Annotated in this window: 58 protein-coding genes, 4 tRNA genes and 1 pseudogene (2 of these 63 cut by a window edge); 31 read left to right on the top strand and 32 right to left on the bottom strand. The window is 66.6% G+C overall.

From position 1 onward, the window contains the following. On the bottom strand, window positions 1–386 hold the beginning of the coding sequence (locus R2733_19415; protein ID MEZ5378679.1) for a sulfatase-like hydrolase/transferase. The gene continues 1,186 nt to the left of window position 1, outside the view; 386 of the gene's 1,572 nt are visible here — the first part of the coding sequence; its start codon is at window positions 384–386; its stop codon lies off the left edge, out of view. Window positions 387–438: 52 nt separating this feature from the next. Here R2733_19415 and R2733_19410 point away from each other — a divergent pair, with 52 nt between their 5' ends. Further along, complete coding sequence (locus R2733_19410; protein MEZ5378678.1) at window positions 439–1,629, top strand: CoA transferase; 1,191 nt, start codon at window positions 439–441, stop codon at window positions 1,627–1,629. 41 nt (window positions 1,630–1,670) lie between these two features. Here the strand turns inward: R2733_19410 and R2733_19405 are convergent, their stop codons facing one another. After that, complete coding sequence (locus R2733_19405; GenBank protein ID MEZ5378677.1) at window positions 1,671–1,868, bottom strand: hypothetical protein; 198 nt, start codon at window positions 1,866–1,868, stop codon at window positions 1,671–1,673. 204 nt (window positions 1,869–2,072) lie between these two features. On the opposite strand from R2733_19405, the gene R2733_19400 reads away from it, so the two are divergent. The 4 genes from R2733_19400 (at window position 2,073) to R2733_19385 (ending at window position 5,880) form a co-directional block, all read left to right on the top strand. Continuing rightward, window positions 2,073–3,056 (top strand): ATP-binding cassette domain-containing protein, encoded by a 984-nt coding sequence (locus tag R2733_19400; protein MEZ5378676.1) that lies wholly within the window; start codon window positions 2,073–2,075, stop codon window positions 3,054–3,056. Next, window positions 3,053–4,213, top strand: coding sequence for an ABC transporter permease (locus R2733_19395; protein MEZ5378675.1), 1,161 nt, complete (start codon window positions 3,053–3,055; stop codon window positions 4,211–4,213). The genes R2733_19400 and R2733_19395 overlap by 4 nt, the downstream gene beginning before the upstream one ends. A gap of 68 nt (window positions 4,214–4,281) precedes the next feature. Further along, window positions 4,282–4,355 (top strand) — tRNA-Gly (locus R2733_19390). 19 nt (window positions 4,356–4,374) lie between these two features. Further along, on the top strand, window positions 4,375–5,880 hold the full coding sequence (locus tag R2733_19385) for an NAD(P)/FAD-dependent oxidoreductase (GenBank protein MEZ5378674.1): 1,506 nt from the start codon (window positions 4,375–4,377) through the stop codon (window positions 5,878–5,880). Here R2733_19385 and R2733_19380 read toward each other — a convergent pair. From R2733_19380 to R2733_19360, 5 genes are all read right to left on the bottom strand, one after another. Further along, window positions 5,801–6,082 carry a DUF3817 domain-containing protein gene (locus tag R2733_19380; protein MEZ5378673.1) on the bottom strand — a complete coding sequence of 94 codons (282 nt, stop codon included), beginning with the start codon at window positions 6,080–6,082 and terminating at the stop codon, window positions 5,801–5,803. The genes R2733_19385 and R2733_19380 overlap by 80 nt on opposite strands. Continuing rightward, window positions 6,075–7,604, bottom strand: coding sequence for a nicotinate phosphoribosyltransferase (locus R2733_19375; protein MEZ5378672.1), 1,530 nt, complete (start codon window positions 7,602–7,604; stop codon window positions 6,075–6,077). Before R2733_19375 ends, R2733_19380 begins: the two co-directional genes overlap by 8 nt. Continuing rightward, window positions 7,601–8,200 carry an isochorismatase family protein gene (locus R2733_19370; protein ID MEZ5378671.1) on the bottom strand — a complete coding sequence of 200 codons (600 nt, stop codon included), beginning with the start codon at window positions 8,198–8,200 and terminating at the stop codon, window positions 7,601–7,603. Before R2733_19370 ends, R2733_19375 begins: the two co-directional genes overlap by 4 nt. Before the next feature lie 10 nt (window positions 8,201–8,210). Next, a complete protein-coding gene (locus R2733_19365; GenBank protein ID MEZ5378670.1) occupies window positions 8,211–9,260 on the bottom strand; it encodes an LLM class flavin-dependent oxidoreductase in 1,050 nt (349 codons plus the stop codon). Window positions 9,261–9,427: 167 nt separating this feature from the next. Beyond that, window positions 9,428–11,176, bottom strand: coding sequence for a hypothetical protein (locus R2733_19360; protein ID MEZ5378669.1), 1,749 nt, complete (start codon window positions 11,174–11,176; stop codon window positions 9,428–9,430). Between the two features lie 143 nt (window positions 11,177–11,319). Between R2733_19360 and R2733_19355 the strand changes: the two genes are divergently transcribed. Then, the gene (locus R2733_19355; protein ID MEZ5378668.1) at window positions 11,320–12,216 is read left to right on the top strand and encodes a universal stress protein; all 897 of its coding nucleotides are present in this window, start codon (window positions 11,320–11,322) and stop codon (window positions 12,214–12,216) included. 36 nt (window positions 12,217–12,252) lie between these two features. Then, window positions 12,253–12,717: a pyridoxamine 5'-phosphate oxidase family protein gene (locus R2733_19350; protein MEZ5378667.1), complete on the top strand. Its 465-nt coding sequence runs from the start codon at window positions 12,253–12,255 to the stop codon at window positions 12,715–12,717. A gap of 16 nt (window positions 12,718–12,733) precedes the next feature. Here R2733_19350 and kynU read toward each other — a convergent pair whose 3' ends face one another. Beyond that, complete coding sequence (kynU, locus tag R2733_19345; protein MEZ5378666.1) at window positions 12,734–14,044, bottom strand: kynureninase; 1,311 nt, start codon at window positions 14,042–14,044, stop codon at window positions 12,734–12,736. A gap of 160 nt (window positions 14,045–14,204) precedes the next feature. Here kynU and R2733_19340 point away from each other — a divergent pair, with 160 nt between their 5' ends. Together R2733_19340 and R2733_19335 are read left to right on the top strand one after the other, a co-directional pair. Further along, window positions 14,205–14,690 (top strand): hypothetical protein, encoded by a 486-nt coding sequence (locus R2733_19340; protein MEZ5378665.1) that lies wholly within the window; start codon window positions 14,205–14,207, stop codon window positions 14,688–14,690. A gap of 14 nt (window positions 14,691–14,704) precedes the next feature. After that, a complete protein-coding gene (locus R2733_19335) occupies window positions 14,705–15,097 on the top strand; it encodes a helix-turn-helix transcriptional regulator (GenBank protein ID MEZ5378664.1) in 393 nt (130 codons plus the stop codon). On the opposite strand, the gene R2733_19330 is transcribed toward R2733_19335, so the two are convergent. Then, window positions 15,063–16,286, bottom strand: coding sequence for an alpha-hydroxy acid oxidase (locus tag R2733_19330; GenBank protein MEZ5378663.1), 1,224 nt, complete (start codon window positions 16,284–16,286; stop codon window positions 15,063–15,065). The genes R2733_19335 and R2733_19330 overlap by 35 nt on opposite strands. A 104-nt stretch (window positions 16,287–16,390) precedes the next feature. Between R2733_19330 and R2733_19325 the strand changes: the two genes are divergently transcribed. Then, the gene (locus tag R2733_19325) at window positions 16,391–16,807 is read left to right on the top strand and encodes a cyclic nucleotide-binding domain-containing protein (GenBank protein ID MEZ5378662.1); all 417 of its coding nucleotides are present in this window, start codon (window positions 16,391–16,393) and stop codon (window positions 16,805–16,807) included. Window positions 16,808–16,849: 42 nt separating this feature from the next. On the opposite strand, the gene hisC is transcribed toward R2733_19325, so the two are convergent. Further along, window positions 16,850–17,920: a histidinol-phosphate transaminase gene (gene hisC, locus R2733_19320; protein MEZ5378661.1), complete on the bottom strand. Its 1,071-nt coding sequence runs from the start codon at window positions 17,918–17,920 to the stop codon at window positions 16,850–16,852. Between the two features lie 50 nt (window positions 17,921–17,970). On the opposite strand from hisC, the gene R2733_19315 reads away from it, so the two are divergent. After that, window positions 17,971–19,830: a M3 family oligoendopeptidase gene (locus tag R2733_19315; protein MEZ5378660.1), complete on the top strand. Its 1,860-nt coding sequence runs from the start codon at window positions 17,971–17,973 to the stop codon at window positions 19,828–19,830. Window positions 19,831–19,852: 22 nt separating this feature from the next. Beyond that, entirely contained in the window at window positions 19,853–20,353 is a 501-nt protein-coding gene (locus R2733_19310) for a VOC family protein (protein ID MEZ5378659.1), read from the top strand. Between the two features lie 36 nt (window positions 20,354–20,389). On the opposite strand, the gene R2733_19305 is transcribed toward R2733_19310, so the two are convergent. Beyond that, a complete protein-coding gene (locus R2733_19305; GenBank protein ID MEZ5378658.1) occupies window positions 20,390–21,760 on the bottom strand; it encodes a M20/M25/M40 family metallo-hydrolase in 1,371 nt (456 codons plus the stop codon). Between the two features lie 138 nt (window positions 21,761–21,898). Between R2733_19305 and R2733_19300 the strand changes: the two genes are divergently transcribed. From R2733_19300 to R2733_19290, 3 genes are read left to right on the top strand one after another with little or no spacing between them, the layout of a single operon-like run. Continuing rightward, entirely contained in the window at window positions 21,899–22,870 is a 972-nt protein-coding gene (locus R2733_19300) for a putative selenate ABC transporter substrate-binding protein (protein MEZ5378657.1), read from the top strand. Next, window positions 22,867–23,673 carry an ATP-binding cassette domain-containing protein gene (locus R2733_19295; GenBank protein MEZ5378656.1) on the top strand — a complete coding sequence of 269 codons (807 nt, stop codon included), beginning with the start codon at window positions 22,867–22,869 and terminating at the stop codon, window positions 23,671–23,673. Before R2733_19300 ends, R2733_19295 begins: the two co-directional genes overlap by 4 nt. Beyond that, entirely contained in the window at window positions 23,673–25,322 is a 1,650-nt protein-coding gene (locus R2733_19290) for a hypothetical protein (GenBank protein ID MEZ5378655.1), read from the top strand. The genes R2733_19295 and R2733_19290 overlap by 1 nt, the downstream gene beginning before the upstream one ends. Here the strand turns inward: R2733_19290 and R2733_19285 are convergent. Both R2733_19285 and R2733_19280 read right to left on the bottom strand, forming a co-directional pair. Beyond that, window positions 25,264–26,046 carry a DUF4214 domain-containing protein gene (locus R2733_19285; GenBank protein ID MEZ5378654.1) on the bottom strand — a complete coding sequence of 261 codons (783 nt, stop codon included), beginning with the start codon at window positions 26,044–26,046 and terminating at the stop codon, window positions 25,264–25,266. The genes R2733_19290 and R2733_19285 overlap by 59 nt on opposite strands. Window positions 26,047–26,511: 465 nt before the next feature. Beyond that, window positions 26,512–27,738, bottom strand: a complete 1,227-nt coding sequence (locus R2733_19280; GenBank protein MEZ5378653.1) for an IS256 family transposase — start codon at window positions 27,736–27,738, stop codon at window positions 26,512–26,514. Between the two features lie 346 nt (window positions 27,739–28,084). On the opposite strand from R2733_19280, the gene R2733_19275 reads away from it, so the two are divergent. Continuing rightward, window positions 28,085–28,606 carry a hypothetical protein gene (locus R2733_19275; GenBank protein ID MEZ5378652.1) on the top strand — a complete coding sequence of 174 codons (522 nt, stop codon included), beginning with the start codon at window positions 28,085–28,087 and terminating at the stop codon, window positions 28,604–28,606. A 12-nt stretch (window positions 28,607–28,618) separates the two neighbouring features. On the opposite strand, the gene R2733_19270 is transcribed toward R2733_19275, so the two are convergent. Together R2733_19270 and R2733_19265 are read right to left on the bottom strand one after the other, a co-directional pair. Then, window positions 28,619–29,512 (bottom strand): methyltransferase domain-containing protein, encoded by an 894-nt coding sequence (locus tag R2733_19270; GenBank protein MEZ5378651.1) that lies wholly within the window; start codon window positions 29,510–29,512, stop codon window positions 28,619–28,621. A gap of 217 nt (window positions 29,513–29,729) precedes the next feature. After that, window positions 29,730–29,803 (bottom strand) — tRNA-Arg (locus tag R2733_19265). Between the two features lie 151 nt (window positions 29,804–29,954). Between R2733_19265 and R2733_19260 the strand changes: the two genes are divergently transcribed. The 6 genes from R2733_19260 (at window position 29,955) to R2733_19235 (ending at window position 32,903) form a co-directional block, all read left to right on the top strand. Continuing rightward, window positions 29,955–30,031: transfer RNA gene (locus R2733_19260), tRNA-His, on the top strand. A gap of 76 nt (window positions 30,032–30,107) precedes the next feature. After that, window positions 30,108–30,180: transfer RNA gene (locus R2733_19255), tRNA-Lys, on the top strand. A 200-nt stretch (window positions 30,181–30,380) separates the two neighbouring features. Then, complete coding sequence (locus R2733_19250) at window positions 30,381–30,530, top strand: hypothetical protein (protein MEZ5378650.1); 150 nt, start codon at window positions 30,381–30,383, stop codon at window positions 30,528–30,530. 329 nt (window positions 30,531–30,859) lie between these two features. Further along, complete coding sequence (locus R2733_19245; protein MEZ5378649.1) at window positions 30,860–31,291, top strand: PaaI family thioesterase; 432 nt, start codon at window positions 30,860–30,862, stop codon at window positions 31,289–31,291. 233 nt (window positions 31,292–31,524) lie between these two features. Further along, window positions 31,525–32,157, top strand: coding sequence for a type IV toxin-antitoxin system AbiEi family antitoxin (locus R2733_19240; protein ID MEZ5378648.1), 633 nt, complete (start codon window positions 31,525–31,527; stop codon window positions 32,155–32,157). Continuing rightward, window positions 32,154–32,903 (top strand): nucleotidyl transferase AbiEii/AbiGii toxin family protein, encoded by a 750-nt coding sequence (locus tag R2733_19235; GenBank protein ID MEZ5378647.1) that lies wholly within the window; start codon window positions 32,154–32,156, stop codon window positions 32,901–32,903. The genes R2733_19240 and R2733_19235 overlap by 4 nt, the downstream gene beginning before the upstream one ends. A gap of 416 nt (window positions 32,904–33,319) precedes the next feature. Here the strand turns inward: R2733_19235 and R2733_19230 are convergent. The 4 genes and pseudogenes from R2733_19230 to R2733_19215 form a co-directional block, all read right to left on the bottom strand. Further along, window positions 33,320–34,084, bottom strand: a pseudogene (locus R2733_19230) (glucose 1-dehydrogenase). Beyond that, complete coding sequence (locus R2733_19225) at window positions 34,084–34,500, bottom strand: cupin domain-containing protein (protein MEZ5378646.1); 417 nt, start codon at window positions 34,498–34,500, stop codon at window positions 34,084–34,086. Before R2733_19225 ends, R2733_19230 begins: the two are co-directional and overlap by 1 nt. 25 nt (window positions 34,501–34,525) lie before the next feature. Next, window positions 34,526–36,097 (bottom strand): carboxylesterase family protein, encoded by a 1,572-nt coding sequence (locus R2733_19220; GenBank protein MEZ5378645.1) that lies wholly within the window; start codon window positions 36,095–36,097, stop codon window positions 34,526–34,528. Then, window positions 36,094–36,963 carry a helix-turn-helix transcriptional regulator gene (locus R2733_19215; protein MEZ5378644.1) on the bottom strand — a complete coding sequence of 290 codons (870 nt, stop codon included), beginning with the start codon at window positions 36,961–36,963 and terminating at the stop codon, window positions 36,094–36,096. The genes R2733_19220 and R2733_19215 overlap by 4 nt, the downstream gene beginning before the upstream one ends. Before the next feature lie 155 nt (window positions 36,964–37,118). On the opposite strand from R2733_19215, the gene R2733_19210 reads away from it, so the two are divergent. Continuing rightward, window positions 37,119–38,519, top strand: coding sequence for an MFS transporter (locus R2733_19210; GenBank protein MEZ5378643.1), 1,401 nt, complete (start codon window positions 37,119–37,121; stop codon window positions 38,517–38,519). A gap of 12 nt (window positions 38,520–38,531) precedes the next feature. On the opposite strand, the gene R2733_19205 is transcribed toward R2733_19210, so the two are convergent. The 3 genes from R2733_19205 to R2733_19195 are packed head-to-tail and all read right to left on the bottom strand — an operon-like array spanning window position 38,532 to window position 41,342. Beyond that, window positions 38,532–39,464, bottom strand: coding sequence for a fumarylacetoacetate hydrolase family protein (locus R2733_19205; protein MEZ5378642.1), 933 nt, complete (start codon window positions 39,462–39,464; stop codon window positions 38,532–38,534). Beyond that, window positions 39,461–40,438 carry an MBL fold metallo-hydrolase gene (locus R2733_19200; GenBank protein MEZ5378641.1) on the bottom strand — a complete coding sequence of 326 codons (978 nt, stop codon included), beginning with the start codon at window positions 40,436–40,438 and terminating at the stop codon, window positions 39,461–39,463. Before R2733_19200 ends, R2733_19205 begins: the two co-directional genes overlap by 4 nt. Beyond that, window positions 40,431–41,342 carry a phytanoyl-CoA dioxygenase family protein gene (locus R2733_19195; GenBank protein ID MEZ5378640.1) on the bottom strand — a complete coding sequence of 304 codons (912 nt, stop codon included), beginning with the start codon at window positions 41,340–41,342 and terminating at the stop codon, window positions 40,431–40,433. Before R2733_19195 ends, R2733_19200 begins: the two co-directional genes overlap by 8 nt. Before the next feature lie 113 nt (window positions 41,343–41,455). Between R2733_19195 and R2733_19190 the strand changes: the two genes are divergently transcribed. Then, on the top strand, window positions 41,456–42,064 hold the full coding sequence (locus R2733_19190) for a TetR family transcriptional regulator (GenBank protein MEZ5378639.1): 609 nt from the start codon (window positions 41,456–41,458) through the stop codon (window positions 42,062–42,064). 14 nt (window positions 42,065–42,078) lie between these two features. Here the strand turns inward: R2733_19190 and R2733_19185 are convergent, their stop codons facing one another. From R2733_19185 to R2733_19175, 3 genes are all read right to left on the bottom strand, one after another. Then, window positions 42,079–42,945: a methyltransferase domain-containing protein gene (locus R2733_19185; protein ID MEZ5378638.1), complete on the bottom strand. Its 867-nt coding sequence runs from the start codon at window positions 42,943–42,945 to the stop codon at window positions 42,079–42,081. A 76-nt stretch (window positions 42,946–43,021) separates the two neighbouring features. Next, window positions 43,022–44,332: a type II toxin-antitoxin system HipA family toxin gene (locus R2733_19180; GenBank protein ID MEZ5378637.1), complete on the bottom strand. Its 1,311-nt coding sequence runs from the start codon at window positions 44,330–44,332 to the stop codon at window positions 43,022–43,024. Continuing rightward, the gene (locus tag R2733_19175; GenBank protein ID MEZ5378636.1) at window positions 44,332–44,598 is read right to left on the bottom strand and encodes a helix-turn-helix domain-containing protein; all 267 of its coding nucleotides are present in this window, start codon (window positions 44,596–44,598) and stop codon (window positions 44,332–44,334) included. The genes R2733_19180 and R2733_19175 overlap by 1 nt, the downstream gene beginning before the upstream one ends. Window positions 44,599–44,877: 279 nt before the next feature. Between R2733_19175 and R2733_19170 the strand changes: the two genes are divergently transcribed. Together R2733_19170 and R2733_19165 are read left to right on the top strand one after the other, a co-directional pair. Next, window positions 44,878–45,423, top strand: a complete 546-nt coding sequence (locus tag R2733_19170) for a helix-turn-helix domain-containing protein (GenBank protein MEZ5378635.1) — start codon at window positions 44,878–44,880, stop codon at window positions 45,421–45,423. After that, window positions 45,420–46,859, top strand: coding sequence for an MFS transporter (locus R2733_19165; protein ID MEZ5378634.1), 1,440 nt, complete (start codon window positions 45,420–45,422; stop codon window positions 46,857–46,859). The genes R2733_19170 and R2733_19165 overlap by 4 nt, the downstream gene beginning before the upstream one ends. Before the next feature lie 28 nt (window positions 46,860–46,887). On the opposite strand, the gene R2733_19160 is transcribed toward R2733_19165, so the two are convergent. The 5 genes from R2733_19160 to R2733_19140 all read right to left on the bottom strand — a co-directional run bounded on the left by R2733_19160 (window position 46,888) and on the right by R2733_19140 (window position 49,162). Then, entirely contained in the window at window positions 46,888–47,301 is a 414-nt protein-coding gene (locus tag R2733_19160; GenBank protein MEZ5378633.1) for a hypothetical protein, read from the bottom strand. Between the two features lie 107 nt (window positions 47,302–47,408). Beyond that, window positions 47,409–47,747 carry a hypothetical protein gene (locus R2733_19155; GenBank protein ID MEZ5378632.1) on the bottom strand — a complete coding sequence of 113 codons (339 nt, stop codon included), beginning with the start codon at window positions 47,745–47,747 and terminating at the stop codon, window positions 47,409–47,411. Further along, window positions 47,744–48,433, bottom strand: a complete 690-nt coding sequence (locus R2733_19150; GenBank protein MEZ5378631.1) for a DUF2461 family protein — start codon at window positions 48,431–48,433, stop codon at window positions 47,744–47,746. The genes R2733_19155 and R2733_19150 overlap by 4 nt, the downstream gene beginning before the upstream one ends. After that, the gene (locus R2733_19145; protein ID MEZ5378630.1) at window positions 48,433–48,657 is read right to left on the bottom strand and encodes an SRPBCC domain-containing protein; all 225 of its coding nucleotides are present in this window, start codon (window positions 48,655–48,657) and stop codon (window positions 48,433–48,435) included. Before R2733_19145 ends, R2733_19150 begins: the two co-directional genes overlap by 1 nt. A gap of 181 nt (window positions 48,658–48,838) precedes the next feature. Beyond that, window positions 48,839–49,162, bottom strand: a complete 324-nt coding sequence (locus R2733_19140) for a metalloregulator ArsR/SmtB family transcription factor (GenBank protein ID MEZ5378629.1) — start codon at window positions 49,160–49,162, stop codon at window positions 48,839–48,841. Between the two features lie 96 nt (window positions 49,163–49,258). Here R2733_19140 and R2733_19135 point away from each other — a divergent pair, with 96 nt between their 5' ends. Beyond that, on the top strand, window positions 49,259–49,750 hold the full coding sequence (locus R2733_19135; protein MEZ5378628.1) for a VOC family protein: 492 nt from the start codon (window positions 49,259–49,261) through the stop codon (window positions 49,748–49,750). A 12-nt stretch (window positions 49,751–49,762) separates the two neighbouring features. On the opposite strand, the gene R2733_19130 is transcribed toward R2733_19135, so the two are convergent. Further along, complete coding sequence (locus tag R2733_19130; GenBank protein MEZ5378627.1) at window positions 49,763–50,839, bottom strand: potassium channel protein; 1,077 nt, start codon at window positions 50,837–50,839, stop codon at window positions 49,763–49,765. Window positions 50,840–51,045: 206 nt separating this feature from the next. On the opposite strand from R2733_19130, the gene R2733_19125 reads away from it, so the two are divergent. Both R2733_19125 and R2733_19120 read left to right on the top strand, forming a co-directional pair. Next, window positions 51,046–52,350 (top strand): alkyl sulfatase dimerization domain-containing protein, encoded by a 1,305-nt coding sequence (locus R2733_19125; GenBank protein MEZ5378626.1) that lies wholly within the window; start codon window positions 51,046–51,048, stop codon window positions 52,348–52,350. 83 nt (window positions 52,351–52,433) lie between these two features. Further along, window positions 52,434–52,820: a PPOX class F420-dependent oxidoreductase gene (locus R2733_19120; GenBank protein MEZ5378625.1), complete on the top strand. Its 387-nt coding sequence runs from the start codon at window positions 52,434–52,436 to the stop codon at window positions 52,818–52,820. 18 nt (window positions 52,821–52,838) lie between these two features. On the opposite strand, the gene R2733_19115 is transcribed toward R2733_19120, so the two are convergent. Continuing rightward, window positions 52,839–53,804 carry a hypothetical protein gene (locus R2733_19115; protein ID MEZ5378624.1) on the bottom strand — a complete coding sequence of 322 codons (966 nt, stop codon included), beginning with the start codon at window positions 53,802–53,804 and terminating at the stop codon, window positions 52,839–52,841. Window positions 53,805–53,973: 169 nt separating this feature from the next. Between R2733_19115 and R2733_19110 the strand changes: the two genes are divergently transcribed. Beyond that, window positions 53,974–54,969 (top strand): NAD(P)-dependent alcohol dehydrogenase, encoded by a 996-nt coding sequence (locus R2733_19110; GenBank protein MEZ5378623.1) that lies wholly within the window; start codon window positions 53,974–53,976, stop codon window positions 54,967–54,969. Window positions 54,970–55,002: 33 nt separating this feature from the next. Next, window positions 55,003–56,214, top strand: partial view of an NAD(P)/FAD-dependent oxidoreductase gene (locus R2733_19105; GenBank protein MEZ5378622.1) — the 5' portion only. 615 nt of this gene lie beyond the right edge of the window; the window shows 1,212 of its 1,827 coding nt (coding positions 1–1,212); the start codon lies at window positions 55,003–55,005; the stop codon falls past the right edge of the window.

Here is a 56,214-nt window from a genome sequence, read left to right as displayed (position 1 = left end):
TCGTCGAACGCACCCGAGGAGCCGATGGGCACGACAGCGTTGCGGCTGAGGCCGTGCTGGAGGTGTGACTTGCCGATCAGCGCCGTGCGCCAACCGGCGGCGAGGAACTGGCGAACGAACGTATTGGCGCCCCAGTCGAGCGAGCGGTCATTGAAGATCACGCCGTGCGCCGTGGGCATCCGCCCCGTCATGATCGTCGATCGGTTCGGCATGCAGACCGGATTGGCTACCCAGGCCGAGTCGAACACGGTGCCTCGAGCCGCGAGGGCATCGAGATTCGGTGTCTGCACGATCTCGTTGCCTGCAAACCCGACATGGTCGGCCCGCTGCTGATCGGTGATGATGAACAGCACGTTCGGTCGGCGTCCCGGTGCCTCGTCGCTCACACACTTCCTCCTCGTCTCGACCCCCGTCGGGCCAGAACGTAGCATCCGACCTGTGACCGAACGAAGGGGACCACTCGCCGGGATCCGAGTCGTCGAGATCGCCACCGTGATCATGGGTCCGTACGGCGCCCAGCTGCTCGGCGACCTCGGTGCCGAGGTGATCAAGATCGAGACCGGGCGGGGTGACAGCAGCCGGGCCATGGGTGGCGGGCCGCATCCCCAGTTGAGCGGGATCGCGCTGAACCTCCATCGCAACAAGTCTTCGATCGTGCTCGACCTGAAACGACCGGAGGCGATCGATGTCGTGAAGCGGCTGCTGGCCGATGCCGACGTGCTCCTCACGAACCTGCGGCCCGGGCCGCTGGCACGCCTCGGCCTCGACTACGAGGCGCTGAAGGACGACTTCCCTCGGCTCGTGGTCTGTCAGGCGCAGGGGTTCGCAAGCGACTCGAGCGAGGCTGGGCTCCCGGCGTACGACGACATCATCCAGGCCCTCACCGGCTTCCCGCAGCTCGGCCAGATCGCCTTCGACATCACCCACTTCCTCCCGACCATCGTGGCCGACAAGGTCGCCGGGACGTTCATCTCCCAGGGCGTGCTCGCCGCGCTGGTTGCCCGAGGAACCACGGGTCGTGGGCAGCGGGTCGAGGTCCCGATGTTCGACACAGCCCTGGCGTTCAACCTCGTCGAACACCTGGCGAGAGCGACCATCGCCGGTGGGCCACCCGGGTACAACCGGGTCCTCACACCCCACCGCGGTCCGCACAAGACACTCGACGGCTACATCGCCATGCTCCCCTACACCGACGCCCAGTGGCAGGCGCTGTTCGCTGCGGTCGGCAAGGAGGAGATCCTCCTCGAACCGAGCTTTGCCACGCATCGGGCTCGGCTCGACAACGCCGACGAGGTCTACGGCACCCTGGGGGCGATCGCGGCCGAGCGGACCACTGCCGACTGGCTCGAACTCTGCGCCGAACATGCCGTCCCCGTGGCGCCGATCCCGCCGCTCGCCGACATCGTCGACGATCCGGCGCACCACCGTGGAGCGCTCGTCGATCGCGAGCATCCCGTCGCCGGTGCTTACCGATCGATCCGGGCGCCGCTGCGGTTCAGCGAGTCCGCACTCGGCGACCCGTCGCCGGCGCCGCTCGTCGGCCAGGACACCGTCGAGATCCTGCGCCTGGCCGGCCTCGACGACGACGCCATCGATCGCTTGCTCGCCGACGGCGTCGCCTCGACCTGATCGACGGCAATGTCATCCCGACGTGCGAAGGGCCGATCCGATCAGCGTGCGGCGTCGACCGCCTGACGCAGCACCTGTCTGAGGTCGAGCGAGTCGCTGCCGACCCGTCGCAGGACCGGCCCCAACGCATCGAGGAGCGCTTCGACCGTCACGCCGTTGGCGTTGGCATACGCCTCCCACGCTCGAGCGGTGTCATCCTCCAGTTCCGCCAGCAGCAGCTTGCCTTCGGTCGTCATCATGTCTTCCTCCCAGGGCACCATCTTGGGTTACGAACGTCGAGAAAGAAACTCGTTCCGGAAAGTTTCCGACGGGTAGTTGCGTAATTGCTGCTCACGACGATCAGCGTCGTACGTGACGTCGGGCACCGCCGCCACCGACCGGATCCGCAGCAGCGCGACACCTCACCGAAATGGCTCCCCCGCCGAGCCGACTACCCTGGCGAAATGACGTCGTCACCCGGTTCGAGTGGTCTGGAAATCACGGATCTCGCCAAGCGGTACGGCTCGGTGGTTGCGGTCGATGGCCTCGACCTGTCGGTCCCCCGCGGCGCGATGATCGGATTCCTCGGCCCCAATGGCGCCGGCAAGACCACCACGATGCGCGCCATCCTCGGCATGGCCCGACCCGACAGCGGTGCCATCACTTGGGAGGGCTCGGCGATCGACGACGATGCTCGGAACCGCATCGGATACATGCCCCAAGAGCGTGGGCTGTACCCTCGCATGAAGGTCGGCGAGCAGGTGCGCTACTTCGGTCGACTCGCCGGTCTCACGCCGAGCCAGACGGCGGAGCGGACCGACCATTGGTTGGCTCGGCTCGGACTGACCGATCGAGCCGATGCTCTGGTCCAGGAGCTGTCGGGAGGCAACCAACAGCGGGTCCAGCTGGCGGTCTCGCTGGTCCACGATCCCGATCTCCTCGTGCTCGACGAGCCATTCGCCGGACTCGACCCCGTGGCGGCCGACACGATGCGCGAGATCATCGCCGAACGGGCCGACGAGGGGGCCAGCGTGCTGTTCTCATCGCACCAACTCGACGTGGTCGAAGATCTCTGCGAAGAGGTCGTGATCGTCAGCAAGGGTCGCCGGGTGGCCGGCGGGCGCATCGCCGATCTCCGCTCGGCCTCCCCCACTCGGTGGTTGCGGGTTCGCTGGGCCGATCCGATCGATCATTGGCAACCGACGATCGGAAGCGTCGAGCACTTCGACGGCCGTAGGTGCGTCGTGCGACTCGACCACACCGTCGACGTTGGTGCCAGCATCGCCGATGCGCTGGCCGCCGGCCCGGTCAGCGAGGTCGCGCTCGAGCCACCCGGTCTCGACGAAGTGTTCAGCGAGCTCGTTCGAGACGAGCTCGATGACGAGGAGCTCGTCGCTGCAGCCGACGGCGCGGCTGGCAGTGCTGCGGACCGTGAGGTCCGACCATGATCTGGACCATTGCCAAACGAGAGATCCTCACGCGAGGTCGGTCGAAGGGGTTCTTGATCCTCACCGGCCTGCTGTTCGTCGGCGTCATCGCCATCGCTCTCGTCCAGCTGTTCCTGAACAGCAGCAATGAACCGCGCGAAGTCACCATCGGCCTCACCGACGCGGCCGCCCCGTATGCCGAAGCACTCGCTGCCGGGACCCCCGACCTGGCACCGACGGTCGAGATCGTCGAGGCCGACACCCAACTCGTCGACGACGGCACCATCGACGTTCTGTTCGACGGCACTGCGTTGACCTGGGAGGGACTTCCCGATCGAACCCTCGACGCCTACGTGCGCGACACCGTCCAACAGGCCGCGTTCACCGAGCGGGCCGACGGTCTCGGACTCGCTCCCGACCAACTCGGTGAACTGTTCGCCCCGCTCGACATCGGTGAGGTTCGTCTCGATGGCGGCGATGATCAGTTCGGCGTGCGACTGGCGGCCGCCGTCGTTTCGGGCTTTGCCACCTTCATGCTGTTGCAGATGTGGGGCTCGTTCTTGATGATGGGTGTCATCGAGGAGAAGTCGTCGCGCGTGGTCGAGATCCTGCTGTCACACGTGCGCCCGGCGACACTGCTGAGCGGCAAGGTGCTCGGCCTTGGCGTCCTTGCGCTCGGCCAGATGCTCATCTTCGTGCTCGGACTGGTGGTCGGGCTCCTGCTCGTGGAGGACATCACCATTCCCGCCGGCGTGTGGTCGACCGTGCCGTTGTCGGTCGTCACCTTCCTGCTCGGTTTCGGCTTCTACGCCACTGCCTACGCCGCCGTCGGTTCGATGGTGTCACGACAAGAGGACGCCACCAGCGCCCAGCTGCCCGTGATGTTCCCCCTTCTCACGGGCTACTTCATCGCCGCCGCGAGCTTTGCCAATCCCGACAATCTTGCGGTGACCATCGGGTCCTTCGTCCCGTTCACCTCGCCGGTCCTCCTCCCCTTCCGCAACGCGACCGTCGACATGCCGGCATGGCAGATCGCACTCTCCCTGGGCCTGCTGGCGGCTTCGATCGTCGTCACGATCCGGGCGGCCGGTTGGATCTACCGCTATTCGCTCCTGCGGACCGGCTCGCGTGTCACCTGGGCCGAAGCGTGGAGGAATCGACACGATCCGACGCTATGAACCGCGAGTCGCCACGATGATCGGGGTGCGTGGCGCCACTCACGACCATTGCTAGAGTGAGCGCCCCTGCGGGTGTAGCTCAATGGTAGAGCAACAGGCTTCCATCCTGTTGATCGGGGTTCGATTCCCCGTACCCGCTCCACATGGCCCACACTGGCTGGGTGCCCACGCACCGCGATCACTCCCACTACGACATCGCCGTGATCGGCGCCGGGCCCGCCGGGGCTGCCACTGCCATCCGTGCCGCCCGAAGCGGTGCCCGGGTCATCGTGTTCGAAAAGGGCGCACACGGTCGCGACAAGGTCTGTGGCGATGGGCTGACGCCTCGGGCCATCGGCGCCCTCGACGAACTCAAGATCGACATCGGCGACTCGCACCACATCGTCGGCCTCCGCATGATCGCCAACAAGACTCGACGTGAACTCGACTGGCCGACCACGAGCCGGTTCCCGAATCACGGTGCGGTCTGGCCACGGCGCCTCCTTGACGCTGCGCTGATGGACGCCGCGGTCGAGGCCGGTGCCGAGCTCGTCTACGAAACCGAGGCGCTGCCGACCGTGGACGATCGTGGACGGGTCAGCGGAGTCGAGGCCGCCGGTCGACGCTTCAGCGCCGACCTCGTCGTCCTCGCTGCCGGCGCACCGGGCGCTGCCTCGCGGCTGCTCGGCGCCGAGCGCATCGCCGACGAACCCTTCGGGCTCGCCATCCGCAGCTACGCCGCCTCACCTCGCCACGCCGATCAACACCTCGAGGCTTGCCTCACCTTGCGCGACGCGAACGGTACGCCAGTGCCTGGCTACGGCTGGATGTTCCCGGCAGGCGACGGCACGGTGAACATCGGCGTCGGTGCGTTGTCGACCATGAAGGGGTTCAAGAGCCTGAACCTCAACACGCTCCTCGACAGCTATCGGTCGCTCGTCGCCGACGAGTGGGACCTCGGCCCGAACCTCGAACGCCCGCGAGCCTGGCGCCTGCCGATGAGTGTGCAACAGCGCCATGGCGAGGGCTGGGTGGCCGTCGGCGACGCCGCGGGTCTCGTGAATCCGATGAACGGTGAAGGCATCGACTACGGGCTCGAGTCCGGCATGCTGGCCGCCGATCTGTTCCTCGATGATCCGGCCACTGCACCCGCCCGCTATGACCAACAGGTCGGCGAGCGGTTCGACAGCTTCCTGCGAACTGGGCGCCGCTTCTCGTTCCTGATCGGCCATCCACTCATCCTTCGCTCCGGGCTGCGTCTTGCCGTCGGCACCCAATCGATTGCGAACATCACCCTGGCCGTCATGGGCAACCTGGTCGACAGCGAAACCCCCGGCGCCTCGGGCCGGGTCCTCACTGCGGCCGACAAGCTCCTCGGTCTCGCCGACCCCTCCTCCGCAAGACCCGCGCCCCGGCCTGAAACGCCTCGGGCGATCGGCCCCCCCCCCCCCCCCCCCCCCGCCGCTGCACTCCGGTACCAGGGTGCCGATCACGGCGCCGTCATACCGGAGATGGTGAACCCCGCACCCGACCAACGACAACGGCGACACCACGGTGTCGTCCACGGCGCTCTCGCACCGAAGATGATGGGCGATCGCCGGGTCCAGGTCAGCGAGCGGGTCGGTGGAGCCAGTGTCGCTCCACCCAGAAGCCACCGAGGGGCAGAGCGCCGAGGGCGATCGCCGTGATCAGCCGTTGGTGATCCCAACCGAGATCGTTGCGGACCTCGAGCAGCAGCGCCGCATACACCAGCACGAGCACGCCGTGGACCGGGCCCATGATCTGCACACCGAGTGGCTGATCTCCCGCGTACTTGATCACCATCGCCACTATCAGCACGAGATAGCTCGAGGCCTCGATCAGCGCGAACTGCTGGGCGCGCTCAAGCACGCGATCTCACGGCGGCGATCACCGTCCGCTGCCGCTCCTTCATCGCCTTGGTGAGCGAGACGTGGTAGCGGTGAGGATTCACGAGACGGCGGACACCGGGATCGAGTGCGGCCACGTCGTCGAGCGCCCGTTGCCTCGACATTGCCAGGCCCTGATCCCGTTGGAGGCGGGGATCAGAACGCAGCGCCTCGGCCCGAGCAATGTCGCTCCGCCGGATGATACGGCTGACGCCATCGAGAAACGGGTGGAACGCCTCGATGTCGTCGTCACCCAGCGGATCCTCATCGGGCACGGCGACGAGGTCGACGGTCGCAACACCGGCGTGGTCATAGAGCCGCCACACCGACTTCGCTCCGGGGATCGGGATCTTGACGGGGTTCTCCGACAGCTTGATCGCCGGCTCCCACTCCCCTTCTGCGTTCTCGACGCCGACGAGCTTGAACACGCCACCGAGTGCCGACTCGCCGTGCGACGTGATCAGCCGAGTACCGACGCCGTAGACCAAGCGGGCGAGCATCGCCGTCGGGTCGAGTCCGACCCGGATCGCCTCCTCGAAGATCTGCGAGCGGATCTGCCAGATCGTCAGCTCGTCGAGGTCACCCGACAGCACGATCGAGGCGTCGGGGAAGCCTGCTGCGTCGAGTTGGCGAGCCGCCTGCACCCCGAGATAGGCGAGGTCGCCGGAGTCGAGGCGAACGCCGACCGGTTCGTGCCCGGCGGCCCGGAGCTCGTTGAACACGGTGATGGCGTTCGGCATGCCGGACCGCAACGTGTCGATGGTGTCGACGAGCAAGACGCAATCGTCGGGGTAGCTGCGGGCGAACGCCCGGAACGCCTCGAGCTCGCCGCCTCCGGTGGCGAGATAGGCCTGAACCAGGCTGTGGGCGTGGGTGCCCTTGGGGTCGGTGCCGAGCACGACCGACGCCTCGACGTTCGAGGTGGCGTTGCAGCCCCCGATCAGCGCCGCCCGAGCACCTTCATCGACCGCTGCACCAGCGCCGCGCCGCATCCCGAACTCGAGGACGACACTCGACTGGGCGCTCTGGCGAACCCGAGCGGCCTTGGTCGCGATCAGCGTCGCATAGTTGAGGTGGTTGAGCAGCGCCGTCTCGACGATCTGGGCCACCGCCATCGGGCCGACGACCGACATCACCGGCAGGTGGGGATGGATCACACGGCCTTCGGCGATCGAGGTCAACTCGAGCAGCGAGAAGTCGCACGACGACACCAGCCAGTCGAGATATGCCTCGTCGAACAGCGGCTCACCGGCGGCCGTGCGTAGCTCGCGGAGCGCCGCGGTCTCGGCCTCGCCGAACGAGGTGGTGTCCAACCACTCGAGCAGCGGTTCGAGGCCGGCCGCGATGCAGAAGCCGGCCTGGTGCGTGCCGTAGTCGGGGTTCTCGCGGAAGAAGTAGTCGAACTGGGCTCGCCGCTCGGCCAGCCCCTCACGGAAGTAGAGCTGGCCCATCACCAGCTGGTAGTGATCGGTGAACAGAGCGCTCCGGCTACCGAGGTGGATCACTCGACGACCTCGACACCCGCAGCCTCGAGTTCGGCTCGGGCTCGTGCGCCGTCGCCGGCGGTGATCTCGACCGGCCGAGTGGCACGCCAGATCACCGTGGTGTCGAAGCCGGCAGCAACGGCGTCGAGTGCAGTCGCTTTCACGCAGACGTCGGCGGCGAGCCCGACGACCACCACCCGGGTGACCGCCCGGGCCCGCAGCAAGGCTTCGAGGCCGGTGGTCGAGGCGTCGCCCGTCAACGGGTCGGCCATGGCGAAGGCCGAATAGCCATCCTCGCCGCCGGTCCCCTTGCGAATGATGGCGTCGGCGTCGTTCGAGAGGTCGGGGTGCAGCGCGGCGCCCCAGGTGGAGCGGACGCAGTGGACCGGCCACACGCCACCGTCGTCGATGAAGTGCGGTGTTGCGGGCGGGTGCCAGTCCTGGGTGAGCACGACGGTGGCACCGCCGGCACGAGCCGAGGCGATGAGTACGTTGATCGGTTCGACGATGTCGTCGCCTCCGGCGACGAACAGGGATCCACCCGGGTCGGCGAAGTCGTTCTGCATGTCGACCACCACCAGGGCCTGACCAGGAGCGAAATCGACGGTGTCGCCCATGGCAGCGCCCTCAGTCACCGTCGGCGCTCCGGATGAGGGCGATGGCTCGCTCCAAGTGGTCGAGTTGCTCGCTGAGCGTCTTGCCGCGGAGGCCAACTCGGAGCGTCGTGATGCCGGCGTCGGCATGGGCTCGCACCCGATCGCGGACCATCGCCTCGTCGCCGATCAGGCTCGACGCCAACACGAACTCGTCGGGAACCGCAGCGATCGCCTCGTCCTTCTTGCCTGCCACCCACAGCGATTGCACTTCGGCTGCGGCGTCGGCCCAACCAGCCCGGGAGTACGCGTTGTTGTAGAAGTTGGTGGTCGCCGATCCCATCGCGCCGAGCGAGAATGCGAGGCCGGGCCGATGCCGCTCGATCACCGCATCGATGTCGTCGTCGATGTCGAACGCTCCCCCGACTTGGAGATCGAGGTCGGACAGCGAACGCCCGGCACGCTCGGCGCCGGCTCGCAGGTGGACGAAGCTGACCTCGGCGGCTTCCGGAATGAACGAGGTACCCAGCCAACCGCTGGCCACTTCGCCGGTGAACTCGAGCGACTTGGGTCCGAGCGTTGCCAGATAGATCGGAAGGTCTGGCTTCGGCGGCATCGAAAGGCGGAGCGCCTTTCCCTCGCCGCCGGGGCGAGGCAGGACGTAGTGCTCGCCGTCGTAGGACAGCCGCTCGCCTCGGAGCCCCATTTGGACGATCTCGACGTACTCCTTCAACCGTGACAGCGGTTTGGCGAACGCCACACCGTGGAGCCCTTCGACCACCTGCGGCCCGCTCACGCCGAGGCCGAGTAGGAAGCGGTCGTTGGTCAACCTGGCCATCGCCAGCGCGGTCATGGCGGTCATCGACGGGGTCCGGGCGCTGATCTGCATGATGCCGGTGCCGAGCTGGATGCGCTCGGTCACGGCTGCCAGGTAGGCCAGCGGGGCGATCGTCTCCATCCCCCAGGCCTCGGCCGACCAGGCGACATCGACGCCGAGCTTGTCGGCCTGGCGAACCAGTTCGACGATCTCCTCCCAGTTGGAACCGTCGTAGTACGCACTTCCCACACCGATGGCGATCCGCATCCGGACACCATCCCACGCCAGCCCCTACCGAAACAACGCCATTCACCCCACCCCGTGCGGCAACTCTGGCGAGTTGACACCTCTCAGCGGCATCAACTCGCCAAAGTTGCGGGGAATCGGTCGGGCGGCGGAGGTTGTGCGGGTGAGGTGTGAGCGGGAGGTGAGGGTCAGCCGAAGTCGTCGATCATGAGGACTTCGCCGACCTGGATGTCCCGCAGGGCCGACAGTTCGCCGATCTCGAGGTCGATGTACCACACGGTGGAGAAGTCGAGCTCCTCGTCGGGCACCGAGATGACGCTCACGTAGCCCTCGCTCAGCAACACCGAGCCGGGCGTCCCGGCCGGAATGAGTTTCTCAACCACGAAGTTGTCGGTCTCGCCGGCGTTGTCGGACGGCGAGAACGAACCGTCGCCGTAGTCAACGTCTTCCTCGGGGTAGATCCCGCCGCCGAAGATCTCATTCTCGAGCTCGTAGAGCGGGTCACCGCCTTCTTCGATCAGCGCGGTGATCGAGTCGACGAGGTTGGTGAACGAGTCGGCCTCGAACTGCTCGAGGATCTCGGCCATCGGATACATCATCGACGGCACGGTGCTGACGTACCAGCGCCCGTCACGCTCGACCACGGTGATGCCCTGCTCCGGGAACGTGAGGTCTTCGAAGGCGGAGATGTCGATGCCGAGCTCGTCGATCATGTCCTTCGCCAGTTGCTGGACATCGGCGGCGTCTGCGGAGGCCGCAGCATCGGAGGCGCACAGCTCCTCGGTCTCGCCCGCCATCGTGACCGTGTAGCAGTCGCCGTCGAAATCGATCGAGCCATCGATCGGTTCACCGCTGTAGGGATCGATGCCCGAGAGGCTGCCGGCGAACCCGTCGATCCCGACCATCGTTCGGCCGTTGCGCTCCCACGAGCGAACGTCGAGGCGGTCGAGCGTGAGGTCGCCGACCTCATCGGTGAAGGATTGGGCGCCGGCGTCGACATCGTCGAGGAACAGCGGCGAGTAGTCGTAGAGCGCTGCCATCTCGACCGGGTCGAGGTGGGCGATCACACCGCCGAGGTCGAGATCGATCGCCGACTGGACCAGCCCCTTCACGGCGTCGCCCGGTGTGGCACCACCCACCGGCGCCGGGCCGTTGCCCAGTCCGGGGAACAGCATCTCGGCGTCGCGCCGGGCCGACTCGGCCATGGTGTAGGTGAGGCTCACGTACCAGCCGCCGTCGTCTTCGACCACCGCCAGCGAGAACGGGTCCTGACCGAGATCGTTCGACTGCCCCTCGGTTTCGGCCATGGCCTCGTCGAGCGTCTGACCGTTCGCTGCTTCCTCGGCCGAATCCATGGCATCACGGATGACCGAGCCGAACGGCAACTGATCGGCGTCGAGGTTGGTGCCGGTGATCGTGCCGCCCGTGGTGGTGACCCAGGCCAGTCGAGGATCGAGCTCCTCGACCGAGTAGCTCACTCCGCTCACGGTGAGGTCGAACCCGCCGAGTGCGCTGGTGTCCGCAGCCGGATCGAGGACCTCGAGCCGCTGCAGCTGGCGCATGACGGCGGCCGTCGGCTCGACGAGCGTCTCGCGCTCACCGGGAGGGAGCAGCTCGAGGACGCCGGCGAGATCCTCGTTGTCGACCGCCACGAAGAACTGTTCGAACGCCTCGCCCGGCGACTGCGGCCCAGCCGGATCACTGAGGGCGGACTTGACGACGTAGCCACCCACGCCGGCGGTGACGACGAGCGCCGCGGCCAGCCCGAGCCGACCGAGGTGCTTGGGGCCACGGCGTACCGACGACTCGGTCGTCGAGGGTGCAGCAGGCCCGGTCCCGTACATCTCGAAGCTGTTGCCTGCGCCACCCGGTGCCGCCGGAGGCGCCATTGGCGGCTGCCACTGCTGAGTCGGTTGGTTCGGGGTCGATTCGGTCATGAGTTCCCTCTCGCAGGTGTCGCTCGTCGGCGAAGCATCGGCACCCGTTGCCGCCGCCTTGAGTCTCGCATTGCCCACAGCCGGTAGGGGCGACAGGACCTAATACCCTCGACTTCCGCCACTTCAGAGGCCACGATCGAATCATGACCACATCACAGGGTGCTGGCGAGACTCGCTACATGGTGCTCGGACTCGACGGTTCGGCCGGTTCCACGGCGGCGCTCAACTGGGCGATCCGTCACACCGACGTCTTCGGGAAGATCAAACCGGTCATGACCTGGCTGCTCCCCTGGTGGGCCAGCGGGGCCGGCTCTCCCGGCGCCTATACCCCGCCGCCGACGGTCGAGCTCCAGCTCCAAGCCGAAGACCAGCTCGCCGTGCAGCTCGAGCGGGTGACCTCGCCCGATCTCCTTCCACCGGTGGTGGTCCATGGCCGACCGGGCCCGACGCTGGTCGACATCAGTGAGCACGCCAACCTTCTCGTGGTGGGGACTCGAGGACGAGGAGCGCTCGCCGACACGATCCTCGGCTCGGTCAGCACCCATGTCGCATCGCACGCCACCTGCCCGGTGGCGATCGTTCCCGAGCACGCACCGTCCGACCACATGTTCAACCGCATCGTCGTCGGGATCGACGGCTCGGCGTCGTCGCTGCACGCACTCGAGTGGGCCACCCGCTTGGCCGACGACGCCACGACGATCGAGGTGGTGCACACCTGGAGCCCGATGCCTGCCGGCGCCCTTGATTCGTCGGTGTCGATCATCGATGACCTCCTGGCGCAATCGCAGCGCCTCGCCGAGGACACCGTGGCGAAGGCAGCGGCACACCTCGGGATCGAGGCAAAGCGCTTCGACGTCAGGGTCGAGATGGGTGATGCCCGCAACATCTTGCGTGACATCAGCAAGGACGCCGATCTGCTCGTGGTCGGCGCTCGCGGCCACCGCGGCGTCGCCCACCTCCTCCTCGGTTCGGTGGCTACCGGTCTGGTCCATCAACCACTCGTGCCGACGATCGTCGTCCCCAACCACCTCGACGCCTGACCAATTGCAGCACCCATCACACAACTGGAGTCCACGATGAACACCACCCCGTCAGACACGACCGGCGCCGAGGCAGCCGCGGGCCAGGCGGTCTTCGAGCGCACCGGCCTCGAGGTGTTGTCGCAGGACGAGTGCTGGCGGCTCGCCGCCGGTTCGACGGTCGGTCGCCTGGCGGTGTCGATTGCCAACCAACCCGACATCTTCCCCATCAACTATGCGGTCGACGGCAAGACCATCGTGATCACGACGGATGCGGGAACCAAGCTGGCTGCAGCGTTACTCGGAACGGCCGTTGCCTTCGAGGTCGACGGGCTCGATGCCGATCGCCACACCGGGTGGAGCATCGTGGTGCACGGCCGGGCCGAGGAAGTATCGGGGGTCGAGGAGCTCCTCGAGGCCGAGGACCTGGGCATCAAGACGTGGGCCAACCGAGACAAGAGTCGCTTCGTCCGCATCCACCCGACCGAGGTGACCGGCCGCCGCATTCCCGGCCACGACTGATCCGAGCGAGTAGCGCTCAGCCGCTCGCCGCCGCTGTCACGAGTTCATCGAGAATCTCGACGAAGTCGACGAGGTCGACGAAGCGGGTATAGAGCGGGACCGGGGCGACGCGGATCACGTTCGGATAGCGCCAATCGCACGCCACGCCGCGGGCTTCCAGCGCTTCGAAGACGGCTCGACCGTCGACCCCTGGAGCAACCACCTCGAGCGCGAACTGGCATCCTCGCTCGGCCATGCCTCGCGGGTTCGCCTGACGGATCCGCCCATCGAAGCGATCGTCGAGCAAGCGGTCGAGGAACGCCACCAGCGACTCGGCCTTTGCTCGCAGCGCCGGCATCCCGCCGGCCTCCTCGACGATCTGCAACTGCGGGATGAGGGTCGCCTGCGACAGGATCGATCCGCACGACACCTGCCAGCCGCTGGCTCCTGCAGCCGATTCGAACGTGGTGGCCATCTCGAAACGGGTCTCAGGCTTGGTTCCCCACCAACCGAGGAAGCGGGGCAGGTTCGGGTTGCCGTGGTGTCGTTCGTGAACGAACGCGCCGGCGATCGATCCTGGCCCGCCGTTGAGGTACTTGTAGGTGCACCAGGCAGCGAAGTCGACATCCCAATCGTGGAGCGCCAGCTCGATGTTGCCTGCCGCATGGGCGAGGTCGAACCCCACCTGGGCGCCGACATGACGGGCGGCGGCCGCGATGGCCGGAAGATCGAAGACTTGCCCGGTGTAGTACTGCACGCCGGGCCACATCACGAGAGCGAGTTCGTCGCCGTGTTCCTCGATCGCGGCCAGGATGTCGTCGTGCTCGATCAGGTGGGCGCCGGGTCGCGGAGCAACGGTCACCAGCGAGGTGGACGGATCGAAGCCTCGTTGGCGGATCTGTGACTCGACGGCGAAGTGATCCGAAGGGAACGCATGGTCGTCGATCAGGATCTTGTGGCGCTCGGGCGTCGGCTCGTAGAACGACACCATCAGCAGGTGAAGGTTGGTGGTGAGCGAGTTCATGGTGGTCACTTCGGCGGCCGAGGCTCCGACGATGGGCGCCATCAGCGCGCTGACCTCGAGGTGGCTCTGCCACCAGGCCCCCGGCTCGTCGAAGTGGCCGCGCACCCCGAGCTGCCCCCAGCGATCCAGTTCGTGGGCGACGGCTTCGCGAGCGTCGGAACTCAGCAACCCGAGCGAATTGCCCACCAGATAGATCTCGTCGACGCCGTTGGTCTGGGGAATGACGAATCGATCCCGGAAACGGGCGAGCGGATCGGCGGCATCGAGTGCCAGCGCTCGTTCTCGATCACTGCGGGCTTCGTCGGATCGCTGCTCGGGAACCATCGCTCGACGGTACTCGGCGACACCTCGTCGTGTGCCATGTGACTCAAGTGCTAACTTTTGCAAGCAAAAGGGTAGACGGAGTACGCAATGCGTACTATCCTTCGCAACAGTTAGCGGACGATCAGGTCGCATCCGCAACCATCCCCGAGAGGAACCCGTCATGATGCTCATGGATCAGGTCAAGAAGGCCCAGGAACAGTTCACCGACAACGCCACCGTCGAAGAGGTGATGGAGCGCTTCGAAGCGCTGCAGAAGGATCTCAACGAGCGCTTCGAGGCTGCCCAGACCGAGCTCAACGAGCGGTTCGAAGAGGCCACCAGCCGCTTCGCCGACGCCAACGAGTGGGTCGCCGAGAACGTCACCAGCCGCATCGCCACCCTTCCCGGTGCCGAGCGACTCCCCCAGCCCGCCGAGGTCGTCACGAACTACTTCGACGCCATCGAGCGGATCACCGCTTCCAACCGCGAGCTGGCCGTCAAGCTGGTCGCCCCCTGGGTGATCGGCACCGACGGCGCCGCCAAGGCCACCAAGGTCAAGGCCACCGCCGAGACCTCCGCTGCGGCCAAGCCCGCCGCCAAGAAGCCGGCAGCCAAGAAGGCCACCGCCCGCAAGTCGACCGCCCGCAAGGCTGCCGCAAAGAGCTGAGGTCGCAGGTCACCATGGGAGCCGGCAATGCATCCTCTGGTGATCGCGAGGCGCAACGGAGCCAGCTCGGCGAGTTCATCCGAACCCAACGCCGACTGGCTCAGTTGTCGCAGCGTGAACTGGCAAAGCTCACGAATCTGTCCGATCCCTACGTGAGCCAGATCGAACGGGGCCTCCACGCCCCGTCGGTCCGCGTTTTGCGGGCCATCGCCGGCGCGCTCGACATCAGCGCCGAGAACATGATGGCGTACGCCGGTCTGATCGATCCCGATCCGCGACCCGACACCCAGCAGACCACCGAGTCTGCGATCCGGGCCGATGCCCATCTCACCGACGACCAGAAAGACGCGCTGCTCGCGGTCTATCGGTCGCTCATCGCCGACGGTACGCCACCAGCTCCGGAGTGAGCGACGCCACATCGGTGGCACCGATGAGCGCCATGGTCTGGCGCATGCCGGCCTCGAAGAAGTCGAGCACGAAGTCGACGCCTCGCTCCCCCGCAGCGCCCAACCCGTAGAGGTACGGGCGACCGATCATTGCGGCGGTGGCACCAAGGGCGACCGCCTTGACGATGTCGCTGCCACGCCGGACACCTCCGTCGGCCAGGATCTCGATCCGCCCGCCGACCGCCTGGGCGACGGGACCGACCAGGTCGATCGGTGCTGGTGCGCTGTCGAGCTGGCGACCACCATGGTTCGACAAGGCCACGGCGGCGACGCCGAGATCGGCGGCGATGGTGGCATCGGCGACGCTCTGCACGCCCTTCAACACGATGGGGCCGTCCCAGATCGACTGGAGCCACTCGACGTCGTTCCACGACAGCGCCTGATCGAACTGGGCGTTGATGTATTCCGACAGGTTCACTGCGCTCGACCCGTCGCTCGCGTCGTTGTTGCTCGCCACGTTGGCAAACGTGATCGGATCGTTGCGGAGGAAGTCGAGCGACCAACCGGGATGGATCGCACCGTCGACCAGGGTGTCGAGGCCGATCTTTGGCGGCAGCGTGTAGCCGCGACGCACGTCGCGCTCGCGCCGCCCGAGCACGGCGGTGTCGACGGTGAGGATCAGCGCCTCATAGTCGGCTGCTGCGGCCCGGTCGACCAGGTCCTTGACCAGGCCACGGTCCTTCCACGTGTACACCTGGAACCACTTCGGTCCGTCGCTGACCCGCGCCACCTCCTCGATCGAGCGGGTCCCCATGGTCGACAGGCTGTAGGGAAGTCCCCGTCGTGCGGCCGAGCGGGCAACGGAGAGTTCGCCCTGGGAGTGGGCGATGCGGGTGAACCCCGTCGGCGACAGCACGAGCGGGTACGGCAGCGGTCGACCGAACAGCGTGGTCGTGGTGTCGATCACCGAGACGTCACGCAGCACTCGGGGCACGAACTCGAGATCACCGAACGCTGAAGAGTTGCGCCGCAGCGCCAGCTCGTCCTCGGCGCCGCCGTCGATGTAGTCGAAGACTCCACCGGGCAGGCGTCGCTTGGCGATTCGCCGCAGGTCACTGATGTCGGCGCAGCCCGACAATCGGCGCTCGATCGGGTCGGTTTCGATCTGCTTGAACCGAACGACCGAGCGGAAGGTGTTGATCATGCCCATGTCCGCACCGTAGCCCTGGGTGCGACCCTCATCGTCTCGTTTCGCATGCCGATAGTGCAGTAGGGGCGCGCCTTCCGATTCCGCCCATCGATCGTGGAGCCGACATGACCAACGCCAGCGCAACGCTCGCCCGCATCGATCTGCTGTCCGAGCTGTCCAAGACCGAGCTCCGCCAGATCGAGCGGCTGATGACCCCGATCGACATCCGAGCCGGTCGCGAGTTCATCACCGAGGGAACCCCGGGGCGCGAGGCGTTCATCATCCTCGAAGGCATCGCGTCGGTTCGTCACAACGGCCGAGTGATCGCGACCGTCGGGCCCGGCGAAGTGCTCGGCGAGGTCGCCGTGGTCGCCGGCCTTCGTCGCAGCGCCACCGTGGTGGCCGAGACCGACATCGTCGCCGAGGTGCTCGACCGCCGAGAGTTCGTCGCCCTGCTCGATGCGAACCCGAAGCTGTCGCAGAAGATCCTCATCGCCGCGATCAAGCGATTGCACGACCTCGAGCCCGGCCTGCTCGGCTGACCCCCGGAGATCCCTCGCCGGCCGACCGCCGACGAGTGAGGTTCAGCGACCGAGCAGCGCAGCGAGGAAGCGGTCGTTCTCTTCCGGTGTCGAGATGGTGACCCGGATCCCCTCGCCGCTGAAGGGGCGAGTCACGACGCCGGACCGTTCGAGGTCGAGGTAGACCTCGTCGGTGCGCGATCCGAGATCGAGATAGACGAAGTTCGCCTCGGGCTTGGGAATCTGCCAACCGGCGTCTTGCAGCGCGGCAACCACACGATCACGCTCGGCGATGATCCGACTGACTCGTTCCATCACCTCGTCGTGGGCCTCGATCGACGCCATGGCGGCCACCTGTGCCAGGCCATTGACGGCGAAGGGGAAGAGCGTCTTGTCGATCGACTCGATCACCTCGGGATGGCCCATGGCATAGCCGACTCGAAGGGCCGCGAGCCCCTGCGCCTTCGAGAAGGTCCGCAGCACGCACAGGTTGTCGTAGCGGTCGATGAGATCGGGCACGGGGTTGCCGAGCTCGTCGGACATGAACTCGCGATAGGCCTCGTCGAGCACGACGATGATGCTCGGATCGACCCGGTCGAGCAGCGCGGCGATGTCGCTCATCGGGAGCGCCGTGCCCGTGGGATTGTTGGGGTTGGCGAGGATGATGAGCTTGGTGCGCTCGGTCACGGCGGCTACCACGGCCTCGAGGTCGAACGTAGCGTCGCGGAGCGGGGTCGTGACGGCCACGCCGCCGACCAGTGCGGTGTAGACGGGGTACACCTCGAACGAGCGCCACGGGTAGAGAACTTCGTCGCCGGGGTCGACATAGGTGAGCAGCAGCTGTTGCAGCAGCCCGACCGAGCCGCAGCCGACGGTGACCCGCTCGACGTCGAGCCCGACCCAGCCAGCCAGGGCGGCCCGCAGCTCGCTGGCGCGGTGGTCGGCGTAGCGGTTCGTGGTGGTGGCCGCTGCCTGCACGGCAGCCACGACGGAGGGGACCGGACCCCACGGGGTCTCGTTGGACGCCAGCTTGATGGCGTTGACGATGCCGTGCTCGGCCTCGGCCTGAGCGGCGCCCTTGCCGGGCCGATAGGCGGGAAGGGCTGCGATGTTGGGGCGAGGTCTTCCGATCACCCGGTCACTCTATGCCACCCGCCCAGGCCACACCCGTTTACGCTGACCCCATGATCGAGCCGTCCCACACCAGCGCGACCGCCTCCAGCCCGACCACTGCCGACCTTCCCCGGTGGGACGTCACCACCTACTTCCCGGGGTTGGAGAGCCGCGAATTCACCACTGCCGAGGAACAGGTCGGGGCGTCGATCCAACGGCTGACCGCAGTGTTCGACCGTCACGACGTACGCGGCGGCGACAAGGCGCTCGACGCCACGAACCCCGACCCGGCGGCGGTTGCGGCCTTCGACGAGGCGATCGGCGAGCTCAACCGAGTCACCGCCGAACTCGATCTGCTCGATGCCTACACCTACGCCTTCGTCTCGACCGACACCACCGACGCCGTTGCCCAGTCGACCATGTCGCGCCTCATGGAGCTGTCGTCGACACTCTCCGACCTCTACACACGCTTCGACGCATGGCTGGCTGCGCTCGGTGCCGACGCCCTGATCAATGGGAGCACCGAGGCCCGGTCCCACGAGTGGCCGGTGCGCAAGGCGGCTCGCCGGGCCGAGCGGCAGATGCCCGAGGGCGAGGAGCAGCTGGCGTCGATCATGTCGCTCACCGGATCGTCAGCCTGGAGCCAGCTGTACGCCGATGTGAGTTCGTCGATCACCGCCGATGTCGCCCTCCCGACCGGCACCGAGTCGATGCCGATCTTCGCCATCCGCGGCCTCGCAATGGAGGGCGACCCGGCGGTCCGCAAGGCGGCCTACGACGCCGAACTCGGTGCGTGGGAGACCAACGCCATCCCGATCGCCGCCGCGCTGAACGCGATCAAGGGCGAGCAGCAAAAGCTGGCACGACGCCGTGGTTGGCCGACGATTCTCGATGCCCAGCTGTTCGGTCAGGCCGTGAGCCGCAAGACGCTCGATGCCATGCAATCGGCCATGGTCGACTCGTTCCCCGATTTTCGTCGCTACCTGAAGTCCAAGGCCCAACTGCTGGACGACGAGGGCACCGGGAAGGGACTGCCGTTCTGGAGCCTGTTCGCTCCCGTCGGCGCCACTCGCACGGTGGCGTGGGACGAGGCCCAGTCGACGGTCGCCGAGGCGTTCTCGTCATACTCGCCGCAACTGCAGGGCTTGGCCCGACGGGCCTTCGAGAACGCGTGGATCGACGCCGGACCTCGAGCCGGGAAGCAGGGCGGAGCGTTCTGCATGCCGATGGGCGACGGCGACTCGCGGGTTTTGCTGAACTTCAACGCCTCGATGCCCGAGGTGTTCACGCTCGCTCACGAACTCGGCCACGCCTACCACAACACCACGATGACCGAACGCACGCCGATCCAACGGGGCACCCCGTCGTCGTTGGCCGAAACGGCGTCGATCTTCTGCGAGACCATCCTCATCGAGCACGGCTTGGCCACCACCACCGACGCCGCCCAACGCCTCAACCTGCTCGACGTCGACTTGCAGAGCTCGACGCAGGTGATCGTCGACATCCACTCTCGGTTCCTGTTCGAGTCGTCGGTCTTCGAGGCCCGTGCCAACTCGACCATCTCGATCAGCGGCTTGTGCGATCTGATGGCAGCAGCACAAGAGGCAACGTATGGCGACGGGCTCGACGCCGATCAGCGCCATCCGTGGATGTGGGCCGCCAAGCCCCACTACTACGGCTCGCTGTTCTACAACTGGCCCTACGCCTTTGGCTTCCTCTTCGGACTCGGGTTGTACGCCCGCTACCGCGACGACCCCGACCGATTCCGCACCGGCTACGACGACCTGCTGTCGTCCACCGGTCTGGCACCGGCCAACGAGCTCGCCACTCGCTTCGGCATCGACGTCGAGGACCGGGCGTTCTGGGAGTCGAGTCTCGACGTGGTGCGGTCCCGCATCGACGACTTTTCGTCGCTGACGGAACAGGCCTGACCCGGTCGGGGTTGTTGCACGCATGGCCATCTCTCGTCTCAACCACGCCGTGCTCTACGTTCGCGACGCCGAAGCCACCGCCGCGTTCTACTCCGAGCTCCTCGGCTTCGAAGTCGCCAACGCGTTTCCCGGCGGCGTCTTCATGCGGGTGGCCCCGGACTCACCGAACGATCACGACATCGCGTTCTTCTCGATCGGTGCCGGCGCGGGGCCGAGCACGGCAGGCCGGGCGTCGGTCGGGCTGTACCACCTGGCGTGGGAGGTCCCGACCCTGCGCGAGCTGCTCGAGCTGCGGGCCCGACTGCTCGAGGCGGGTTCGCTCGCGGGCGAGAGTGACCACGGTGTGTCGAAGAGCCTGTACTGCAAGGACCCCGACGGCATCGAGTTCGAGTTGATGTGGGCGGTGCCGGTCGACCGGTTGACCGAGGCCGACGCGGTCACCACCAAGGCGATCGACTGGGATGCCGCCGTGCAGCGCTTCGGCCTCGACACGGTGTCGGTCACCGAGATCGCCGCACCCTGATCCCCACTTCGCACGGGCACCCGGCGGTAGTGCCGGCTACGCCATTAGGTCGCCAACGACATCGAGCCACAGCTCGGTGGTGAGCCGGAGCGACTCGACGTCGACCCGTTCGTCGTTGCCGTGGAACCGCTTCGAGAAGTCACCCGCACTCAGGTCGGGACTCATGAGGCCCGCACCGTAGGCAATCGCGCCGAGGTCGCGGAACACACGAGCGTCGGTGAAGCCGACCGACAGCGACGGGCTGAGCCGAGCCGACGGAAACGGCTTGTTGACCGCCTTCTGCACGCTGTTCCACAGAGGTGTGTCGATACGGCTCATCGATGCCATGTCGTTCATGAGCACCTCGACGTGCACCTTGTCGGCGAGATCGCCGAGCGCGGTGTCGAGATGGTGCTGGACTTCGTCGGGTGTCTCACCGGGAAGCGTACGAATGTCGACCTGGAGCTCGATGGCATCGGGGATGACGTTGGTCTTCATGTCGGGACCGCCGTCGAGCACGTTGGTCGAGAACGTGGTGTGCACACACGAGTGGAGAAAGCTGGCGCTGCCGGCGTCGGGCATCGCCGCCAGGAGATCGTCGAGGGCATCGGGATCGAGCATCGTGGCCCGCACCTCGTCGGGCACCGGCAGGGTGTCGACCCGTTCCCGCCACAGTTCGTGGAAACGGGCCGGCGGTCGGTAATCAGCGATCCGTTGGATGACCGCCGCCGCGGTCACCAGTGCGTTGTCCTTGCGGAACGGCATCGAGCCATGGCCGGGAACACCGTCGATGCGGAGCCGTCGCCACGCCACTCCCTTCTCCCCCACCGTGAGCCCGACCGTCTGGTCGCTGCCGACGCCGCCATGGAGTCCACCGTTCTCGGTGAGGACGTAGTCGCAACGAATCGACTCGGGATGGTGGTCGGCCACCCAGCGGGCGCCGTGGGCGCTACCCGATTCTTCGTCGGCGACGGCGAAGTAGAGCAGGTCGCCCTTCGGCTTGAAGCCCGAGTCGGCGAGCTCTCGGAAGGCGACCGCCATCGACGACGTGAGGTTCAGCATGTCGACCGCTCCCCTCCCCCATACTTCGCCGTCGATGAGCTCGCCGCCGAACGGATCACGACTCCAGCCGTCGGGGTTGACCGGGACGACGTCGGTGTGGCCCATCAGACACAGGCTCTTGGCGTTGGGGTCGGAGCCCTTCAACCGAGCGACGAACGAAGAACGCCCGGGTGTCGGCTCGAAGTGTTCGAAGTCGATGCGAGACGCTCCGGCGCCGCCGGTGAGGTACGCCTCGAGGAGCTCGGCGTTTCGGATCTCCTGACCCGACTCGGCGTGGCCGTTGTTCACGCACGCATTGCGGATCATGTGTTGGAGGAGGTCGACCGTGCGGTCAAGGAGCTGATCGGAGCGTCGCATGTCGGGCATGGGGCGAGTCTTCCACGCCCGGCTGGTCAGCGCCTGCGCCGATGGGGGACATCGCACGCCGCAGGTCCTAGAGTCTGGCCTTCGGTTCAAAACCGAACCGAAACGAAAGGAACCCATGAACCTGCAAACGAGGACGCGGTGATCGCCGCTCGTAGGACCACCGGTCGGTGGTCAGCTGTAACACTTCTCGCTCTGCTGGCCTTGCTGCTGGCGAGCTGCGGGAGTGACTCGAGTGCGAGCTCCGCCAGTGGCGAGAGCGACGCCGGTGCGGCCGACACCGACATCAACGGCACGCTGAAGATCGGAGCGATACCCGATCAGGACCCCGAACAGCTCGCACGAACCTACGGGCTCGTCGCCGACTACCTCGAGGACGCCGTTCCCGGGCTCACCGTGGAGTACGTGCCCGTCACCGACTATCAGGGCGCCGTCGCCGGGTTCCGAACCGGCGACCTCGACTTCGTCTGGTTCGGCGGACTGACAGGAGTGCAGGCCCGACTCGAAGTCGATGGGGCCAACGCCGTGGCCCAGCGCGACATCGACGCCGAGTTCACGAGCGTGTTCATCGCCAACACCTCCACGGGCATCCAACCGTTCGATGACGTGGCCGGTCTCAGTGCGCTGACCGGCACCCGCTTCACGTATGGATCGGAATCGTCGACGTCCGGCCGTCTCATGCCCCAGGCGTTCCTCGGCCAGGCAGGCATCGATCCCGCAGCCGACTTCGACGGAGCGGTCGGGTTCTCGGGCTCGCACGACGCCACGATCGAGCAGGTCCAGGCCGGCACGTTCGAGACCGGTGCGCTCAATTCGCAGGTGTGGGACTCGCGTCGTGAAGACGGGTCGGTCGACGAGAGCGCCGTCATCGAGGTGTTCCGCACCCCGTCGTATTTCGACTACCACTGGGTTGCGCGCCCCGACATCGACGAGCGGCTCGGCACCGGCGCCACCGAAGCGGTGGTCGAGGCGTTGTTGGCCCTCGATGCGAGCGACCCCGACCAGGCGGCCATCCTCGACCTCTTCGGTGCCGGCTCGTTCATCCGCACGGAGAACGCGAACTATGCCGACATCGAACAGGTCGGGCGGGACGCTGGTTTGATCAACCAGTGACCCTCACGCCGACGACCGGACCGGCGGCGTCGCTGAGCGACGTCGCCGTCCGGTTCGGCACGACCTCCTCGCTGACGGCGCTGTCAGGAGTCTCGCTCCTCGTCGAGCGGGGCCAGCGTGTCGCCCTGCTGGGGTCGAGCGGCGCCGGGAAGTCGACGCTGCTCGACGTGCTCGGAGGGCGGCGCCGACCGACCGCCGGCGTCGCGCTCGTTGGCGACATCGACCTGGCACGGGCCACCGGTCGAGCAGCCCGGCGGACTCGGGCGCGGATTGGCATGGTTGCTCAACGCAGCGAACTGGTGCCATCGCTGTCGGTACACCGCAACGTGCTCCTCGGTCGGGCGGGGAGCCAGTCGTCGGCAACAACGATGTGGGCCCTTGCTCGCCATCAGGATGCCGACGGCGTCGGACGAGCCCTGGCTGCTGTCGGACTCGAGGACCTCGCCGACCGCCGCACATCGACCCTGTCGGGTGGCCAACGACAGCGAGTTACCATCGCTCGTGTCCACTACCAGTCGCCGGACCTCGTGCTTGCCGACGAGCCGGTGTCCAACCTCGACCCGGTTCGCGCCGACACGGTCCTCGAACTACTGGGCTCGCTCGTGAACGACCAGCCACACCGAGCGTTGGTGGTGGCCCTGCACGACCCCGATCTCGCGGTGCGTCACTTCGACCGTGTGATCGGGATCGAGTCGGGCACCATCTCGTTCGACCTTCCGGCGGAGCGCCTGGACGCCGAACGGATCGAGCGGCTCTATGCGTCGGCATCGACCGGCGACGCCGAACACCGGCCGACGCCTTGATGCCAGCCTGGAGCCGCAAGCGCCGCACGTCGACGACCACTGCGGGCGTCGTCTTCCTCACCGCGCTCACGGCGTGGGTCCGAAGCGGTGCCGTCGCCAACCCGAGCGGTGTCGACTCGTTCGCCTCGTTCTGGTCGGCGGCGTTCCAACCTGCGCTCCAAGGGGACTTCCTTCGACGGATGGTCGAGGCCTCGCTGACCACGGCGTCGTTTGCGCTCCTGGGCACGATGCTGGCGGTGATCATCGGCGTGGTTTTCGCTCCCCTGATCGCCAGCACCACCTGGGACCTCGACCGGATCCCGCCCGGTGCTCGCCGTCGTGTCGCTGCGGCCACCCGACGGGCGGTCTGGCTGGCATCGGTGCTGCCGCGCGCAATCCACGAGTTCGTCTTCGCGCTCGTGCTGATCCAGATCTTGGGACTGGACCCGATCGTTGCCATCGTCTCGATCGGCGTGCCCTTCGGCGCCGTGACGGCGAAGGTGTTCGCCGACATGATCGACGGTGCCAGCCCCGAGGGCAGCTACGCGCTGCGGGCCGCCGGAGCGCCACGGATGGTGGCGCTGCTCGCCGCGACGGCACCGACGGCCAAGCGTGATCTGCTGTCGTATGCGTTCTATCGATTCGAGTGCGCCATGCGATCGGCGGCTGTCCTGGGCATCATCGGCGCCGGCGGCCTCGGCTATGAACTGGCACTCAGCTTCCAGTCGCTCCGCTACGGCGAGGTGTGGACGGCGATCTGGTTTCTCGTTGCGCTGAGTGGCTTCGCCGATCGGTGGTCGTCGTGGGTACGGCGTTCCGATGCCGTCGTGACGGCGACCGGGGCGTCGTCGAGTGCCCGCTCGGCCATCGCACTCGTGGTCGCCGCGCCGCTCGCCTGGTGGTGGGTCTCACCGGAGATCAGCCGGCTGTGGCGCCCGCAGACCCGGTCGCTGATCGTCGACCTGGCCGACCGGGCATGGCCTCCGGCCACCGGCGACCTCGGGTTGCGCGGCCTGGCCCTCGACTCGCTCGACACCTTCGTCATCTCCGTCCTGGCGATCACGATCGCAGCACTTGGCGCAGTGGTGATGGCGTTTGCGTCCGGCGGCGGGCTGCGTGCGGCGCCCGATCACCCATCGCTGCTCGTGCGGGTGATCGAGTTCGCGACGCGGTCGGTGATGTTGCTGCTACGCGCCGTGCCCCCGCCGGTGTGGGCGTTCGTCGTCGTTCTCGTGATCTTGCCCGGGATCGTTCCCGGTGCCGTCGCCCTCGGCCTCTACAACCTCGGCGTGCTCGGCCGCCTCATGGCCGAGGTGTTGGAGAACGACGACGACGCAGCCTCACCGTCGCTTCGTGCGGCAGGCGCACCGTCGATCGTGGCGTTCGTCGCCGCCGCCGTGCCGTCGATCCGACAACGGTGGCAGGGACTCACCTTCTATCGATGGGAGGTAACGGTACGCGACACTGTGATGGTCGGCACCGCCGGGGCGACCGGCCTCGGACGAACGCTCACGCTGGAGCTGGCGGGGCGAGCCTTCGATCGAGCGCTCGCAGCGCTGATCGCACTGGTGCTCGTGACCCTGCTGGTCGACGAGCTCGCTCGCCGAGCGATCAGCCCCAGCAGCTCCGGCTGGCGTACCAGGGGCGAACGCCATCTCGCTTCCACGTGATGACGGCGGCTTCGTCCTGCTGGGCCGGCGTGGCCAGGTGGGCTTCGAACACGCCGTAGCGAGCAGCATGGCCGTAGGCAGCCCAGCTGGAGGCCAGGAACTGGTAGGCACCCCGAGCGCTCGACCGGCGGTTGGCCGCCAAGTAGTTGCCACCCGATTCGCAGCGCCGGATCTCGAGCAGGATCGGCGGCACGTAGACGCCGTGGCCGGCGTCGACCCAACCCGCAGGAGCGGACGGCGAGACCACCGGCACCACGGGTGCCTGCACGACCTCGAGACCGGTGGCAATCCGGTGCTCGGCCGAGTCGGAGATGTAGAGCACGGCGCGGGCGGCGTCGTACTGTGACCAGTACTCGTAGCCCGACGTGTCGGGTTCACGACCGAGGGCCCAGAGGTAGGCGTCGCGGAGCGGATCACCGGTCGAGCGATTCTGGGCCTCTTCGGAGTCGATGAGTGACCGGGTGAGCGCGAGGAGTGATTCACCGCTTTCGATCTGGTCGACCCAATAGTCGTGGCCGGCAGCGTCGGGCTCGCGACCGAGCGCTGCTCGATACAGCCTGGTGATGCGATCGTTCGGTGCCAGCGATGCGAGACCCTGCGGGGTCGCTTCGTCAATCGTGCTTGCGGCGCCGTCGTTGGTGCTCTGCGCCGACGCGGGCACTGCGACCAGCAGTGTCCCGACGGCCAGGAGCACGGCAACCGCCGTCTTCATCTTGTTCAGCATGTAACCACCTCATCGTTCGCTCAGCAGCGAGGGCGCTGCTGAGTGGAAGGCCTGAGATGACGACAAACGCCCAGTGCATGCGGACGTGCCGAGGGATACCAAACCGACGAACTCGCACGCATGTCTGCGTCATCCCATGCCCCTCTGAAAGGATCCCGCCTTGGTTAGAGGCATGTGCGCTCGGGTTGTCGGCCCCCGAGTAAGCCGGTAAGTGACGATCACGTTACGCGGCGCCGCCACGAATGCAAACTCGATGTGTTTCTTGCCACGTCCGGTGTGTCCGGTGACACCTGGACTCGATCCCGGCGTCATCAGGATGATCTACGCTGCCGGTGTCACATTGGAGGGACGATGAGCGAGAACTACACCGCATGGGATGGCAACGACTATCCCTGGCCACCACCCGAGGGCTGGGTCGACAGAGTCCCGTGGAGTGGTGGGGTTCCGAGTGTGTTGCTCGGTGTGTCAGGCCTCGAGTTGGGCCCGTGATCGCTCAGTGTCGCGCACAGTGTTGAGGTCTGCCATCGACCCCTCGGTCATGTAGCGGCGAGCGACCGCCCATTCCGCGTGCTGATCAGCGAGCACGGCCCCGATGAGCCGGATCGCTGCGGCGTCGTTGGGGAAGATCCCGACCACGTTCGTGCGCCGTTTCACTTCCTTGTTCAGTCGTTCCAACGGATTGTTCGACCAGATCTTGCGCCAATGCGACGACGGGAACGCCCCGAACGCCAACACATCGGTCTTGGCGTCACGCATCGACAACGACGCTTTCGGGAACTTGGCCTCGAGCATGTCGGCGACCTCGTCCCAACGGGTGTTGATCTCCCCGGTGGTGCCGAGCGCGAAGATCGACCGGAACGCGGCCGCCACCATTTCTTGCTGCCCTTTCGGGACCTTGGACAACAGATTCCGGGCGTAGTGCACGCGACACCGCTGCCAGCTCGCCCCGCTGATCCCTTTGCGGATGGCGGCCTTCAGCCCTTCGTGGGCGTCGGAGATGACGAGGCGGACACCACCGAGACCACGTTTACGCATCGAGCGGAGGAACCGGAGCCAGAACGTTTCGTCCTCCGAATCACCGATATCGACACCCAGCACTTCGCGGTCACCAGCAGCGGTGATCCCGGTCGCGATGACCACCGCTCGGGACACGACCTGGCCGAGGGCGTCGTCACGGACGTTGATGTAGGTGGCGTCGAGATACACGTACGGAAACGAAGTGTGACCCAGGGTGCGTGTCCGGAACGCTTCGACTCGTTCGTCCAGACCGGCGCAGATCCGCGACACCTCTGATTTGGAGATGCCGGTGTCGATCCCCATCGCCACCACCAGATCATCGACCGCTCGGGTGGAGACGCCGTTGACATAGGCCTCCATCACCACCGCATACAGAGCCTGATCGATCCGTCGGCGGGGTTCGAGGATGCTGGGGAAGAACGAACCCTTGCGAAGTTTCGGGATCCCGAGTTCCAGATCGCCGGCCTTGGTCGACAAGGTCCGTGGCCGGGTCCCGTTGCGATGCGTGGTCCGGTCGATGCTGCGCTCGTAGGGGCCGGCGCCGATCTTTTCGGCCGCTTCGGCCTCGATCAACTGTTGCAGCGCCCATTGGGCGAGCTGGCGGACCAGATCGGTTCCTTCTCCGATCGAGATCGCGTCGAGCAGGCGGTCGATGTCAGACTGTTCAAGAGTCATCGGTGTGGTTCTCCATGGTGTGCACTTGGTCGTACACACCGAGCATCACGCCGGTGACTCACCCACAGGTGGACCCGCCCCGAAATCCCACCACGCCAAGGGACTCATACGCTGGGTCCTCGGCAACGATGGTCGGTATTGGCCCGACGGCCAGCAGCCGACCGGGCCGCGCGATGCGGCCACGGCCGCCGGAGGCGGCGATTGGGCGGAGACGACCACTGTTGCCCCGCCGGAACCGTCGGCGTTCGCCGCACCCGACCCTGGAGCGATGCCACCGCCCGGTGCCATGGCGCCACCAGGTGCAATACCACCACCGGGCGCCATGCCCCCGCCCGGGGCGCCAGGAATGGCACCACAACCGGGCTACGGCGCGCCGCCACCAGGACCACAGGCGCCGGGCACCTACACCTACGGGGTGGCGCCGAAGAAGTCGAGCAAAGCCGGATGGTGGGTGCTCGGCATTCTCCTGTTTCTGATGGTCGTCGGCGTCGGCGGCTGTCTGCTCATTGCCACAGTGCTGGCCGACGGCGCCGCCGAGTTGGGCGACACGTTCGCCGAGTTCGAGGACGAGTTCGACCGCCGCCAGGAAGCCACGCAGGCGATTGCCGTGACGTCGTGCTCGCTCGAGGGTGGCGTGCCGACCGCGTCAGGGACCGTGACCAATCCGCGCACATCGACGTCGAGCTACTTCGTGCAAGTGGAGTTCTTCGACACGGCAACTGGCGCCTCACTCGGGACGGCCGATGTCTCGGTCTTCGCCATCCCTCCCGGCGACACCGAATCGTGGGAACTCAGCGCGCCGACTTCAGGCGTCGAGGGCGCCATCAAGTGCGAACGAGGCTTCGACGCCATACGCATCGAGGACTGAACGCAGGACCGATCAGTCGGCCTTGCGGAACACGAAGACGGCGTTGACGGTGAGCAGTTCGTCGCGCGAGTAGCCGTCGAGTTCCTCGGCAAACGCGCCGTCGATCAGCGGCCCGAACACCTCGGGATGTTCGTACTGATCCAGGTATTCCACGTATCCGGGTGTGAGTTCGTCGAACAGTCGCCGCCAATCGGCCAGCCGCCATTCGTTGAGGAACGCGCTCGGGCGAATGCCTGCGGCCGTGCTCGGCCGAAGGTGCCCCCACAGCAGGCGTTGATCGTCCACTCCGGTGAACGATCGAATGTCGTGGTGACCGTTGGCCGAGGTGTAGTTGTGGATGCTGATCAGCGCTGCTCCTCCAGGTCGAAGCGCCTCGATGACCCCGGCGAGAGCGGCTCGGGGATCGCTGACATGCTCGAACACCGACCAGGACACCACCGCATCGAAGGCTCCGTGGGCTGGACGCCAGTCGACGATGTCGCCCTGGTGACTCCTCGGCCGGATGAAGGAGGTGCCGCCGACCAGATCGATCCAGCTTCGACGGGCCGACCGGTTGACGAGCAGTTCGCGTCCCAGCGACTTCACCACTCGTCCCGCGCCATTCGTTCGCGCCATACGCCACCAACCGGCGGCGTCACGCGCACTGACGACGTCGAGATCGAGCGCCTCGACCGTGTTCGACAGCCCGAGGTAGTGCGCTCGCTCAAGCCCCTGGCCAGGTCCGATCTCGAGGAGCCGGAGCCCAGTCAGCTGCTCGCCGAGTTGGGTCTCCAGCCGGTCCACGTCTCGCTCGAGCCCGACCTTCAACGGCGCAAGGCCGGCAGCGTGATCGGTCGTGACGGCGTTGACGACCTGACGCCATGACCGCATCAGTCCGAAGTCGGCATAGCTCCGAAGTTCACCCATGTCTGACCCTCATCCGATTGCTCGCTCAACGACCCTCACCGAGCCTCGCCCCGAATCCATCGGCAGGTAGAGGCGGCATCGGAGTCAGCGCCGCGAATTGTCGATGAGAAGCAATCAGCGAAGCGTTGCTCGAACCCCGCGAACAGGCGGTGCGGGCGGGAGCCATGATTCATCATGGGCGACCAGTCCCGAGCCGACCGAGGCGTGATCTGGCGAGCGCCCCCGGCAGGACTCGAACCTGCAACCGTCAGATTAGAAGTCTGGTGCTCTATCCGGTTGAGCTACGGAGGCGTGCGACGCTGTCCGAGCCAACGCCCGAGCAACGGCCCGACGAGCCTAGTGCGCTCGGCGGGCGATCGGTGCGGCGCTCCAGGTCATCGGGATCATGCGGCAAAAGTTGATCGTCGTTCGCCGGGGTATCCGCTAGGCTTGCCGATTCCTGGTGGCTGTAGCTCAGTCGGTTAGAGCGTCAGTTTGTGGCACTGAAGGCCGGGGGTTCGATTCCCCTCAGTCACCCCACGCAACCGCAAGGCGAAAGTGAACACCCAGCGTCGGCAAGGTGCAGGGTGAACGCTAAGCTTCGGCGGCTACACAAGCGCCTCTAGCTCAATTGGCAGAGCAACGGACTCTTAATCCGCAGGTTCTGGGTTCAAGTCCCAGGGGGCGTACCTCGAGAAGGCCGTCGACCAGGGCAAACGCCCCGTCGGCGGCCTTCGTCGTTCACGACGGGTGCCAAACCGGGTGCCAAACTCCCGCTCCTAGACCGAGCGATAGACCCGAGCACGCCCGCCTCACGCCGTCCTGGCTCGAATGCCTGTACTCGACGGCACGACGAGGGCCGCCCGGCCGTTGTCTCGCTTCACCTCCGATGTTGACTGCCATACACCACCTGTGGCCCGCCCGAATCGCCCATTGGGACACCGAGGCCAAGGAGATCCGGTCCAACGCGTACGTGCCGACCGACGACCTCAGCTCGGCTCCAAACCCCAAGGTCCTCTCTGCTGCGCCGACCAGCTGAGAGTTCTGCCGACCCCAGAGCGTTCCACGGTCCGATCGTGGGGTAGCCATCTCCACCGAGACCTCATCGTCGATCTCTCCTTCATCTCTCGGCCGACAAACTCGCCCAGGAGAGCTCCCCTCGTCCCCCGCACCACCATCGAGCCGAACAACGCCCACGACGAAGTCCCTGCTGCAGTCGCTCACCTCTGCACCCCTCGACCGTGTCGACGACATCGAAGCGGCGATCTTCGCCTGCAACCGGTGCCTCGGCGGAACACCCTGCGAAGGGGGTGCTGTCCGGCTGGATCCCCGGTTGGAGTGGCACGGAGGTGTGCCATGGGTGCCGCCGTGACAAGCGACGAGCACTCCGAGGTGAACGAGACCGTCGAGTTCTTCCGTGCCTGCATTGGATCTGCCGACGTGTGGGCAGGCGGACCGCCGTTCACTCGCTGGCTCGGCGGGGTGCTGGTCGAGCGCGACGAGATGGCCAACCCGGCCGGCCTCCTCCATGGCGGCATGCAGTGCGCCATGCTCGGCGATGCCGTCGGGCTGGCGGCGTTCACCCTCGGGCGCGACGGCTTCCATCTCTCCATCAACCTGGCGACCGACTACCTCGCCTCGGCGGCAGTTGGTGCGACCGTACGCGCGACGGCGGAGATCGCGCGGGCCGGCTTGCGGGTGGTGCATGCCTCGGCCACACTGAGCGATCCCGACGGCCGCACCCTGGCCAGCGCCAGCTCGAATTTGCTGTGGTCCCCCCAGACCACGACGACCGTCTGAGTCCGCCGGAAGGGTCCGACTTGGCTCGGGGCGAGTCGCCAGGGGTGACCAGCATCGACCTCGACTCGGTCGTGCGTATCGGCCCTGCGGACGAGTGGCCGAGGGAGCGCCTGATCGAAGAGCTGGAGCGCCGCAGCGGTGAACGGTGAGCAGGCCAACGAACTACAACGCTGCAACTTCGTTTCTTCGTCATAACCCGGTTCCTGGACCGTGTTATGACGTACAATCGGTGAATGCCTCGTATCGTTGACGAGCTCGCTCGCCGCCAGCTGAAAGTCGGACGACCGGATTCGTTCGACGTCGAGCGGACAGACACCGAGCTGCGGCGACTCATCGAGAACGGGAGCGTGCTGCAACTCTCGAAGGGCTTCTACGTTCTCGTCCCCGAGGAGCGGCGGGGCCCGGACACGACATGGCGACCCACCATTGAGGGCGCAGCACTCGGCATGGCAGTCGCGCTCTACGGCCCTGACGAGGTCGCCCTCGTCGGCCCCTCGGCGGCCAGGGCGCACCGCTGCTATCCGCGAGCCCTCGGCACGGGCTACGTGTCGATCCCGGGAAGGTTGCGCACGCGCGGAACCATCGTCGGGACGATCCGATTCGTCACGCGCGATCTGTCGGGCATGGACACCGTCAAGGTGGAGACCGACCTCGGGCCGGGCTGGGCCACGAGCGTCGAACAAACCGCACTCGACCTTTGTCGCGAGCGGCCGGCTTGGAACATCACCGACGAGGCCCGAACCGAGATGATCCGGCGACTCGCCGACCGGATCGACTGGGACCTGATCGACGAGATCGCCGAAGCGAAGCGCGGCGTCAAGACGCTGCAAAGGCTTCGCACGATGCTCGGTCGAACCCGGCCATGATCGACCGCACCGAGATCGAAGCGGTCGCCGGCCGGTTCGGCGCGCCCGACACCCAGATCATCCGCGACCACCTCATCAGCCACGTGCTCGCCGCGATCGCCGACTGGCCCGACCGTGACCGCGTCACGTTCTTCGGTGGCACCGCGCTCTGCCGCACGTGGCTGCCCGACCTCCGCCTGTCCGAAGACATCGATCTGCTCCTCGGCTCGCCCACCGACGGCGACGGTCTCCGAGCCCACATCACCAGACGACTCCGTCGCGAGTTCCCGAACCTCACCTGGACCGGCCTCGGCTCCCAGCACCAGGTCGAAACATGGGCCCTCGCCGCCGACGACCTCGAGGTCAAAGTGCAGTTCGCCCGGCGGCCGGAATGGCAGACGATTCCCGTCGCCATCGAGCCTGTTCAGCTGCGCTACTCGGACCTCTCTCCCTCGGTCCATCTCAGAGTCCCGACGCCCAGCGGTTTCGCCGCGATGAAGCTCATGGCATGGTTCGACCGCCACACCCCTCGCGACCTCTACGACCTCGCAGCACTCGCCGACGCCGGACACATCGACGAAACCGCAGTCACCCTCGTGCGCCCGATCGCCGGATTCACTCCCGGAGCCGCCAATCTCGAGCGCTCAGTTCCCCGCTCGGTCGCCTCGTCGTGGCAAACGGAGCTCGGGCACCAGGCCTCCGACCTTGACTCGCCCGACGACTGCCTTGCTCGGGTGCGGGCTGCGCTCGACCGGATCAGCGAGTGACGCCCAGGGGATCGAACACCGGCGAAGCGCCGGACTTCGACACCCATGCCGGCAGGCACGGAGTTCGGCCGTGGTCACGAGGTGGTCACAACAGTTCCGTGATCACGGGTTATCCACAGGGATCGGACGGGATCTAAGAACACCGGAAAGCAAACGTTTTCCCAGTTCAGGCGGTATTTCTCGCCACCAGCCGGTACGAGCCGAAACAGGCCTTCGGCTGCTCTTAATCCGCAGGTTCTGGGTTCAAGTCCCAGGGGGCGTACCTCGAGAAGGCCGTCGACCAGGGCAAACGCCCCGTCGGCGGCCTTCGTCGTTCACGGCCGGTGCCGAACCGGGTGCCTTAGACTTCGTGTTGGACACCTTCACGGAGCGCAACGGTTGGCTGTCGGCCAGCACCCCTGGCTCGCACCCACCGATCAGACTGTCTGGCCGCCGTCGACGACGAGTGCGTGGCCGATGGTGAAGGTGTTGGCATCGGAGCAGAGCCAAAGGACGGCGTCGGCGATCTCCTCGATGGTGCCGAGTCTGCCGACCGGTTCCTGGGCGATGAAGTCCTCTCGGAGCCCGGGCGTGGTGTCACTGAGTGCGGCGATCATCTCGGTGTCGATCACGCCGGGACAGATGGCGTTGATTCGGATGCCACGCGCGGCGTAGTCGAGGGCTGCGCACTTGGTCAGTCCGATCACCCCGAACTTGGAGGCGCCGTACGCTGCCCCGCCTGCGAATCCGGTGACACCGGCACCGGAGGAGGTGTTGACGATCGCGCCACCGCCGTTGGCGATCATGGCAGGGATCTGGTGTCGCATACACAGGAACACGGCTCAAAGGTTGACGTCGAGCACCCGATCGAATTGCTCCTCGGCGAGCGGCGTCGGCGGCTGGGCGACACCGGCGTTGTTGAAGGCGATGTCGAGCCGGCCAAAACGCGTGACCGTCTGGTGCACGGCGTCGGCTACCGCTGCGCTGTCGGTCACGTCGACGGCGATCGGCAGTGCGTCGCCGCCGGCGCGCTGGATGTCTCGGGCCGTCTCATTGGCGCGGTCTTCGGTGAGACCGACGGCGGCCACGGTCGCGCCGTGGCGAGCGAAGGCAAGGGCGGTGCCGCGACCGATACCGCTGCCTGCGCCGGTAATGAAGGCGACCTTGCCGTCGAACTGTCGGGTGTGTCCGGTAGTTGGCATCAGTCGGCGGTGTGTCGGCCGGCGAGGTATTCGTCGTCGGTGACGTGGTGCATCCACACGACGTTGGTGCCGTCGAGTGCTTCTTGTATCGCGGCATGGGTCATCGGACCGTCGGGGGAGGCGCCGTGCCAATGGGGCCGGTCGGGTGGGCAAAGCAGGATGTCGCCGGCTGCGAACTCCTGCACCGGTTCGTCCTCGACCTGGGTCCAGCCGAGGCCATCCAGCACGATCAGGGTTTGGCCGAGCGGGTGGGAGTGCCATGCGGTGCGAGCACCGGGTTCGAAGGTGACGATCGCACCCGTCACCCGGGACGGGTCGTCGCGTGCGAACAGGCCTCGGATCGTGGCCCGGCCGGTGAAGTAGTCGGCTGGTCCTTCAGTTTCGGTCTGGTCGGCGAGTCGATGGATCTCGGTCATCGTCGGTTCCCTTCTCACGAGGTGGTCAGTCGGCGGCTGGCTCGTACGGCGTCCACAGCGGCGGGATCGCCTCGATCTCGTCCCAGGCATCGAGTCGTCCGTCGTGGAGCCCAGGCCCGACGTGGGGTTCGGCAGCGATGACCATCGTCGCCCGGCCGGACCGGTCATAGCGCGGCCAGTCCGGGAGGTGCTCGGACGAGGGGCGTCCGTCGCGGACGAACGAGCCCCACGCATCGCTCGACATGGCAGCGACCAGGTCACGCTGCGGGTTGTCGCTGGCGGAGCCGACGAGTTGGTCGACACCGGGCTGGTGGAGGTTGTCGAACCAGAACGGGAGATCGAGCGCGTGGCACGCCCCGAGCGCTCCGCCGACCTGGGTCGAGGGGAACGCCCAGTCATAGGCGTAGACCGGGGCGCCACTGTCGGCGTGGTGAAGCGCCATGGTTCGCTGCGGCGCCCGCCAGTCCCGGTCGGTGCAAGCGACGTTCCACGCTGCGGTCTCGTCATTGTCGACAAGGTCGAGGTAACGCTGCTCGAGCTCGTCGAGGACCGCTTCGTCGGCGTCGACCAGGATGTTGCGGAAGCGTTCCCTCAGCGGCACCTCTGCCGGCGGGACGTTGTGCCCGGAGCCGAGGACGGCGAACAGGTTGTGCTCGTCACGGGTCGTGCCGACCAGGATCGGCACCCGATGCTGCTTGCCCGCAGCAAACGCCTCCATCACGGTGATGGGGACGATGTGGCCGTCCTCGACCGTCTTGTAGGGCGTCTTCACCGCAACGATCGTCCGGCCTTGTGCGGCGAGGAGCGCATCGACGGGCTGTTGGCGAAGCCGATCGAGGGTGCCGTCGTCGAGCGTCTCACCCAACGCGGCCAGGTGGAGGTCGCGAGTGAGGTGGGCAAACGCTCGGTCCGAGTTCGCCTGACCGTGGCCGCTCGAGATGATCGCCTGCTCGAACAGCCCTTCGGCCCGGTCGCTGACCAATAGGTCGGAGATCATGCACGCACCGGCGGACTCTCCAGCGATCGTCACCCGGTGAGGGTCTCCGCCGAAGTTGGCGATGTTGTCCTGTACCCACCTCATCGCAAGGATGACGTCGAGGAGATCGTTGTTGCCCATGGTGGCGTCGTTGTCGAGCGACAGGCCGCCGAGCATCCCGAGCCGGTAGTTGATCGACACCACCACGATGTCTTGCCGGTCGGCGAGATTGGTGCCGTCGTAGAACCACTCCGAACTCGAACCGCCGAAGTTTGCGCCGCCGTGCACCCACACCATCACCGCTCGAGACTTCTCAGCAGGCGTTGCCGGTGCCCACACGTTGAGGTTCAGGCAGTCCTCGGACTCCACGACGTCGTTCGGGCGACCGACCGACATCGGCCCCGGCAACTGTGGGGACGCCGGCCCGAACTCGGCGGCATCGAACACACCCGACCAGCCAGGGTGGGGCTCGGGCGGGGCGAACCGCAACGATCCGACCGGCGGCGCCGCGTACGGGATCCCCTTCCACGACACCACCCGCCCATCGGTGACGCCACGGACGGCGCCTCCGCTGGTCTCGATCACCAGTGCGTCGCGCTCGTCGGTGCGTGGTGTGGTCATGCGCGGTCGGCCTCTTCGTTCTGGTTGGCGTCGAGTTGGGTTGCGGCCCACGAGCCGAGCAGTCGGAGCCGCTCGTCGGACTCCGACCCGGGTTCGGCTGCGTAGATGTTCATGACGAGCCCGGCGTCCGAGGTCATCTCGAGTCCCTCGTAGGCCACAGTCACCTCACCGACCACCGGGTGGTTGAACCGCTTGGTCCCTGCCGAGTGACGGCGCACGTCATGGCGAGCCCAACGGCTGGCGAACGCTGCGCTCCGGGTCGAGAGTTCACCGACGAGATCGTGCAGTGCCCGGTCGTGTGGGTTGCGGCCCGCCTCGGTGCGCAGGATCGCCACCGAGTTGTCGGCGGCGATCTCCCAGTCGGGATGGAAGTCACGACCCGCCGGATCGAGAAACAGGAAGCGCGCCAGGTTGGGTGCGCGCTGGGTGTCGGTGAGCGCCGGAGCGTAGAACGCACGTCCGAGCCGATTGCCGGCGAGGAAGTCGAGCCGGCCGTTGCGGACGAACGCCGGACCGGTGGTGATCGTGTCGAGTACCCACTGCAACGCCGGGCGCGTCACCTTTGCTGGGGCCGGGCGTCGACGATGCGGCGTCAACGCAGCCGATGCATCTGGGCGAGCCAGATGCGCGAGATGTTCGCGCTCGGCGTCATCGAGCAGCAACGCCCGAGCGATCGCATCCAGCACTTGCTCGGACACACCATCGAGCGAGCCGCGCTCGATGCGGGTGTAGTACTCCACACTCAACCCAGCCACCGCAGCGACCTCGCTGCGGCGTAAACCCGGCACGCGACGGTTGAGCCCAGGCGGCAGGCCAACCCGGTCCGCAGTCACCCGCGCCCGGCGAGAGGTCAAGAAGTCACGCACTTCGCTCCGGCGGTCCACCCGGCGATCGTACGACGGGTAGTGCTGGCGTGGGGTGCCCTGCTGGTACCCCTCGCAGCGAACTCTCCCCACGACGACGCCAATAGATTTCACTCACACCAACCTTCGCCCACGCCGCCCTGAACCGAGGCACCTCGATGTCGTCGCCCAGCACGGTCGTCGCCCACGAGTCGACGGCATCCGATCTCCATGATGAGCGGAGCACCCGCTACGCCCTCCTGGCAGCGGTCGTCGCGTCGTTCATCGTCACCTTCGATGCTGTCGTCGTCAACGTCGCACTCCCTCGCATCCGTACCGACCTCGGCGGCGGCATCAACGGTCTGCAGTGGATCGTGGATGGCTACACCCTCATGTTCGCCGCCCTCCTCCTCACCGCCGGCGCCGTCACCGACCGTGCCGGCGCCCGCCGAGCATTCATCATCGGTGTCACTGCCTTCACTGTCGCCTCGATCGCCTGCGGGCTCGCACCCGGGCTCGGCACCCTCATCGCCGCCCGCATTGCCCAGGGCTCAGCCGCTGCCCTGATGATGCCCGCTTGCATGGCGCTGATCAGCCATGCCTACCCCGATCCCGCACGACGAGCCCACGCTCTCGCCCTGTGGGGTGTCGGCGGCGCCATCGCCTCCTCCTCGGGTCCTCTCCTCGGTGGTGTCCTGACGGTTGCGTCCTGGCGGCTGATCTTCCTCGTCAACCTCCCCGTCGGTATTGCCGCCGTTGCGTTCGCGACCAAGAGTCGGCCGTCGCCAACCCGCGATGCCACGATCGACGCCACCGGGACACTCAGCGCCATCGCAGCGATGGGAGGCCTCACCTACGGCGCCATCGAAGCCGGCGTTCACGGCATCACCGCCCCTGATGTGCTCGCTGCGTTCGCGACCGCGGTCGTCGGCACCGTCGTGTTCGTGCGCAGCCAACAAGCCAGCGAACGGCCGATGGTGCCCCTCGAACTGTTCGGACGGCGCAACGTCGTCGTCTCCATGGCTGTCGGCTTCGCGTTCGTCGTCGGCTACTACGGGCTCCCCTTCGTCATGAGCCTCTACCTCCAACAACGACGCGGACTCACCCCGTTCCAGACCGGCCTTGTCTTCCTCCCCATGATGCTCACCGGCGCCGCACTCGTCAGCTTCGCCGCCATCATCGCCCGCCGCTTCGGCAGCCGACGCGTCATCATCACCGGCCTCGCCCTCATGGCCGCCGGACTCGTCGCGCTCGCCGCCACCACCACAACCGCCAGCCCCGCACTGATCGCTGCGTTGATGGCGCTCCCCGGACTTGCCGGACCCCTCATCATCCCACCCATCACCGCCATCCTCCTCAACAGCGTCCCCGACCCCCTCGCCGGAGCCGCCAGCGGCGTGTTCAACACCAGCCGACAACTCGGCGGCGCCCTCGCCATCGCCATCTTCGGCGCACTCCTCGCCCACCCCACCGGCATCGACCGCGGCATGAGCTTCAGCCTCCTCATCGCCGCAGCGATCGCCGTCGCCGCCGCACTCGCTACAACGCTCTTGCGACCAGCGACAGCCAGCCGCCAGTAGCGCAACCTGCCATCAACTGATGGCCCGACGGCCCCTGAGCGGGATGGGCGGAACGGCTTCGAGCACGGTCTGTTCCGTGTGACCGAGTCCGTCGACCTCGAGGCGGACGACATCGCCCGGTCGGAGCCAGCCCCTGAAGTCGTCGTGGGCCGTTTGAAAGTGTTCGAGCAGGCATCCGGTCGGGACCGTGCCCGAACCCAGCAGATCGCCAGGAAGCAGTCGAGTGCCGCGAGAGGCGTAGGCGACGACCTGGCCCCAACTCCAGTCCATCGCGCCGAAGGATCCTCCGCCCACGAGTTCACCGTTGACGAACGCACGACCGTGCAAGTCGAATCCGGTCTCGGTTCGGCGCTCGGCCAACTCGTCGACCGTCACCAACCACGGCCCGACCGTGTTGGCCCCGTCCTTGCCCTTGGCGGGCCCGAGGCTCAGACCCATCTCGCGGAGCTGGACGTCGCGAGCACTCCAGTCACAGAAGATCGCGAAGCCCACGATGGCGTCGGGACCATCGGCCGGGTCCACGTCGGCGACCTCGTGCCCAACGACGGCCCCGATTTCCAGTTCGAAGTCGAACATCGAGCACCCGGGCGAGATGCGGACCGGATCGTAGGGGCCGACAACGGCCGACACGTTGCTGAAGTACATGGCAGGAAGCTCGCTCCAGATCGGTTCGAGCTCGGCGCCACCACGACAGTTCCGGAGATGGTCGAGGAAGCACAGCGAATCCCGGATCTGGTGCGGTGCGAACGGCGCGGCAAGGTCGGCGCCCGCCAGTGACACACGCTCGGCAGGCGAAGCGCTGATCGCCTCGGCCGCAGCGTCGAGCCCGCCGTCGGCACGGAGCAGATCGACGAGCGTCGAGCCGGGCTCGTGTCCGAGGATCTCCTCTCCTGCGACGAGGCCGGCCCGTTCTCCCGCCGTCGAGCGGTACGTCACCCATTTCACGGTGCGGTCCCTTCCGATGCAGCCTGCCCACGCTTCCAGTCGGCCGCCATCATCTCGAAGACGGCCATCACGTCGGGCGGCGAGTAGCCGGGTTCCACTTCCTTCCACATCGTGTGCACGGTGGCGACGAGGCGCTCGCGGTCGGACCATATCCCGAATCGCGTGCCATTGAGCTCGGTGTCAAGGTCGAGGGACGCTTCCCTCGGGGTCATGCCCGCAGCATGACGAGACGTGACGCCATCCCGGATGAGACGGAGGTAGTCGCCGACCTCGGTCGCCCCGGCGACGTCGGTGAGCGGACCGTGCCCTGGGACGATCACCGCCGGCTGCAACTCGGCGATGAGGTCGCAGGCGCGGATCCAGTTGCCGATCGGACCGGCCCACATGATCGGTGTACCGCCGATGAAGAGGATGTCGCCGGTGAACAACACGCGCTCGTCGGGGAGCCACGCAAGGAGGTCGCCTGCGGTGTGGGCAGGGCCGACCTCGATCAGTTCCACCGTCCGTCCGCCCACCGTGACACTCGTTCGGCCGGAGAACGTGGTCGTCATCGGCGGGACGTCGATCCCGGAGAAGTCGAACGCCCCGAAGGCTGCCCGGAGGAACTCGCCAACGTTGCCGGTCGACGCTTGGACGAGCCCCGTGAGACGGCCGGCAGGCACCTCGCTGATCTCGTCGCTCGTTGCGTGCGACGAGACGAACTCGACGCCGGGCCCCGCGAGCAGCTGGTTGCCGTAGCAGTGGTCGCCGTTCGCGTGCGTGTTGACAACGGTCTGGATCGGCGCAGCGTCGGTGATCGACGCCATGCGATCGAGCATCGCCTGGGTGAGCTGGAGGTCGAACAGGGTGTCGACGAGCGTCGACTCGGCGTCGCCACGCACGAGGCCTGCGTTCGACAGTCCCCACGATCCGTCCGGCTGGACCCAGGCGAACACGCCGTCGGCCACTTCGGTCAGCGTCGGCTCGTCATGCATGGAACCCAACCTCCTCGTTCACGTTTCGACGCCAGACGACCGGGAACTGGTCGCAATCGATCACGTCACCCTCGCGCAAGTCGTGATGATGATGCGGCTGCGGCGGAGCCGACGGGTGGAACCGGTAGCGGACATCGTCGCCGGCGTAGCGGAACGAGGCCGCCCATCGGGGCGTCGTCGCGTCGTAGTTCGGCTTCGACCCGTGAATGAGATTCGAGTGATGGACGATCACGTCGCCGGGATCGGAGGTGATCGTCACGATGTCGTAGGCATCCTCGTTGCCCTCGATGTCCGGCACCCGGACCAGACCCTCGCCCTCGTAAGTCGGCATCTGCGAGACGAAGGAATTCGGCTGGAAGAACGTTCCCCACCGATGTGATCCACGGACATAGCGCATCGGACTGTTGTCGACGCCGACGGGGTCGGGCGAAACCCACATGCCGCAGACCTGGAGACCGCTCAGGTGGTAGTAGGGCTCGTCGGTGTGGAAGGCCGTGTACTCACGGGCACCCGGCTCCTTCAGCAGCACCTGGTCGTCGTAATAGTTCACCTTGTCGGCGCCGAACAGTTGCCCGGCGAGGGAGCCGAGTGGCGACTCGAGTGCCACCCGGCGAATCGTGTCGTTGTAGGTCCACGACGAGATGGCCGTGAGGAATCGACCGGGGGCCACCGTGGCCCGGGCCCGTTCGTCGCTCAGGATGTCGACGCCGGCGGCGGCCGCCTGCTGGGCCGCAGCCGTGGCGTCGTACTGCACCTCCTGTGTCTCCCACTGGTCGGTGAACACCTCTCGCAGACCGGCTCGCAGCAGCTCGAGCCAGTCGGCGTCGAGGATGCCACGAAGGGCAACCACGCCATCGCGTTCGTACTGCTCGCGCTCCGCATCGGAAACCGCTCGATGACCCACGCCTCGCCTCCTCACTCGGGTGGTCCCCCTGACGACCCGGCGCCGTTGACTATGTCACTCGGCATGTTCTATGTCAATCAACACAGAGTGCTCGACAGAGGTACCCTTTGGCCATGGCCGCCGCATCGCAACCAAGCCCCGGTGATCAACCGACACGTCGGACCGAGATCGGCGACGAGAGCAAGCAACGCATCCTCGATGCGGCCGAGCGGCTGTTCATCGAGCGGGGCGTCTCGGCGACGTCGTTCACCCGCATCGAGCAAGAGGCAGGCATCAGCCGCGGCTCGATCCCGTGGCACTTCAAGAACAAGCGTGGCCTCCTGCTCTCGATCCTCGATCGAGCGATGCTGTTATCAACGCACGACGTGTCGGATCTCGCCGGCCGAGCGGGCATCAGGGCGACCATGCAACGGGCGGCGAAGCGACTCCACCAGCCACAGGCGGTCCTCCTGGCGGCACTGCTCGGCGAGTCCTTCCAGGTCGATTCGGACACACACGACCGCTATCGCGACTTCCACGCCGCCAACCGTGAGCGCCTCGCCGACCTGTTTCGACGGTCCGACGACATCGTCCTCCCGAAGGGGCTCGACGAGGATCGCCTCGCTGCACTCGTGTTCGGGGCGATCATGGGGATCCATCTGCAATACCGGCTGGCACCTGAACTCGTCGACCTCGATGGAGCGCTCGAGGACCTCGCGGAACTGCTCGACGCAGCGCTCTGACCGCCACGTCCTGACTACGAGCAGTCTGGAGGCGCCGCTGGTGTGAACGAGCGACCCGCTACGGGCTCGCCTCTGCGCTGACCTGCACGGAGGAGGCTCAGGTAGTGACGGCCGATCCGGTCGCCCAGCCGAGTCCGTACGCGGTCGGCGATTGCGTCGAGAAGTGGTTCTCGCACATCGTCATCGAGGCGTCGGTAGGGCGACAGTGAGCGAAGGTGGTCGGCGATGCCGCTGCCGTCGAACCACTGGACGGTCGGGCACCAACGGACGGTGGTGGGACCGAAGAAGCCCTCGGTGTCCTCGTTGGGTGGGCCCCATCCTCTCGAGGTGGCGCGGACCTCGGCTGCCGTTGGGGGGTGACCCCAATCCGGGTTGTCGGGCGCCCATTGCTGGTGGAGGTCTGCGGTCGCCGCGTACAGCTCCGGCTCGTCCGACGGTCGGGCGACGGCGTTGCCGAGGATCGCCATCCACCCACCGGGTTCGACGATCTCATGAGCTCGACGCCATCCAACCGATGGATCGATCCAGTGCCAGGAGGACGCAGCGACGAGGAGGTCGAACCGGCGTCCCTGCGCGTCCCAGTCTTCGAAGGATGAGTTCTCGATCTCGACGTTGGGGAAGGTCGCCAGGTTCTCCCGAGCGAGCGCGGCGAGGCCGGCCCCCGGTTCGACGGCGGTGATGTGGTGCCCCCGCTCAGCGAGCGGCCGCGTTGCCTGGCCGGTTCCGCAGCCAACCTCGACGATCCTCGATTGGGCCGACAGCCCAGCAATGGCGACCAGATCGTCGATCAACTCCGAGGGATAGCCCGGTCGCACCCGGTCGTAGAGGTGCGGAACGTCGTCGAACAGTCGCCCCGCGTCTCGTCGGTTGTCGTGACTCACTGCACGAGTTTGCCAGCACTCGGCCCACCCTGCTGTTCCGCTCGGGCGGGGACGGCCGACCCCAACTGGGCGGCTGTCAGCTCAAAACTGCGACACACCGAGAAGCGCGAGCTGCCACGAGCGTCGCCAGCCGATCGGGGAGGTCGGTCGACGGCGCACCGAGCTCAGCCCCGCTGGCAGCCTGAGCAAACGCAGCCGGAGTCCGCTCTGCCAGGTCGAGCACTCGTGAGATCAGTCGGTCACGGTCGAGCTTGAGCTCGTCGGCAGCATGTTCCCAGGCACGGCGTCTGTCGGCACGGCGCAACTCGTAGTCGTCACCGATCTTCATGGCCAGCTTCACCTTGTGACCGTCGGTGTCGTCGTACGGCAGGATCGAGGCGATGTCATACAGCGGCGCCAACCTGACCTGGTTGCCGGCGAGCAGGAAGCTGTAGTTCTTCCCATGGGCGTCAGTGCCACCGATCAGCCAGTTGAACGCAAGGGCGTCGGCGAAGCGCCAAACGTCTCGCTCGGCTTCGTTTCCGGGGATCGCCGATCGGATCAGCTCGGCAATCTGACCAGGCGTCGGACCGCCGTCAGACTGATACTTGCGCGCCGGCGCAACGGACAGCGCCTGGCAGAGATCCTCTTGATGGACGCGAACGAGCGCGCCGTTCTGGACCGATCGATCGAATCGTTCGACGACGATGACACTCTCGTCCTCGAAGGCCTCGATGCGAGTACGCGCTGCCGGAAGGCCGAGTATCCGTGCCGCCGAGAGGCAGAGATGCTCGTTGATGTGCTGCTCCTCGAATCCAGCCACGGCAGGTTTGAGGAGGTGTGTCGTCGGGATCGAACCCGTCGGCACCCCCCACCGGCCCCCACCGCTCTGGCCTCCACCGTCAGGCACGTGGTGAAGCGCCGTCTTCGCCTGGGCACCGCCGATACTGAATTGGCCGGCGAACCCGGGTCCGAGCCAACTGGTCGAGTCGGCCCGAAGCGTTCGAACGCGAGCGGCAAGATCTGCCTCGGTGAGCCAGACGACCTCGCCAGGTCGATCGACGAGGGCGTCGACGTCACCCGGCGCACAGAATTGCACCGCACCCGCACAGTCGTGACCGATCTGCGTACCGAGCAACGAGAAGGGTGACGCCACCGACACCCCAAACGCCCGCCCCCATCGCGCGAGGACGTCGGCATTGTCGGGCAACAGACCCCATAGCCACGGAGTCAGTCGCGCATCACCGTGCACCTCGTCGGCGGGCGACATCGACACCGACAACAGCGTTGCGTTCGGATCATCTCGGTACTGCGCGTCGAAACGAAGACGAAGCGCGCCGTTTGCCGTTCGCTCCACTGTGCCGATCGGAGCGCCCTCGAGCAGGACCCGCAACAGATCCGACGGCATCACACCACACCGTCGATGATCTGCCCGAGATCCACCGCCGATCCGTCGGGAGCCGCCACCGGGGCGAACGTGACACCAAGGTCGAGGGCGCTCAACACCGAGAGTGCCCTTCCGAGTTCGGCAGTGCGCTTCCCCGTCTCGAGCTCGGAGAGCCAGGGGCGCCCCACGCCCGCTCGTGAAGCCAGTTCGTACTGCGTCAGGCCACGGTCCTTGCGCGCCCTCCTGACCGCCGATCCGAACGCCTTGCTCGTCTGTATCGGTCGCATCCACACCTCCGAACGACCGGCGAGTCGGCACCAGGCTTGCCGCGTCGACAGACCGTTGCTTCCTTGTATCCGTTCGGGGACACGATAGTGGTGTTGTCGTTCGAAGACAAGAGGAAAATGTTGCCGTACGCCGACAGATCACGGTACGGCACTCCCCCTTTCCATCGCAGCTGGTCTCGCCGCCGTCAACTCCGCCGCCACATCAGCCGGCATGGTCCCACCAACACCACACACGCCACATGGGACACATCGGGTCGTTCACCGTTTACCATTCGAACGATGAACGCTGAACGGACCGGGATCTCATCGGTATCCCGCATGGAATGGGAACAGGTGCCGTCAACTCCCTGCCCGGTGAGCTCGACGCTCGATCTCGTCGGTGATCGCTGGAGCCTGTTGATCGTGCGTGATGTGATGTACGGCGTCCGCCGCTTCGATGCGTTGACGCAGCGGTTGGGCATCGGGCGAGCGACGCTGTCGGCCCGGTTGAAGCGCCTCGTCGACGACGACATCCTCGAGCCGGCGGACTACGTGGACCGCCGTGGCCGGACGCGGAGCGAGTATCGCCTCACCGAACGAGGCTGGGCACTGCGGCATGTCGTCGTCGCGCTACGGGATTGGGGCGATGCCCACGTGATCGGCGAGGGCAACGAGCTCCTCCATCTCGTCGACCGGTCCTCGAGACGACCGGTTCGTCTGGCGTTCGTCGACGACACCGGTCGAGTCGTCGACGACCGCGACGTCATCGCCGAACCCGGACCGGGCTTCCCTTCCGCCGCGCTGGTTCCCGCCGATGAGACCTCGAACACCGAGCCGAACGTATGACTGCATCAGCCAACGCAACCGCCGGTGGTATCCCGGAACACCGCGCCAGCCACCCGACTCTCCGACTGTTGTTGATCGCCGGCAGCGCGATCGCTGCGATCGGGCTTGGCGTGCGGTCGACCTTCGGGTTGTTCCTCAACGACCTCAACGCCGCCCTCGGCACCAACACCTCGACCTTCGCCCTGGCGATCGGCATCAAGAATCTGATCTGGGGCATCGGCCAACCGATCGCCGGTGCGATCGCCGACCGCTACGGATCCGCCCGGGTCCTCGCCACCGGCGCCGTCGTCTACTGCGGCGGCGTGGCGATGATGGCCCGCGCTGCCACCGCCACCCAGCTCTACCTGTCGGGCGGATTCGTCGTCGGCGTCGGCCTCGCCGCCACCAGCTTCGCCGTCGTGTTGGCGTCGATCGGTCGCCGTTTCCCGCCGGAGCGTCGCTCGACGGCGCTCGGCATCGCCACCGCCGTCGGGTCAGGCGGCCAGTTCGTCTTCGTGCAACTGGCCAACCGGATCGACGCTGCCGCCGGCTGGCAGACCGCCCTCACCGTCCTCGGGCTCGTCACGCTCGCGATCGTCGTCCTCGCTCGACCGTTGCGCGGCAACGCCGAGGATGCCGATGCACCGACGAACCAAGCGGAAAGCCCCGACGCTCCGGCCGCTCAACCCGAGTCGTTGAGGTCGGTGATCGCACGAGCCAGTGTCAACCGGTCCTACCTTCTGTTGTGCACAGGGTTCTTCGTCTGCGGAGTGCACGTCACCTTCATCGCCACCCACTTCATCCCGTACCTGGAGAGGGGGTCGGTATCCGATCGAGTCGCCGGACTCGCGTGGGCGCTGGTCGGCCTCACCAACATCGCCGGCTCCTACCTCGCCGGTGTCCTCGGCACCCGACGCAGCAAGGCCCGTCTCCTCTCTCTCATCTACGCCGCTCGTGGCGTCGTCATCGCCGGATTCGTACTCCTCCCGATGACCAGTGCGACCGTGATCGGGTTCGGCGCTGCCATCGGCGTGCTGTGGCTCTCCACCGTGCCGCTCACCGGGGCGATCGTCGCCCAACAGTTCGGCACCCGCCACGCCGGCACCCTGTTCGGCCTGGTGTTCTTCGCCCACCAACTCGGTGCCTTCGCCGGCGCCTATGGCGGAGGCTGGCTCGCCGACCGCACCGGGGACTACGCAGCGTCGTGGTGGATTGCCGTCGCCCTTGCTGCTGCCGCTGCGCTCGCGAACCTGTTCATCGACGAAGGCCCTCAGTCACTCGACCCCGCCACACCTCGACGCCGATCGGTCCGCTTGCTCCGGCCCGCACTTGGCGTCAACGCCGTTGCGTTGTTCGCCTTCTTGACGCTCAGCACACCGACCGAAGCCACCAGACACGGCGACCCTCGCCTGATCATCTGCGCGGGCCCGCACGCCATCACCGCCAACGCCGAGTGAGCCTCGAGAACCAGCTCCGTTTCTTCAGCTATGGCTCAGAAACAGTGAGGGGCAAGAGTCGACTATCGAGCAGCGCCGCCGTCCGATGACCAATTCCGGCGAGGTATGCCTCGTCAGCGGCGAAAGCGAAGAACTCCTCGATCGACGCCTGGTGCACCAGCACGACCAGATCCCACCGCTCGTCTGCCGGACCGATGAAGAAGTTCCCACCCTCGCCCATGAAAGTCACCGAGCCGCCCGTTGCCTGCAGGTACGGCAGCGTGTGCTCGATGTAGCGGTCATAGGCCTCACGGCCCGAGATGGGATCGCGTGGGGCAAGTTCCGGTGAGAACTGGTAGTCGGCGATCTCCCTGAATCGCAGCATGTTCAACATCGTGACCGGCCCACTCACTTCCCGTGCGAGCAGATTGACGAGGTTCTCGTGGGACGGATCGATGTGCATGACACGCAAGCTAGTCGTGGCCGCTCGACAACGAGCGCAGAATCCGACAGGGTCCTAGCCCGCCCGCTCCAAGCTGTCGAGGGCCCGTCGAAGCTCGACCTGACGGCCTATGCGGATGGCTCGGGCGGTGCCACAAATGCCACACCCTCCCGCAGCAGGGCACGCCACCGCTCTTCCTCGAGCACCGGGATCGACGCCCACTCCTTGAAGACCTTGCCGGCGGGGGCGAACGACCGAGCAACACCTTGTTCGATCAGCTCGGCGACACGCGACTTCGGCAGTTTCACGACGAGCCCGCTGCCCTTGAAGTCGACGAGGGCGAGGAACTCACCGCCGACCCGAGCGCACCGACCGCTCATGATCGTCCCCTCGTGCACCCGAGGATCTTCGGCCTGGAGCTCGTCGATCAGGTCCCAGAACAGTGTCGCGGCGGCTTCGTCGGTCATCGAGGGTTCTCACTTTCGGCCAGATGGTCGACCAGCCAGCGGTGGACGCTGGCGAGTTGCAGCCAGTGTCCGAGACACCAGTCGGCGTAGTCGGACCGGTCGAGGTGGTCAGGGTGGGTCTCGGTGAGACGAACCTGGAAGCCGGTTCGCCGCAGCAGATCGGAGCGAGGATGGTCAGGCTCGAACGGTCGGGGGACCCGCTTCACCTGACCCCCGGCGACCTCGGCACCATGGAACTGCTCGAGCCGATCGAGCTCGTCGGCGAGCGTGACACCCGCCGATCCACCCACGGCCGCTCGCCAGCGTTCACGCATGGCCGGCGTGAACCCGACCCCGCTGGCGAAGCCGGCGCCGGCTGCGTCGACTCGCAACCACATCGTCGGACCGGTGCGCTTGTCGGCGCCGTGCCAGGCGGTGAGCAGGAGGTGGTCCTTGTAGCGAGGCGCACCGTCGGGAGCGAACCGCAGATCACGATGTAGCGGCGACACCGACGATCGCGCCGCCACCGTCAGTGCATGGGGGAACCGATTCGCCAGCTCCGTGATCAGCGCCAGTCCCGGCCTGGTCACGCCGTCGATGAGCTCCGCCTTGTGTGCCTCGTATCGCTCGGCGTCCCAGCCGGGGAGCTCGGCGAGCAGAGCGACCGCCTCGGGATCGAACCCGCTGAACTCGGGGACGGTGCTCATCATGAACCTCCAGCGAGCGCTCGTTGCGCAAGACGATCGACGAACATCGCCCACCCTTCGGTGTGCTGGATCGCCATCTCGTCGCTCAGACCTTCGTGCACCACGCTGACTTCGGTGGCGTCGCCATGAGCCGTCAGCTCGATACTCACGATGCTCGACCCGACCGGCACCGGGAACCCACCGGACTCCCAGCCGTAGGTGAAGACGAGACGCCGGAAGGGCACAACCTCAGAACCTCACCGCTCACGACCCAGCCGTTGTCGTGCACCCAACGGATCGCACCGCCGGGATGAAGCTCGATCTCGGCCTCGACCGACATCCAGGAGTTGAGACCGTCGGCGGTCGAGACGAGCCTCCACACGACGTCGACCGGGGCGGGAATCGTGCGGTCGCACGTGGCGAGCTTCACGATGCCGCCCGCCGGATGCGCATCTCGGACGCGGCGGCTTCTGCCAGCCGATCGAGCGCCGACGACCAGTAGTCGTCGAAGAATCGTTGCGCGGCCCGGATCCCGTCGTCGTTCGCTCGGTACAACCGGCGGCGCCCGTCGACCTCGACGGCGACCAGCCCGGCATCGCGCAACACAGCCAGGTGCTGGCTCATCGCCGGTTGCGAGACGCCGAGTTCTTCGGCCAACGCACCGACCGGCCAGGCGTCGTCACGCACCAACCGCAGCGTTCGGCGACGAGTCTCGTTCGCCAGTGCCTTGAATCGATCGTCGTCGTCCACGCTGACATATAAGCACTATTGCATATGAGGAGCAAACGAGCGGTCACGCCCTCCGCTGCGCGACCTCCTACGGCACCGAGCAGTAGGGTCGCCGAGGTGGGAACGTCGTGGGGACACCTGAACATCAATGTGTCCGATCTTGGCCGCTCGATCGAGTTCTACGAGCGGCTCGGCTTCTCGATGATGATCGAGGCCATCCCACATCTCGGCCTCTCGCTCAACGAAGAGGCCACACTGACCGATGCGCTCTGCGTCGCCTACGGTCTCCCGATCGGCACGCGTGCCCTCGGCTGCATCCTCCAGCTCGATCACGGGCTTCCGAAGCTCGACCTCACGCAGTACGTGCTCCCTGACGCAGCGGAACCGCTGGTGGCAGGTGCACTCGGGTGCGAGCGGCTGTGCCTCGCCGTACGTGACCTTCCCGCCGAGATCGACCGGCTCGAACGAGCTGGCGTGACCTTTGTCGGCGGCGCTGCGTCCGGCGCGCTCGATCTGGCACAGGTCGCCGTGTGCCTCGACCCCGACGGCACGCGCATCGAACTGATCCAGCTCGACCTGAGGCGCTTCGTCGAACTCGGCTACGCCTGAACCACCGCTCCCTCAGCTCGTTGCGCCTCGGTAGGTGAGTGTGCGAGCAGCGATTCCGGCCTTCGCCGCCAAAGCGGGCAGGTCGTCCTCGTAGCCGAGCACGATCAGGCGGTCGCCGATGGCCAGGCGCATGTCGGCCGATGGGTGCATCGTGGTCGTGCCGTCGATCGAGCGAATACCGACAATCAGGTACGCGTGCGCTCCCCGCACCTCGATTTCACCGATCAGCCGATTCGCGAGCGGCGAGGTCGTGTGCAACTCGATCTCGTCGAATTCGAGTCCCATCGATCGCAGATCGAGGTCGCCCGACGCCCCGCTGATCGACTCGAACATCTCCTCGGCAGTGGGACGAACGATCTGATGAGCGATGCGGCTCGCTCCGATCTCGGTTGCGAGGACCACCTCGTCGGCGCCGCACTTGCGCAGCTTCTCTTCGGTGCGCCGGTTCTCACCTCGGGCGATGATTCGCAGCTCCGGCTCCATCGCTCGCGCCGTGAGCGTGACGAACACGTTCGTTGCATCGTCCGAGATCACCGCGGCGAGGACGGCTGCCCGCTCGATCCCCGCTGCGCGCAGCAGGTCCTCGTCGCTGGCGTCACCGTTGAGGAACAGCATGCCGTGCAGTTCGGCGTGCTCGGCCGCCTCCGGTCCCGAATCGATGGCGACGAACGGATGACCGACCGCTTGGAGCTCGGCAGCGAGCGATCGACCCATACGTCCGAAGCCGCACACGATCGTGTGGCCGGTGAGGGCATCGATGTCCTTCTTCATTCGCCTCGCTCCAAACGCCTTGTTCAATTGCCCGTCGATGACCATCTGGATGAAGCCGCCGACCGTGTAGATCACTGCTGCGTAGCCAGCGACGATCACGAACACGGTGAGGACCCGAAGGGGCCATGTCGACACCGGCTGGATCTCGCCGTAGCCGACACCGAAGATCGTGATCACCACCATGTAGAGCGCGTCCTGCGCGGTCCAACCGGCGATCACGTACCCAACGGACCCGACGACGAACACCGCCGCCAGCAACGCAGCTCCGCCCATCATCTTGCGGATGGCTGCCTCGTGAGCGGATGGCCGGCGTCGCAACTCAGCCGATCTCCTACGCTCCACCGCCCCAGTCTCACTCACGACCATTTCGACAGGATTTCGGTCATGTGACTCGCCGATGTACGAATCGCTGCCGACGGAGGGCGCACCCGTTCGCCGACGTGACGGCACCTTCGAGTAACTCCGAACCGATGGACCGTGAGCACCTCGTCACCTAGCGTCCAACCCAACGAGAAGGGGAGAGCATGAGCCGTATCCGGGAGATCGCCGAAGAACACTGGAACGGCAAGACCGATCTGGTCCACACGCACCATCCGGTCCAGCCAATCCGCACCGACGACGGCGACTTCCTGGCCGAGGAGATCGATGACGGCGTCTTCACCATGAAGTCGATCGCGTCGGTCAACGCGCTCGACACGGGCGACGGGCTCGTCATGTTGGACACCGGCGGCCAGTTCGACTCGAATCGTGTCTTCGATGCGGTACGGAGCTGGCGACCGGAGGCACCGCTGACGGCAGCGGTCTACTCGCATCACCACATCGACCACATCTTCGGCACCGCACACTTCGAGGCCGAGGCTCGCGACAAGGGTTGGGCCAGCCCGACGGTCTACGCGCATGAGAACGTGCCCGCGCACTTCCGCCGCTACGAGAAGACGACGGGCTGGAACGCGGCGATCAACCGCCGCCAATTCGCGATCGACCGCGACGGCTGGAGCTGGCCGGACACGTACCGTGACCCCGACGTCCTGTTCGCAGATCGACTGACCTTCACCCGCGGCGAGCTGACCTTCGAGCTCCACCACGACCGAGGCGAAACCGACGACGCGGCCTGGACGTGGGTACCCGAGCGGAAGCTGCTTCACCCGGGCGACCTCTTCATCTGGGCGGTGCCGAATGCAGGGAATCCGCAGAAGGTGCAGCGGTACCTGAGCGACTGGGCGGCCGGCCTCCGCAAAATGGCGGCGCTGCGGCCCGAGATCATGATTGCCGGTCACGGTGTGCCGATCTTTGGCTCGGCCCGCATCGTCTCGGCATTGCTGGACACCGCTGAATTGTTGGACAGCATCGAGGATCAAACCCTGGCCATCATGAACCAGGGCAAGAACCTCGACACGGCGCTGCATTCGGTCAGCGTGCCAGCGCACCTGCAACACCAGCCGTATCTCCAAGCGGTCTATGATCACCCGCAGTTCCTCATCCGCAACGTGTGGCGACGCTACGGCGGTTGGCACGACGGCGAGCCCGACAATCTCCTGCCCGCACCGCGCTCCCAGCAAGCGGCCGAGTGGGTTGGGCTCGCTGGCGGCTCGGCTGCTGTCTTGGCCCGCGCCGCCGAGCTGGCCGACAGTGGCGACCACCGCATGGCGTGCCATTTGGTCGAATACTGCGCGCTGGCCGAGCCGGGCAACGCCGACGTGTGGTCGTTACGGGCGCGCGTCTACCGCGAACGCTCGACCGAGCAGACGTCGTCCATGGCCCGCAACATCCTCAATCACGCAGCCACGGCGTCGGACCAGCACAAGCGCGATCTCGCAGGGGATTTCTGAACGCCAACCCTCGCTTCCTCATCCGAAACATTCTGATGCAGCACCTCGGCATCGCAGCCGCGTGGCCCGCTAGCGTCTGCGGGGTGAGCATCAGCGATGAGAAGTATGTGGCCCTCACCACCTACCGGCGCGACGGTACGCCCAAGCCGTCACCGGTGTGGATCGCTGCGTTGCCTGACGGCTCGGTCGGTTTCACCACGGCCTCGTCGAGCTGGAAGGTGCGACGACTGGCGAACAATCCATCGGTCACGCTCCAGCCCTGCGATTCGAGAGGCAATGTGAGGTCGGGCACGTCACCGGTGTCCGGGACCGCCCGAGCGGTCCAAGGCGATGAGTTCGAAGCGGTGCGCTCGGCCATCAAGAACAAGTACGGCATCCAGTTCCTTGCCATCACAGCGGTGGGCAGGCTCGCCAAGCTCATCGGCAAGGGTTCAGGCACCGACACCGCCATCGTCATCACGCTCGACTGAGCACCGACGACGATCGGATCACGGGACCGTCGTCGCTCCCTCCTGGCCCCCGTCTACCCCCACCGCGTGCCCGACCGCTTCGACGGCCGAACGCAGCGGACCCGCCTGCTTCAACAGGTCCCAGCTGGCGACGATCCAGGCGGCGCCATATGACGTGAAGGCGGCGAACTCACCGACATAGGTCGGTGGCAGGTCGCCCGCTCCCGGCCACCACAGGGGGACACCGATCATCGCCCACGCACCGCCGGCCAGCACCCCGATGGCACAGAACGAAAACAGGACCGCCTTCGGTACTCGACGCCATAGGTGCGCAATGATGCCTACGCCCTCGGCCGAGAGGGCTCGCCACACCGCTGGCACGCCGAGCGGCGGGGCGTCGTCCGCCGGCCGGTACCTCATCACCGCCCGTGCTGCCGCCCCGTAGCCGAACTGACGCAGAGCAAAGACCACACACAGGGCGCAGAAGGACACAACGACCACTGCGGCGGCTACGACATGGATCGTTCGCGAACTGGCCTCCCCAAACTCCGCCTGGAGTGAGGCGCACATCGGCACACCTGGAGGGACGACACGGTCGCAATCGAGCGGGTGGCCTCCCGGGTTCGGCCGTGCCGTGGGAACGAACGCGACGACAACGATCGCGGCGCCGGCGACGAACGAGAGCAGGAAGTCCCAGCTCCACCAGTTCCAGAACTGATAGCCGATCAGGACGATGGCTGCGGTGGTGAGACCGCCGACGAAGAGGTCGCGCGCACCGGAGTGGTAGTAGGCGCTCATCGACCCTCGGATCTCTCGTTGATCATCGAGGAACAGCCAATCAGTCAGCACCAGGGTGATCGGTAGCATCACGCCGAGCACACCGATCAGCAAGCGGAGCCCGACGTAGGAACGCAGCAGGGGCTGGGTCCAGGGATCGACCGACTCGGGGCGATAGGACGTCCCGAGCCGCGGCCACTTGTCGCTCCGGACCCACATCGCTCGCATCTCCTGTCCCCTCCCTGAGCGTTCTCGTTGTCGATGGATCCACTAGCTCATCACACCAGGGAACTGATCGCTCCGAGGACAGCCAACGGAGAGGCCCCGGTCGTCGAATCACCAGCCCGGCGGTACTGCGGTTCCCTACCATGGAGGCACGAGATCGGGAGGGAGCACGATGAAGGGAATCGTCCAGACTGAGTTCGGGGACCCCCGCAAGGTCCTCCGGCTCGAGACCATGGAGCAACCACCGGTCGACGACGACAGCGTGCTGGTGCGGGTGTGCGCCGCGTCGATTCACATCGGCGCGGTCTACGGCGTCCGGGGGTTCCCGAAGGTGATGCGTCCGATGTTCAAGAAGTTCATCGCCGACAGCGGCGTGATCGGGCAGAACCTGGCAGGCGTCGTCGAGGCTGTGGGGCGCAACGTCACGTCCTTCGCCGTCGGTGACGAGGTGTTCGGCTCAGCCACTGGAGCGTTCGCCGAGTACGCCATCGCCACACCGGATGCCCTCGGCCCGAAGCCTGCCAACCTCGACTTCGAGCACGCGTCGGCCCTCGGCGTGTCGGCGTTCACCGCGCTCCAGGGACTGACCACCTACGGTCATCTGACGGCGGGGCAGCACGTTCTCATCACCGGTGCCTCCGGTGGCGTCGGCTCGTTTGCCGTGCAGATCGCCAAGGCGCTGGGCTCCGAAGTGACCGCCGTCTGCAGCACGAGGAACATCGAGCTCGTTCGCTCGATCGGCGCCGACCACGTAATCGACTACACCGCCAACGACTTCACCACCGGTGCGCCGACCTACGACCTGATCTTCGACAACGTCGGCGGACACCCGTTGAAGGCGATGCGAAGCGTACTCACCGCCGACGGCCGACTTCTCGCCAATGGCGCACCGGCGCCGACCGGATGGCTCGGCGGTCTCGGTCATCCGTTGCGCGTCGCGATCGAATCGCTATTCTCCCGGCAGCAGGCGCGCCCGTTCCTCTCGACCGAGAATGCCGCCGACCTTCGCAGGCTGCACGACATGGCCGCGGCCGGCACGATCACTCCGGTGATCGATCGGATCGCTCCGCTCGACGAAGCAATCGAGACCATCGCCGCCGTCGGCGAGGGTCACAACCGGGGCACGTCGGTCATCGTGATACCGACATCGCCGCAAGCACGACATTAGGGCCAGGCCGCTACCGCCATCTAGCATGCGCAGATGGCTGTGACCGACGACACCTCTTCTCTCGACGACGTCCACGAGCGCTACGCACACGAGCGCGACAAGCGGGTCCGTAGTGACGGCAACGACCAGTACCTCGAGGTCACCGGTCGCTTTGCCCATTACGCCGACGATCCCTATGTCGCCCCCGAGCCGCGCGACCCGGTGCACGACAAGGTCACTGCGGACTTCATCGGCGGCGGGTTCGGCGGGCTCGTCACCGGCGCTCGTCTGGTCGAAGCCGGCATCGATGTCCGAATCATCGAAAAGGGCGGCGACGTCGGGGGCACCTGGTACTGGAATCGCTACCCCGGCGCCCAGTGCGACACCCACAGCTTCGTCTATCTGCCGCTGCTGGAGGAGACCGGGCACATGCCGAGCGAGAAGTACGCGCACGGCCCCGAAATCCTCGAACACTCTCGTCGCATCGCTCGCCACTTCGGCCTCTACGACAAAGCGCTGCTGTCGACCGAGGTGACCGACGTCGCGTGGGACGACGCCGACGCCCGGTGGATCATCCGCACGAACCGAGGCGACGAGATTCGAGCCCAGTTCGTGCTCATGAGCACCGGCCCCCTGCACCGCCCCAAGCTGCCCGGCATCCCGGGCATCGAGACCTTCGGTGGGCACAGCTTCCACACCAGCCGTTGGGACTACGACTACACCGGCGGCGATCCGAACGGTGCGCCGCTCGAGAAGCTGGCCGACAAGCGGGTCGGCATCATCGGCACCGGCGCCACGTCGGTGCAGTGCATCCCCCATCTCGCCACCGCGTGCGAAGAACTGTTCGTCTTCCAGCGAACCCCGAGCTCGATCGACGTGCGCAACAACGCCCCGACCGACCCCGACTGGTTCGCCAGCGAAGTCCTCGAACCTGGGTGGCAGGAGAAGTGGATCCGCAATTTCACCGCCAACCAGACCGGCCAGTACGCAGAAGAAGACTTGGTGATGGACGGCTGGACCGACCTGACTCTGCGGATCCGCAACAAGCTGCTGTCGTCACCGAATCCCGACCTTTCACCCGAGGGCCTGCTCGCCGCCTTCCTCGATTCCGACGACGAGAAGATGGCCGAGATCCGCGACCGCTGCGATGAGGTGGTGAAAGACCCAGCGACGGCTGCCGCTCTCAAGCCGTGGTACCGCCAGCTCTGCAAGCGTCCGTGCTTCCACGACGACTACCTGCTGGCCTTCAACGAACCCGGCGTCACC

It is taken from the genome of Acidimicrobiales bacterium (genome assembly GCA_041394265.1).
Classification (GTDB): Bacteria; Actinomycetota; Acidimicrobiia; order Acidimicrobiales; family SZUA-35; genus JBBQUN01.
Note: the sequence above shows the minus strand (reverse complement) of the source record. Positions and strands in the feature narration are given on the sequence as shown.

Coding starts and splice junctions, on each gene's coding strand:
- R2733_19110 (MEZ5378623.1), top strand. CDS start 53,974: ATGAAGGGAATCGTCCAGACTGAGTTCGGGGACCCCCGCAAGGTCCTC.
- R2733_19275 (MEZ5378652.1), top strand. CDS start 28,085: ATGGCACCACAACCGGGCTACGGCGCGCCGCCACCAGGACCACAGGCG.
- R2733_19225 (MEZ5378646.1), bottom strand. CDS start 34,500: ATGACCGAGATCCATCGACTCGCCGACCAGACCGAAACTGAAGGACCA.
- R2733_19280 (MEZ5378653.1), bottom strand. CDS start 27,738: ATGACTCTTGAACAGTCTGACATCGACCGCCTGCTCGACGCGATCTCG.
- R2733_19175 (MEZ5378636.1), bottom strand. CDS start 44,598: ATGCGACCGATACAGACGAGCAAGGCGTTCGGATCGGCGGTCAGGAGG.
- R2733_19170 (MEZ5378635.1), top strand. CDS start 44,878: ATGAACGCTGAACGGACCGGGATCTCATCGGTATCCCGCATGGAATGG.
- R2733_19335 (MEZ5378664.1), top strand. CDS start 14,705: ATGGGAGCCGGCAATGCATCCTCTGGTGATCGCGAGGCGCAACGGAGC.
- R2733_19340 (MEZ5378665.1), top strand. CDS start 14,205: ATGATGCTCATGGATCAGGTCAAGAAGGCCCAGGAACAGTTCACCGAC.
- R2733_19365 (MEZ5378670.1), bottom strand. CDS start 9,260: ATGCGGATCGCCATCGGTGTGGGAAGTGCGTACTACGACGGTTCCAAC.
- R2733_19405 (MEZ5378677.1), bottom strand. CDS start 1,868: ATGATGACGACCGAAGGCAAGCTGCTGCTGGCGGAACTGGAGGATGAC.
- R2733_19250 (MEZ5378650.1), top strand. CDS start 30,381: ATGTTGACTGCCATACACCACCTGTGGCCCGCCCGAATCGCCCATTGG.
- R2733_19155 (MEZ5378632.1), bottom strand. CDS start 47,747: ATGACCGACGAAGCCGCCGCGACACTGTTCTGGGACCTGATCGACGAG.
- R2733_19330 (MEZ5378663.1), bottom strand. CDS start 16,286: ATGGGCATGATCAACACCTTCCGCTCGGTCGTTCGGTTCAAGCAGATC.
- R2733_19125 (MEZ5378626.1), top strand. CDS start 51,046: ATGAGCCGTATCCGGGAGATCGCCGAAGAACACTGGAACGGCAAGACC.
- R2733_19115 (MEZ5378624.1), bottom strand. CDS start 53,804: ATGCGAGCGATGTGGGTCCGGAGCGACAAGTGGCCGCGGCTCGGGACG.
- R2733_19150 (MEZ5378631.1), bottom strand. CDS start 48,433: ATGAGCACCGTCCCCGAGTTCAGCGGGTTCGATCCCGAGGCGGTCGCT.
- R2733_19355 (MEZ5378668.1), top strand. CDS start 11,320: ATGACCACATCACAGGGTGCTGGCGAGACTCGCTACATGGTGCTCGGA.
- R2733_19235 (MEZ5378647.1), top strand. CDS start 32,154: ATGATCGACCGCACCGAGATCGAAGCGGTCGCCGGCCGGTTCGGCGCG.
- R2733_19310 (MEZ5378659.1), top strand. CDS start 19,853: ATGGCCATCTCTCGTCTCAACCACGCCGTGCTCTACGTTCGCGACGCC.
- R2733_19395 (MEZ5378675.1), top strand. CDS start 3,053: ATGATCTGGACCATTGCCAAACGAGAGATCCTCACGCGAGGTCGGTCG.
- R2733_19180 (MEZ5378637.1), bottom strand. CDS start 44,332: ATGCCGTCGGATCTGTTGCGGGTCCTGCTCGAGGGCGCTCCGATCGGC.
- R2733_19285 (MEZ5378654.1), bottom strand. CDS start 26,046: ATGCTGAACAAGATGAAGACGGCGGTTGCCGTGCTCCTGGCCGTCGGG.
- R2733_19200 (MEZ5378641.1), bottom strand. CDS start 40,438: ATGCATGACGAGCCGACGCTGACCGAAGTGGCCGACGGCGTGTTCGCC.
- R2733_19270 (MEZ5378651.1), bottom strand. CDS start 29,512: ATGGGTGAACTTCGGAGCTATGCCGACTTCGGACTGATGCGGTCATGG.
- R2733_19190 (MEZ5378639.1), top strand. CDS start 41,456: ATGGCCGCCGCATCGCAACCAAGCCCCGGTGATCAACCGACACGTCGG.
- R2733_19240 (MEZ5378648.1), top strand. CDS start 31,525: ATGCCTCGTATCGTTGACGAGCTCGCTCGCCGCCAGCTGAAAGTCGGA.
- R2733_19160 (MEZ5378633.1), bottom strand. CDS start 47,301: ATGCACATCGATCCGTCCCACGAGAACCTCGTCAATCTGCTCGCACGG.
- R2733_19370 (MEZ5378671.1), bottom strand. CDS start 8,200: ATGGGCGACACCGTCGATTTCGCTCCTGGTCAGGCCCTGGTGGTGGTC.
- R2733_19400 (MEZ5378676.1), top strand. CDS start 2,073: ATGACGTCGTCACCCGGTTCGAGTGGTCTGGAAATCACGGATCTCGCC.
- R2733_19210 (MEZ5378643.1), top strand. CDS start 37,119: ATGTCGTCGCCCAGCACGGTCGTCGCCCACGAGTCGACGGCATCCGAT.
- R2733_19360 (MEZ5378669.1), bottom strand. CDS start 11,176: ATGACCGAATCGACCCCGAACCAACCGACTCAGCAGTGGCAGCCGCCA.
- R2733_19220 (MEZ5378645.1), bottom strand. CDS start 36,097: ATGACCACACCACGCACCGACGAGCGCGACGCACTGGTGATCGAGACC.
- R2733_19350 (MEZ5378667.1), top strand. CDS start 12,253: ATGAACACCACCCCGTCAGACACGACCGGCGCCGAGGCAGCCGCGGGC.
- R2733_19290 (MEZ5378655.1), top strand. CDS start 23,673: ATGCCAGCCTGGAGCCGCAAGCGCCGCACGTCGACGACCACTGCGGGC.
- kynU (MEZ5378666.1), bottom strand. CDS start 14,044: ATGGTTCCCGAGCAGCGATCCGACGAAGCCCGCAGTGATCGAGAACGA.
- R2733_19315 (MEZ5378660.1), top strand. CDS start 17,971: ATGATCGAGCCGTCCCACACCAGCGCGACCGCCTCCAGCCCGACCACT.
- R2733_19325 (MEZ5378662.1), top strand. CDS start 16,391: ATGACCAACGCCAGCGCAACGCTCGCCCGCATCGATCTGCTGTCCGAG.
- R2733_19305 (MEZ5378658.1), bottom strand. CDS start 21,760: ATGCCCGACATGCGACGCTCCGATCAGCTCCTTGACCGCACGGTCGAC.
- R2733_19165 (MEZ5378634.1), top strand. CDS start 45,420: ATGACTGCATCAGCCAACGCAACCGCCGGTGGTATCCCGGAACACCGC.